The organism is Streptomyces sp. NPDC057002 (genome assembly GCF_042673825.1).
GTDB lineage: Bacteria > Actinomycetota > Actinomycetes > Streptomycetales > Streptomycetaceae > Streptomyces.
The window spans coordinates 55601-110960 of the sequence record NZ_JBHURZ010000003.1; the positions used below are offsets into that span (position 1 = coordinate 55601).

Here is a 55360-nt window from a genome sequence, read left to right on the forward strand (position 1 = left end):
AGAATCGGATAGTCGTAGGCCAGGTTCACAGAGCCGCCCATCACCGCTCCTCCTCTCCGGGGAGGTCGAGCCCGAACGCCTCGCCGATGTTGCGTGCGGCGGACACCACTCGGGCGCTGCCCACCACGGGGGCGATCGCCACGAGCGTTCCCTGGATCTTCTCCAGCGGCACGCCGACGTCCGCGGCGGTGCCGATGTTGAGGAGGTAGGAGGGAGCGGAGGCGTCCATGGCCACCAGAGCCGCGATGCGTGCCAGCAGATACGTCTCCTCGTCCAGCCCGGATCGCTCGAAGGTGTCGAGCGTCATCTGGACGAGCGTCTCGAACACGGGCGCGTTCGCCTCGGCGAGAGCGGCGACGCCGCCCGCCCCTGTCCTTTGCTCAGCCATCTCAGGCTCCTTTCCCTGGTGGTGGGTGCGACGTACGGCTCGGCTGCGCCGTCCCGGAGGCCGCGGCGAGGATGCCGAGCAGGATCAGCACGAGGACGACGATGCCGAGGACGAGCGCCACGGCCCCGGGCGTGGGGTAGTTCCACAGCACCAGGGCGAGCGCTCCGCCGGTGATCGCGATGCCGGTGGTCCACCTGCGGTGCGCGTCCAGCCAGTGGCCGGTGTCCCCGGTGCGCATTCCGTGGCGCGCCATGGCCCGGCCCGTCGCCCCGGTTCCGCCCGCCGCCGCGCGTCTGATCCACCGGGCACCGCGTCCGGGCCCGTACAGGTAGGCGGCCAGCGCGGTGATCACCGCGATGACCAGGACCGTGACCGTGCTGTTCTTGAGGAAGCGCAGGAAGGCGTCGTAGATGTCGGCCGCGGTGTCCTGCGGCAGGGCGGTCGTGGCGACGGAGTCCAGATAGATCTGGCGCGTCACGGCGAGGCCGACGAGCAGCACGATCATCATGACCCCGACGCCGATGGCCGTGGTCATCAGGGCGACGCGGTGCGCGGGCCCGCTCCAGACGGCGAGTGCCGCCAGGACCAGGACCAGGACCGGGAGCCAGACGCCGAGGATGTTCAGCAGACGCATGGCGCCCTGGGCCTCGTTGAGCTTGTCGGTCTGGAACAGGGTGATCGTCTTGTCGGCGTCGGGGATCTTCGAGGCTTGATCGAATCCGGCGTCCACCAGTCGTTGCTTGACGTTGTCGACGACGGTGCCGATGTTCAGGTCGATGCTGTCGTCACCGGCCTGGACGGCGCTGCCGCCCTCGCCGGTGAGGACCTTGACCACGGCGGCGTGCGCCCGCCTGTTCGCGTCGTCCCACACCTCGGCGAACTGGTCGCTGGTCACCACCCTGATCACGATGCGATGGACGGCCGAGTTGAGCGCGCTCGTCAGCGGGCCGGTCAGCGCGTCGGCGCCCTGGACGACTCGAGGCGGTGCGCCTTCCCGCTCCAACGTCCGCCCGACCGCCTCGGTGAAGGCGGCGACATCGACGTTGTCGACCACGCGCTTGGTGAGCCGGTCCGTCACGGTGTTCTGGACGGAGGGCTCCGTGGCGATCGGAGCGACGGTCTGGACATATCGGTCGGTGTCGGCGACCTGCGAGTCCACCCAGGCGGCGACCACGGCCAGCGGCGCCAGGAGGAAGGTCAGGACCAGCAGCACGGAGGTCGCCGTGTAGCGCAGACGCCGGTGGTGAACGGAGGCGGCCTTGCGCAGCTGCTCGTATTCCTCCCGTTCCGTGGCGCTCAAGGGAGGTCCGCCGGCCGGACGGTCGCGACCTTCCGAAGCGGACGAGGAGCCGGCGGACGAGGAACCATCGGAGGAATCCATGAGTCTCCCTCGCGATGCTTTTCAGCAGGTTTTTCCTACTTATCGATGTTAGCGAGGGCGAACGGATGGCGCATGGCCACGACCTCCCGAGGAATTCGAGCCGGGATCAATGAACGCGATGGGCGGGGGTATCCGGTTCCGGCAAGGTTCCCTCGTACGGAAGTGATGCCCGCCCCATGGCCGAGACGCGAGACGTCGTCGAACTCATTCTCCAGGACCACAGAAGAATGGAGGATCTCTTCCACCGGATGCGCAGCGTCGAATCCGATCGGGCGGCCGCACTGCGGGAGTTCGCCGGTCTGCTGATCGCGCACGCGCTCGCGGAGGAGTCGAAGGTGTACCCCGCCCTCAAGCGCTACAAGAACATCGACGACGACGAGCTCGAACACGGCGAGGAGGAGCACGAGGAGGGAAACAAGGCGCTCCTCGAACTCCTGGAGGTCGACGAGGTCGGCTCCGCCGAGTGGGACGAGAAGCTGGAAGAGCTCGTGAAGGCCATCACCCACCACACCGACGAGGAAGAGCGCACCATCCTCAACGGAGCCCGCGAGAACGTCGCCATGGACCGCCGGGAGGAACTGGGCGGGGCGTTCCTGACGGAACGGGAGCTCCGGCTGAGGGAAGGCTGCGGCGCTGTGGAGAACGTGCGCCGTATCGTCCGTTCCTCCCCCGAGGGCTAGCGCGACGTACGGCCGGACAGGTGAGGGTCGGCCTCATTGCTTCTGGCATATGCATACGAACCGACACATATGTGAAGGGATGGTGGAAAAACCTTCGAGTGTAGGAGTCGTGTTCGATGACCACTGTGGAGAAGTCCGGTACGGATGCGGGCAGCGATCCCGAGGGGACCGGCATCCGGGTCCTGGGCTACACCGACAAGATCCCGCACGCTTCTCGCGAATTCCGGCTCGACGGGCGGCTGCGGGTGCCCGCAGGGGTTCGGATCACCCAGGTGGAATCCACCTTCAACATGGACCGCGCGGACTTGTACCCCGCGAAGCAGCTCCTCAGGGGGCAGGGCGGCCACGGCGCCGAGGGAGCCAACTACGAGATCGTCGACCTGGCGATGCAGGGCGACGAAACGGACGTCATCACCTTCACGCTGCGCAACGGCCTGAACTACCTGAATATGCCGGCGCCCGAGGGGAAGCGCTCCCTCACCGTCCGGATCACCCTCACCAACGGCAAAGTGGAGATCCAGCCGGTGGCCCAGGTGTTCTCGACGCTTCCACGCCCCTGGCCGGTGGTCCCGGGCCCGCACCAGGCGCAGTTCGGCTACGTCTCCGACGACGGGAGGATCCCGGCAGGCACCTTCCCCGTCCGGATCCACAACGCCGACGAGGGCAGGGAGGAGGCGAAGGGCAATCACACGGATCACGTGTACTACCAGCTGGTGCACGAGGACGGCACCCCCTCGAACCTGACGCCCGTACCGGTGAAGCAGCCGATCAAGGGGACCGCCGGCCTGGCGGAGGCCGACCTGGCGAAAGTGGAGTGGGCCGTCCAGGAACTGAACCTGCGTGAGGCCAAGGACAAACACGGCTACTACCGCTTCCTGGTCTGGCCCCAGGTGAACGACGGACCGGGCGGCCCTGTGAACGAAAAGCTGAGCTGGGACCGGACCAAGATCGAGGAAGGCTGGTTCCTGGGCAGCGTGTACTACCGCTACCACGCCACCTCGGACGGTGTGTCGCACGACGGGCACAAGGAATCCGGTCAGTCGAAGGCCGACGGTCTCAAGGGAGAGACCGGCACCGTCGACGAACACCAGCTGGCCATCTTTCAGGTGCGGGACGCGATCCCGCAGGTCACCGTCGGGAAGGGGGAGGAGGACAAGAAGAATCCGGGTCACTTCATCCTGATCGCGATGACCTCCGCCGACGAGCAGCCGGTCAGCATCGGCAAGCTCCGCCAGGAGTTCCACGCCCCCAAGGGTCTGGTCTTCACCGGAATCGCGGGATACGCCTACTTCGACCACCTGCGCGACTGGCAGCAGACCAAGCCCACCCTGCTGCCCGGCTCCCTGGAGGACGACGGCAAGACGTTGATCGTCGAGGCGCCTCTCCACCTCTTCACCGGCGCCCAGGACCGGCCGTTCCTGGGCTACGGCCTCGCCGTCGCGGCCGAGGACGGCGCCACCCCCGGTACGTACGACGACGGGTACGCGGTCTTCGGCAAGCACCACGGCAAGGTCAAGCTGACCGGGACCGTGCTCAAGCCCTGAGCCGCACCTGGACCGACCGGCCCCGGGCCCGCCGCACGGTGGACCCGGGGCCCTCGCGGCTCAGAGGTCGTCGGCGGTCCGGGCGGGACAGAGGGCCTGGGCCGTCCAGAGCTGGTTGAGGGTGGTCCTGGGGCGCAGGATCAGCACGGTCTCCAGCTCGTGCGCCCCTTCCATGGGGCCGATCGCCAGGCCGTTGTCGTGGGAGGGCACCAGGAGGAAGTCGTTCAGGCCGGGGAGGGCGCGCTCGAGGTGCCAGACCTGTCCGCGCTCGTGGTCCTGCCTGGTGCGCATCTTGAGGGTGGTGTTCTCCTTGGCGTCGTCGACCGTCAGGTACATCGCCTTCGTCAGGTGGTTCCTGATACGCACACCGTTCTGGGCCGGCTCGAAGGACCAGATGCGACCGAGGTGGTCCCCCGCAGCCGAGTAGTTGCTTCCGTGTTCGTTGGGCGTCCCCGTGTGCCACAGGCGCATCTCGGTGCCCGAGCCGGTGATGTGAGCGTGCGGTGTGATCACATTCCCGCTGACGGAGTGGACGATGACCATTCTCTTGTCGAACGCGACGTCGATCATGACGGTTCCTCTCTGGGATGGTGGCGCTCGGGAGCGGCAGCAAGCGTCGGCCCGGCGACCGGTGGCCCGGGGGTGCCGCGACGAGCGTTGATCATGGGTTCACTCGTTCGAGGGACTCGCCAGGAGGCTGTTTCCGCCTGCTGGCCCGCACCGAGTTTGCGCAACGCAAAGTAGTCATTGATCCCAAATGGTTACTCTCCGGAGTGTGTGCACGGCATCACAGTTGGATGAGCGGCGGCTGGGCCCGGCGGGGCCCTTCCCGCAGGGAGCCCTCGGCGGGCTGCGGGGCGGGCCGCTGGAGCGGCAATGGCTGCACTACGCGTTCCTGTCCCGGTGCGGGAACCTCGCGGTGATCGCGAACCTGTCCTCGCTCGGGGCCGACCGCGCGGACGACTCCCCGCACCAGCGGGCCATCGTGCTGGTGCACGACCGGGACGGCGGTTGGGAGGCCAGCCAGTTCAACGCCCGTCGGCAGCAGGTGGCGTGGTCCTCGTTCCGGTTGCCCCGCGCCGACGGAGCGGACGGCGCCTTCATGGTGGCGGCTGTGGCCGGGTCACCGGCGGTCGACGTGAGGCTGCGCGGCACCGGTCGCGCGTGCACGTCCCAGTGCGCGCCGTTCGGCCAGGACGAGTTCCTGCGCTGGCAGTCCGAGCCGGGGATCCTCGCCTCCGGGACGGTGACGGTCCACGGGCGCCCCAGACAGGTGGCCCTGACCGGCTATCACGAACGGGTCAGAGGCCGGTGGAGCTGGCCGACGCTGGGCGGCTGGGTGTTCGGCTTCGTCAACGCCCCCCACGGACAGGCCGTCGACGGCATCCCGCCCGCTGCGGACGCCACGGCTCCGCCGCCCGCGGCCGTCGTCTTCACCCTCATCCAGCCCCGCTGCCCGGGCGACGCCGCCAACGGCTCGCTGATGCTGTGGCGCCAGGGCCGGCTGTGGCGGCACTTCCCGCGGCGCTGCCTGGACATGGCCGTGGACGGCGCGCTGGACCGGGACCAGGTGGTGCTCGTGCCCCCGTTGGCGGACCTGCTGGACACACCGGCGTCCTCGGTGGTGCCGGGGCGGCTGGTGATCAGCGCGCGGATGGGCCGGGACCATCTCCTGCTGGACTTCACCAGCCGGACGGCCGGGCGCATCGCCAACCCGTGCGAGCGCGGCCTGCGGCCGTTCAGCGTGCACGAGACGCTCGGCCCCTGCCGAGTGGAGGGCGTGGTCTCCGGCCGGCGGGTGGCGTTCGAGACACAGGGCATCGTCGAGTTCGCCGGAGGAGCCGATGAGCGCTGACACCACCGCCGGGCCCGGTACGGGCGCCGCGCTCCTGAGGGACACCGTGGCCGCGCTGTCGGAACGGGCCCCCGCCGTGGTGGCCGCGGCAGCCGATCAGATGCGGGGCATCCGGCTCGGACTGTCCTTCAACGACGGCACCACTGCGTCGCTGACAGCGCGCCACAGCCGCCTGGTGTTCGACGAGGGCCGCGACGGCGCCGCCGACGTCGAGGTGGTCTTCGACGACCGGGCCATGAACCTGCTCTTCGATCTCCAGTGCCGCCCCGTCGACCAGGTCCTGCCCACGAGCCTGGACGTACGGGGCGAAGGCAGCCAGGTGCTCGCGGTGTGGCGGGCGTTCGCCCTGCTGTCACAGCGGGCCTCGGGCCTGCGGCACGTGCAGCGACTGTGGGAGGACTACCGGCGCCGGTCTCCCGGCCTGTGGGGAACCGTCGTACACACTCCCGGGGAGCAGGGCGACGACGCAGGGGAGACGACGGGCTGGACGGCCCTGGACTACCTCAACCACCGTCGGCCCGCACCGGCTTCCGCCGCCGACGCGGCCATCGGCGGGCGACTGGTGATCCCGCCCCGGTCCCTGTGGAACGGCCGCACCAGCACCCCCTGGTGGGAGGAACTCCCGCTCACCGACGCGGACCTGGTCGACACCATGCGCGTCTGCCGGGACCGGGTGGCCGAGGAGATGCGGCACCTGATCCCCGACCGGGAACCGCGCCGGGATCTGTACGACCTCATGCGCGACTACCCCGCCCGCCAGGGCAAGGGCCTCAGGCCCACCCTCGCCGTCGCGGCCTGCGTCGCCTTCGGCGGGCGCGCCCAGGACGCCGTACGCAGCGCGGCCGCGCTCGAGCTGTTCCACAACGGCTTCCTCGTCCACGACGACATCGCCGACGAATCCACCCACCGGCGGGGCCTGCCCACCCTGCACACCGCGCACGGCGCCGGACTCGCCGTGAACGTGGGCGACGGGCTGAACCTGCTCGCCATCGACGCGGTGCTGTCGAACCTGACCGGACTCGGGCTGGCCCGCACCCTCGGCCTGATCCGCGAGACGCTCCACATGTGCCGGGAGAGCTTCGAGGGCCAGGCCATGGAACTGGGCTGGATCCGCCACCGGGAAGTGCCCACCGAGGACGAGGCGTACTTCACGATGAGCACCAAGAAGACCGGCTGGTACACGTGCATCAGCCCCTGCCGCATCGGCGCGGTCTGCGCCGGCGTCACCGACCCGGCCGTCCTGGACCGGTTCGACGAGGCGTTCCGGCTGATCGGCATCGCCTTCCAGATCCAGGACGACGTCCTCAACCTGACCGGCGACGAAGCCCTCTACGGCAAGGAAGCCCTCGGCGACCTGTGGGAGGGCAAACGGACCATCATGCTCATCCACCTCCTGCGCACCGCCACCCACCCCTGGGAACACGAACTGCTGCGTCAGATCGTCCTCAGACCCCGCGAGGAGCAGAAGGCCCAGGATGTCCGGGTCGTACTGGACCACATGCGCCGCCGGGGATCCATCGACTACGCCATCGCCCTCGCCGACGACCTCGCCGCCCGCGGCATCGACCACTTCGAGCGCGACCTCGACGCCGTCCCCGAGAACAAGGGCAAGGCCGTACTCCGCCAGATCGCCCACTACGTCACCTCAAGGCCACTGTGACCACCACGCCCTCACCGAGCCCGTCCGACGAGCAGGTACGCAAAGTCCTCACCACGGCGAACCTCTGGACCCGGGCCGCCCTGTGCACCCTCGCCCGCCACGGCGCCGCCCTGCGCCGCGACGACCCCGCCCGCGCCGGGGAGGTACTCGGCACCCTCGCACCGTGGCCGCCCTACAAGGGCGGGCAGTTCCTCTTCGACCTCATGGAGTGGGAAGACTTCATGCTCGACGGAGACCCGCCCCCGCTCCTGCCCCTCGAACAAGCCCTCACCACAGCCGGCCTGCCGCTGAAATGGCTTCGCGCGGCCACCGGCGGGCCGGCCGGCGAGTCCGGCGGCTCCACCCCACAGGAGCTGCCGGAGCTGGAGAGCAGCCGCTACCTCTACGCGGACGTCGTACTCGGCGCCTGGGAAACGTCCCGCCGACTGCGCCAGTCCGTCTCCGTCAGTCCGCCAGGAAAAGCCGGCACGTCTCGCCCGGCTGGACGCTGACCGCGCGGTCGGGCAGTTCGATGTCGATGGGCATCAGGTCGGACGGCGGCACGGCGATCTCCAGTTGTCCGTGCGTCAGCCGCAGCTTGATGCCCCAGTGGCCCTGGTAGCTGATGGAGAAGCCGTACGAGGACAGCTCGGGCAGCGGGACGGGGTCCAGCCACAGCGCTCCGGAGCGGGTCTCCAGGCCCGGCAGACCTCGCTGGACGAGGTCGAGGGTGCCGGCCATGGCGCCCAGGTGGATGCCCTCGCCGGTGGTGCCGCCCTGCAGGTCGGCGATGTCGCCGCGCAGGGCTTCCTGGCAGAACTTCCACGCGTCCGTGCGTCGGCAACGGGCCAGCACCCAGCCGTGGACCAGGCCGCTGAGGGTGGAGCCGTGACTGGTGCGGCCCAGGTAGTAGTCGACGGTCCGCCGCCAGGTCTCCTCGTCCAGCGGGTGGCCCAACCGGCCGAAGAGCCCCTGGAGTTCGGCCGGTGAGAAGAGATAGCCGAGCATGAGCACATCGGCCTGCTTCGACGCCTTGAAGCGATTGACCGTGTCCCCCTCCGCCTCCAGGATCCGGTCCAGGCGCCGGATGTCGTCGTACCGCTTGCGATAGTCGTCCCAGTCGAGTTCCGGCAGGTCGCCGTAGCCCTCGAACTGGCTGATGACTCCGTCGTGGAAGGGCACGTGAAGCGTCCGCGAGACCTCCTCCCAGCGGTCCGGTTCGCTGTCGTCCAGACCTGTGCGCTCGACGAGTTCACGGCGGCGTGGTTCGGGCAGCGTGCGCAGCACCTCCAGGGTGCGGGCGAGGACCCAGGCGGCCGTGACGTTGGTGTACGCGTTGTCGTCCAGGCCGGGCGTCTCGGCGCCGGGGTAGGCCTCGTGGTACTCGTCGGGGCCGATCACGCCCCGGATGCGGTGCCGTCCGAGGGTCTCGTCCCAGGTGGCCGAGTCGGCCCAGAAGCGCGCGATGTGCAGCAGCATCTCGGCGCCCTTGGTGTGCAGGAACTCGGCGTCCCCGCTCGCCTCGCAGTACTGCCACACGTTGTAGGCGATCGCCGATCCGACGTGGTGCTGAAGGTGGGTGTGGTCGGGCAGCCAGCGGCCCGAGCGCGGGTTGAGGTGCAGTTGCTGTGTCTCCTCGCGTCCGTCGCTGCCGCTCTGCCACGGATACAGCGCGCCCCGCCGGCCGATGGCCCGGGCCGCGACGCGGGCCCGGGCCAGGCGCCGGTGGCGGTAGCGGAGCAGGGCGCCGGACACCTCGGGGAAGTGCAGGTTCAGATACGGCAGCACGAACAACTCGTCCCAGAAGACGTGCCCGCGGTAGGCCTCGCCGTGCAGTCCCCGGGCCGAGACGCCCACGTCCAGGTCGGCGGTGTGCGGGGAGAGGGTCTGGAGCACGTGGAAGAGGTGCAGGCGCAGGATCTGGCCCGCTTCCCCGGGCACGTCGAGTTCCGCCCGGCGCCACAGCTGGTTCCAGGCGGTGCGGTGGGATGCCAAGAGGTCGTCGAAGCCCGGCGCCGCGCTCACCCGGTCCACGGTCGCCCGAAGGGGGTCACTGATCGCGGAGTCGCGTGAGGTGTGCAGGGCGATGGTCTTGTCGACGGTGACGGTGCGGCCGTCGACCAGGAACGGCACAACGCGCTGAACCGCGCGCGACGGTTCATGCGCGTCCGTCACCGGTGCCCGGGCCGTCAGCCGGGCGGCCATGCCGATACGGATGTCCGAGGTGCGGGTCCGGCAGCGCAGCCACACCGTGCCGGGCGTCGCCGTACCGGTGTGCACATGGGTCAGGTGGCGGCCGTCCAGGTCCCGGTAGCGCGGCACCCCGGCGTTGGTGACGCCGCCGTCGAGGGCGGCCTCGACCTCGAGATCGCCGGTGAAGCCCTCGGCGGTGAACTCGGTGCGCAGCGCCGCGAGATGGGGATCGGCCATGTGCACCAGTCGCTGTTGCCGCACCACCAGCGCCCGCCCCGCACCGAGGTCGTACCGGGTGCGGCGCTCCAGCACTCCCGAGTCCAGGTGGAGGGTCTGGCGGTGGTCCAGGACGGTCCCCGTGTCGGGGGTGAGCCACTCCCCGTCCGTGAGCCGGAAGCGCAGCGGGAGCCAGTTGGGGACGTTGACCAGGTCCTCGTTCTCGACCCGGCGTCCCGAGACCTCGGAGGTGAGCCGGTTGTAGCAGCCGGCGATGTATGTGCCCGGGTAGTGGACGTCGTCCGCCGCGCACTCGGACAGGGCCCCGCGGGTGGCGAAGTAACCGTTGCCCAGGGTGCACAGCGACTCCCTCAGCCGCTCGTCCCCAGGGCGGTAGCCCTCGTATTCCCAGGTCCCGTCGTGCTCCCGCGTCCGGTCCGTCACGAGGCTGTCTCCTCTGCGAAAAGGGCGGCGAGGCCCGGCGCTCTCCCATTCTCTCCTCGCCGGGCCCGCCGCGCTCCTCGGCGTGGGCGCGCTCAGACCCGCTGAGGCACGACGGCCACCGGGCACTGGGCATGGTGCAGCAGCGTGTGGGCCACCCTGCCGAGCTGGAGCCCGAAGTGGCCCTGCCGGCGCTGCGCCCCGACGATCACGAGGTCCGCCGCGGCCGACAGGTGCACCAGCACCTTGCGGGCGGGTCCCTCCGGCGTCGTACGGCGCACCCGGACGCCCGGGTGTTCGGCCACCGCGTCACGGAGCAGTTCATCGAGCTCGCCGCGGGTCCGCTCCTGGTAACGCCGGTCGGGTGCCTCGGCGAGCGCGGCCGTGTCGTCGGCCTCGTGTGCGGGGCAGCGCCAGGTCCGGACCACGTGGAGCGCGCACCCCCGGGCCTCGGCCTCATGGAAGGCGAACCGGACGGCTTCCCCGCTCGTCTCGGGGTCTCCGGCGCCGAGAAGGATCCGCTCGTGGGTACCGGCCAGTCCGGCCTTGTCGCCCCGCACGACGATCACCGGGCAGTGGGCGCGGGCCGCGACGGCCAGGCCCACGGAGCCGAGCAGCAGTCCCTTCAGCTCGCCGCGGCCTCGCGACCCGGTGATCAGGGCGGTGGCGTTGTTCCCCTCGTGCAGGAGCGAGTCCGCCGCTTCGGCCAGGAGGACGTCGGTGGACACCTTCACGTCGGGGTTGCGCCGCCCGGCACGCTCCGCGGCGGAGGCGACGATGTGGTCGGCCGGCACCTGCCCTGCCGGGCGGTCCGGGCCGATGGACGGTGCGCTGCCCTCGTACCGCTCCCAGAGGGAGGCATGGACCAGCCGCACCGGAAGACCGTGCAGGGCCGCTTCGTCCACCGCCCAGTCGACCGCCGGCAGGCTGCCGTCCGATCCGTCGACACCCACGATCAGGGGCAGTTCCATCGTCATCGTTCCCACCGCCTCGTCACCGGGCAGTCCGCACATCCACTCTCACGGTCGCACGTGTGGAGGCCGGACACGAGGGGCCGCCCGGCCCCTGTCGGCCCGCTCGGCCCCAGGGCCTGATGGCCGCGGCCGGGTCCGGGCGGCCCGTGGTGCCCCGCGGCGGTCCGGCACACCCTGTAATCAGCACCCCCCCCGCAGGACGGCGCAAGGGAGTCGGAGCGATGACGTCCACCACCAAACCGGCCGTGGCCCTCCCGGCCGCGCAGCGCGAACGGCTGATGCGCGTCGCCCGCGACGTGTCCTTCGACGCGGGTGAACGCCTGTTTGAGGAAGGTCGGCGTGCCGACCGGTTCTGGATCGTGCGGACGGGGACCGTCGTGCTGGACCTCCATGTCCCGGGCCGGCGGGCCGCGGTCGTCGAGTCCGTGGGGCAGGGCGAACCGGTCGGCTGGTCGTGGCACTTCCCGCCGTATGTGTGGCACCTGGGCGCGGAGGCGATGAGCCCGGTGCGGGCCTTCGAGTTCGAGGCGGAGGCCGTGCGGGCGATGTGCGCCCAGGACGCCGAGTTCGGCCGCGCGATCGCGGTCTGGCTCGGCCGTGTGATCGCCGACCGGCTGCAGGCGTCACGAGTCCGGTTGCTCGATCTGTACGCCCCCTACGGCAGCGGGAGCCCGGCATGAGCGATCACGGCCCTGCCGAACACCCCCATCGTCCGCCGCCCCCGACCATCCCGAGGAGAGCGACCATGCACGGCGGCCCGCACATCGTCGCGATGTCATGACGCACACCGTCGTGGCGATCGGCCGTGAGGCCCTGTTCAAGGAGATCGTCGAGGTCATGGGGCGTTCAAGGACATCGTCGAGGTCATGGGGCAGTGGAAGGTCAGCGCGGTACCCGTCTGGAGGGCGACGGCCGGTGCCCGCGCCCGGGTCGGTGGTCGGCCGCTCCTCCAGGTGCTGGAGCGGTCCTGGCCCTTCACCTCTCTCCCGTCTCCCCTTCTCTCTCCCTCGTCAGGCCGCCCGCAGGGGGACGATCTCCTCGTGCCCCTCCTCGCCCAGCACGACCTTGAGCGCACCCGTGTCCGCGGCCCGGCCGAAGACGTCGTACGCCTCCTCCATGTGGGCCTGCGGGAAGCTGTGCGTGATCAACTGCCCGGTGGGCAACCGGCCGGTGGCGGCCATCCGGAGCAGCGTGGGGGTGGAGTACGTGTCCACCAGGCCCGTGGTGATGGTGACGTTCTTGATCCACAGGTCTTCCAGGTGCAGGGTCGCGGGCTTCCCGTGCACACCGACGTTGGCCACGCGCCCGCCCGGCCGCACCATGCGCGTGCAGAGCTCGAACGTCTCCGGGACGCCCACGGCCTCGACGACCACATCGGCGCCCAGTCCGTCGGTGAGGTCCGAGACCAGCAGCTCGGGGCCTTCCCGGGCGTCCGCCACCGCGTCCGCGCCGAGCCGCTTGGCCGCCTCCAGCCGCGCGGCGGCCAGATCCACGGCGACGATCCGCTCCGGAGCGAACAACCGGGCGGTCGCGATGACCGCGAGCCCGACGGGGCCGGCTCCCACGACGGCGACCGTGTCCCCGGGCCGGACGCGCCCGTTGAGCACGCCCACCTCGTACCCGGTCGGGAAGATGTCGGCCAGCAGCACGGCGTCCTTGCTGTCCAGGGCGCTGGGCAGGGGGTGCACGGACAGGTCGGCGTACGGCACACGGACGTACTCGGCCTGGGTGCCGTCGATCAGGTGGCCCAGGATCCAGCCCCCGCCGCCCCGGCACTGGCCGTACACGCTCTCGCGGCAGTAGCGGCAGCGGCCGCAGGCGGAGATGCACGAGACCAGGACCCGGTCTCCCGGCGCTACGGTGCGCACGTCACCGCCGATGTCGACGATCTCACCGACCGCCTCGTGCCCCAGCACCGTGCCGGGGCGTACCTCGGGAACGTCGCCTTTGAGGATGTGCAGGTCAGTTCCGCAGATGGTGACGGCGTCCACCCGCACGATGACGTCGGTCGGCTCCTTGATGCCGGGGTCCGGGACGTCCTCCCAGGCGGACTGTCCGGGGCCGTGGAAGACGTAGCCCTTCATGGCACTCCCACCTTTCCGGTGCGGGCGCGACGCCGGTGTCGCACCGCGATTCCAGCTTGGCGCGGGCCGCGGGGAGGCGCTTGGGCCGGTCGGCCCTATCGCGGATCCGTCCTTCCGCGCTTTGCTCGGACCATGTCCGAGAACCCCGTCGGGTCCGCGCCGCCTCCCGCGGAGCGCACGGTCGGCGAGAGCACCGTCGTGACGCTGCGCGGCGAGATGGACGTGCGCACGGCACCGGGCCTGGCGGCGCGCCTCGACGCGCTGACCGCCGGCCCTCACCCCGACCTGGTGCTGGACCTGCGTCCGGTGGCCTTCATCGACTGCGCCGGGCTCGGGATCCTGTGCCGGGCGCGGAACCGTGCGCCGGCCCGGCACGGCCGGCTGCGCCTGGTCTCCGACAGCCCCGGCTTCCGGCGGGTGCTGCGGCACACGGGGCTGGCGGGCGCCTTCGAGGTGCTTCACCGCCTGCCTCCGGGAGGCGAACGTCCGGAGGCTTCGGGGCCGGACGCGCAGCCACGGCCGGACGCGCAGCCACGCGGGAGTCAGCTCGCCGGCTCGTGACCGATCCGCGCCGCCCACGCCTCGATCCGCTCGAAGTCGCGGAAGTCCCCGAGCCGAAGAACCACACGGGGCGTTCGGCCAGGGCCCTGCCATGACGCCGGACGAAGCGGCGGGCGTCCTTGTGCCGGCGGCCGGTGTACAGTCCGCCGCCGACCACGACAGCGTCGTACGACTCCGTGGACGCCACGGCCCGGGCGGGACGCGCCTCGGCCGTCAGTCCGTTCTTGCGCAGAACCTCCGCGACGGTCTCGGCGATCTCCGCCGTGGAGCCGTTCGTCGTTCCGTAGGCGACCAGCACGTTCTTCTCCGTGAGGGTCCGCCTCCTCTCACAGTTCGCGCGGCCGGTCCCCGGCCACACGCTCGGGGGCGACGGGCGGATTCATCGCGTCAGTCGTGCGGTACGACGGCGACCGGGGCGGAGGCGTGGTGCAACACCGCGTGTGTGACGGGACCGATGTGCGTCCCGAACGGCCCGCGGCGAACCCGCCGTCCCACGACGACCAGCGACGCCTGGCGAGAGGCCTCGATCAGGTGAGCCGCCGCGCCGCCCGAGCGGGACACCTCGACCACCTCGACGGACGGATACTTGTCCCTCCACAGCCGCAACGCGTCGGTGAGCGCGCCGGCGTGCGAGTGGACGACATGGTCGTACCGGTACACGTCGCCGGCTCCGCCGTAGACGAACCACAGCGGCAGATGCCAGCCGTGCACGGCCCGTAGGAAGGTCCCGCGCCGGGCGGCCGCGTCGAAGGCGAAGTCGATCACCGTCGCGTCGAGGTGGCCGGTGTCGACGCCGAGCACGACCGGCCGGTACCGCGTGGCGGCCGACGGAATGCCCGCCGCGTCCCTCTCGTGCTCGTCCGCCGCCTGCTCACCGGCCCGGATCAGGACCACGGGACGCCGGGCACGCGCCACCACGGCCAGGCCGACCGAACCCACCAGGAACCCGCCGATGCCGCCCAGACCCCGCGAGCCCAGGACGAGCAGTTCGGCGTCCTCGGCGGCTTCGCTCAGCACCGTGCCGGGGTGGCCGGTCACATGCTCGGAGGTCACCTCGACGCCGGGATGACGCAGACTGAGACCTTCGGCGGTTTCGCGGGGAATCTTCTCGCCCCAGTCCCGCTGGGTCTCGACACCCAGCTGTGGGGCCTGCTCGATGGGCTCCGGCGCCGGCTCCCACACGTGCAGGAGTTTCAACGGCAGCCGGCGCTGCGCCGCCTCACGGGCAGCCCATTCGGCGGCGGCACGGCTCTCGGGCGAGCCGTCCAGGCCCACGGTGATCGTGCGGGACATGGTCTGCACCTCCGGAATAGAAGCTCTCGATTCGAGCGTCGCCCCTGCCGGCCGTCGCGGTGGAGGGGTCACAGGTCCCCGGCCGGGACCGAAGGGCCCTACGGCACCGTCGGAACAGCGGGCGCGGCGGTACTCCGCCCCTGACTTGCCTTGGGCCGATCGGCCCTAGCGCGTCCGGCCACCGCGCGAAATGATCGTGGTCACGGGCGGTTCGCTCCGCCCTCCGGCCGATGAGGGGTCGAGATGACCGAGCCGCGCACGTTCACCGAGGAGCACCCGATCCGGGTCTTCCTGCTCGACGACCACGAGGTCGTGCGGCGCGGCCTGGCCGACCTGCTGGACGCCGAGCCCGGCATCTCGGTGGTCGGGGACGCCGAGAACGTCGAGCACGCGCTCGCCCGGGGCCCGGCGCTCCGCCCCGACGTCGCCGTCCTCGACGTACGCCTGCCGGACGGCGACGGCATCACCGTCTGCCGCGAACTGCGCAGCCGGATGCCCGGGCTGGCCTGTCTGATGCTGACCTCGTTCGACGACGAGGAGGCCCTGCTCGACGCGATCATGGCCGGGGCGTCCGGCTATGTGCTCAAGCAGATCAAGGGCTCCGACCTGGTCTCGGCGGTACGCACGGTCGCCTCCGGGCGGTCCATGCTGGACCCGGAGACCACGGCCCGGCTGATGCGCTCGCTGCGCGCCGACCCGTCCGAGGAACCGGCCGTCGCCCCCGAGCTGGCCGGCCTGTCGCCGCGCGAGCGGGAGATTCTCGCCCTGATCGGGGACGGGCTCACCAACCGCGAGATCGGCGGGAAGCTCTACCTCTCCGAGAAGACGGTCAAGAACCACATCTCCCGCCTCCTGGCCAAGCTCGGCGTCCAGCGACGGGTCCAGGCAGCGGTCCTCGCGTCACAGTGGGAACACCCGGGGACGAGCGAGCACCCGTCCCACTGAGCCGGGGCCGGGGTCGCGGTGGGCCGGGGGTGTTGATGAGCCGCGGTCGCGGTGGGCCGGGGAAGTCGACGAGCTGCGGTCGCGCTGAGGCGGGGGTGCCGATGAGTCGCGGTTGCGTTGGGCTGGGGTGTCGATGAGCCGGCTAGCGCAGGGCCGTCGTCCGCTCCGGGCCCTCGGCGGCGCGGGCCGCCCGCAGCCACTGCGTCGCCGTTCCGCGGTCGCGCTGGGCCGGGGCCGTCGGCCAGCCGTCGTCACGCTGAGCCTGGGGGCCGCCGACCACCTGTCGTCAGGCAGGGTCCGTCGGCCGGTCGTCGCCATGCTGAGCCGGGGCCGCCGACCAGCCGCGGTCACACTGAGCCCGAGCCCGCACAAACCGCCGTCCCACTGAGCCGGGGCCGCCGACCGGCCGCGGTCACACTGAGCCCGAGCCCGCACAAACCGCCGTCCCACTGAGCCGCGGCCGCCGACCAACCGCCGTCACCCTCGGGACGACCGCACCGGCACCCGCCACACCACCCGGGTGCCGCCTCCCTCGGGGCGCTCACCGAGTTGGAGTTCGCCGCCGAGAGCCAGCGCGCGCTCCTCCATGTTCCTCAGGCCACTGCGTGCGACACCCTCCGGTATTCCGCGGCCGTCATCGGTCACCGTGAGAGTCAACTCGCCCTTCGCGCAGCTCAGGTGCACGTCCACGGAACGGGCCCCGGCGTGCCGGGCCACATTGCTCAGCGCCTCGCCGAGCACCGCGAGCGTGTGATCGGCGACATCGCCCGGAACATCCGTGTCCACCAGCCCCTCGATCCGCACCGCGGGAGCGAAGCCCAGCGACGAGGCCGACGCCGTCACCGCGTCCGACACCCGGCCGCGCAGACCGCTGCCTTCCCTCGCCCCGCCGTGCGTCCGCAACCCGAAGATCGTGGACCGAATGATCTTGATGGTCTCGTCCAGGTCGTCCACGGTCCGCGACAACCTCTCAACGGCCTCCGGATGGTCGATGAAACGCTGGGTGCTCTGCAGCGTCATCCCCGCCGCGAACAGTCGCTGGATGGCGAGATCGTGCAGGTCGCGGGCGATGCGGTCACGGTCCCGCAGCAGTGTGATCTGCTCGGCGTCCCGGCGCCGCTCGGCCAGTTCCAGCGCCAGCGCCGCCTGCCCGGCGAACCCGAGCAGGGGGCGCGTATCGGCGTCCGTGAACGGCGTACGCCCCACCGCGCGCCCCAGCAGCAACACACCGCCGGCCTTGCCCCCGGCCTCCAGCGGAACACCGACCACGGGCCCGAGCCCGACCCACTGCGCCGCGTCCCCGCTGGTCCGCGCGTCCTCCTGGATGTCGGCGCTCACCGCGGGCTCCGCCGTGGTGAGGACGGCCGCCACGAAGCCGTCCGTGCCGGACATCACCAGACCGCTGCGCCGCCCGGCGTCCAGCCCGACGGCGAGCAACGGCCGCAGCGCGGTCTCCTCGGGCACCCGCTCGGCGATCATCCCGGCATCGGCGTCGGCGATCTGACGCGCCTGCTCCACGATCAGTTCGAGTACGTCCGTGCTCGGAGCGCCCGACAGCAGGGCCCGAGTGACCTCGGAACTCGCCCCCACCCAACGCTCGCGCAGCCGCGTCTCCTCGAACAGGCGGGCGTTCTCGATGGCCACACCCGCTGCCACCGCGAGGGTGGCGAGCACCGACTCGTCCTCGGCGTCGAACTCCTCCGCGCTGCGCTTCTCCGTGAGGTAGAGGTTGCCGAACACCTGGTCACGCACCCGTATGGGCACACCCAGGAAGGAGTGCATCGGAGGATGATGCGGCGGGAAGCCGTACGAGGCCGCGTGCTCCGAGATCTCCGTGAGCCGCAGCGGCTCGGGGTGCCGGATCAGCTCGCCCAGGATGCCGTGCCCGCTGGGCAGGCCCCCGATCCGGGCCCGCTGCTCGTCGCTGATACCGACGGTGTGGAACTCGGAGAGCATACGGTCGTCGCCGATGACGCCCAGGGCCCCGTACTCGGCGTCCACGAGCACCACGGCCGCCTCGACGATACGCCGGAGCACCTGGGCGAGATCCAGCTCCCGGCCGACCGACAGCACCGCCTCCAGCAGGCTGTGCACACGATCCTGGGTACCCCGCGCCGCGTCGATCCGCGCCTGGAGCTCGTCCAGCAGTTCGTCCAGCCGCAGCTTGGGCAGGTGCTGCTCGGATCGACCGGGCCGTTCCCCGCTCATCGTCGCCTCCGACCGGCTCACGCGGACGCACCCGGATCAGGCGCCTTTCTTCCCTCACGATAGTGCGTGGCGCCCTGGCGAGAGGGTGCCCCGGACGTGCCCTCACAGCTACGCGGCCGGATCTTGACGGACGACTTCAGTCCCCGGTGGCGCGCGCGTAGGTGAGGAAGGCCGCGCCGCTGTCGAGCACGGTGTGGCCGGTGAGCTCCCAGCCGCGCGGATCGAAGGCGGCCTTGTGGGAGAAGACCGGGATTCCGGCGCCGATGGTCAGCGGTGCCATCTTGAAGATGAGCTGGTCGATCTCGCCGTACAGGGCACCGGCCAGTTCCGCGCCGCCTATCAGCCAGATGTCCTTGCCGTCCTCCTGCTTCAACTGCCGCACCTTGTCCACAGGGTCGCCGGCGACCAGTTCGACGGCCGGGTCCGGGCTCTCGGTGAGGGTCCGGGAGAAGACCAGGTGGCGTAGGTGGGGGTAGGCATCGGTGATGCCGGCCTTGAGACCGATCTCGTAGCTGCGCCGTCCCTCGAGGACGGTGTCGAAGCGCGTGCCCGGCGCGGTGACGGACAGCGCCGCCCGGGCCTGGACGGGCAGGGTCTCCGGGTACTCCGTCACAAGGTGCTGGATGTAGTCCTCGGGGATCGGCCAGAAGCCGTCCGGGCCCGAGGGATCGGCGCCGTCCGGGCCGGCGATGAAACCGTCCAGCGTGGTGGCGATGTAGTACACGAGCTTTCGCATGCGGTGCTCTCTCTTCTGGGTCTGCACGAGGGGCCGAGGGATCAGGAGTGTTCCGCTGTGACCCATTCGACGAGCTGGACGATGACCCCGTTGGGGTCGGTGACCTGGAACAGGCGTTCTCCCCAGGGCTCTTCGCGCAGGGGCATCGTGATGTCGACGCCCTCGGAACGCAGCCGCTTCTCCTCGGCTTCGAGGCCGGTGACGGTGAAGGCGAGGATCAGCCCGCCGGCGTGCTGGTCGCGCTGCTCGGGCGGCAGGACGTCGATGCCCCGCCGGAGCAGGACGATGTCGACGGCGGCATCGTCACGGGTGAGGGAGACGAATCCTTCGGCCGCGGCCTGTTCCCGGTAGCCGAGGTGCTCGGTGAAGAAGCCGCGGGAGGCGGCGATGTCTTCGACCGTGAGGGAGACGGTGGAGGCGGTGATCCTCAAGAGGGGTTCCCTTTCCAGGCTGCGGGAGTCCGGGGGTGGGTACTGATCTTACGTCGGTAGTAACATTACTCCCATGCGATCAACGCTGTAAACGTATTTTTGCTACCGAGGTAAGATTTGTTCATGGAGACGAGGACGAGCACCGCCCCGCTGGGCCTGCGGGAGGCGAAGAAGCAGGAGACGCGACAGCTGATCTCCGACCACGCGACACGGCTCTTCATGGAGCAGGGCTTCGAGAACACGACCATCGCCGAGATCGCGGCGGCCTCCCGCGTCGCGAAGAAGACGGTGACCAACTACTTCGCGCGCAAAGAGGACTTGGCTCTGGATCACCAGGACGAGTTCAGCGCCGCGCTGGCGCGCGTCGTGACCTCACGCCGCCCCGGGGAGTCCGCCCTCGCGGCGCTGCGCCGTGCTTTCGAGGCCGCCGTCGCGGCGCGGGACCCGGTCGCCGGATTCGCCGGCCCGGACTTCTCCCGCATGATCACCGACAGCCCCACCCTGTCTGCGTGCCTGCGCAACCTGCACGACCAGCGCGAACAGGCGCTGGCCGAGGCCCTCGCCGAGACCGTCGGCGCACAGCAGGACGACATCACCGTCCGCACGGTCGCCGGCCTGCTCGGCGCCACGCACCGCGTCCTGTTCCAACGCATCCAGGACCTGACCCTGGCCGGGCACACCAACGACGAGATCGCCAGGACGATCGCGAAGGAAGCGGCACACGCCTTCGACCTTCTCGAACCGGCCCTCAACGACTACGCGATCGCCTGAGTGGTCCTTGTGAGCAGGCGCTGCCCGGCGAACGTGGTCAACCTCGAAGGGGCTTGACTCGGACACGGCGTAGGCGTCGGCGTGTACGTCGATGAGCATCTGCCGGAAGTCCTCGGGGGGATTCCATGCTGGAAGTGACGCAGGTCGGTCGCGCTCGTGAAGGCGAACGCAGCCCAGGGGATCAGTGGACGGTGAAGCCACCATCGACGGGGAGAGCCGTTCCGATGACGAAGCCGGCGCCGGGGCTGCACAGCCACAGGACGGCTGCTGCGACCTCGTCGGCTGTCCCCAGCCGGCCGATGGGCTGTTCCTTGATGATCTCGGCCATGGCCTCGGCCTGGTTTTCGACCATGTCGGCGACCATCGGGGTGTTGATGACGCCGGGGCACACGGCGTTGATGCGGATGCCGCGGGGCGCGTACTCGACCGCGGCGCTGCGGGTCAGGCCGATGACGCCGTGCTTGGAGGCGTGGTAGGCGGCGCGCTCGGGCAGCCCGACGAGCCCGCCCAGGGATGAGCAGTTGACGATGGCGCCGCTGCCCTGCTCGCGCATCTGCCGCAGCTCGTGCTTCATCGCCGCCCAGACGCCGCGCAGGTTGACGGAGTTGACCCGGTCGAAGTTCTCGGCCGTCTCGTCGGCCGCGTCGGTCGGCGGCACCTGGATGCCGGCGTTGTTGAACGCCATGTCCAGACGGCCGTACTCCGTCACCGCGGCCCGCACGGCCGCTTCCACTTGCTGTTCGTCGGTGACGTCGCAGACGACACCGATCGCCCGCCCGCCGCTGCCGGTGATCTCTTCGGCCGCCTTGTGGACGGCGTCGTGGTCGCGGTCGGCCAGGACCACGGCCGCGCCGGAGCCGGCGAAGGCGCGGGCGGCGGCCAGGCCCATGCCGGAGGCGGCGCCGGTGACCAGGGCCACCTGCCCGGAGAAGTCGTACGTGGGGTTCATGATGTTCTCCCGTCGAGTCAAACAGGGGGTCAGGGCTTCAGCAGGGTCTTGATGGCACGGCGCTCGTCCATCGCCTTGAATCCCTCAGCGACCTGATCGAGCGGGAGGGTGAGGTCGAAGACCTTGCCCGGGTCGATGTCGCGGTCCCAGATGAGCCGGATCAGCTCGGGCAGGAACCGGCGCACCGGGGCGGGACCGCCGTGCAGGTGCACCCCGGAGAAGAACAGTTCCTCGCCCGGAAGCTCCACCCCGTGCGCCACACCCACGTAGCCCACGTGCCCGCCGGGGCGGGTGGAGCGGATGGCCTGCATCATCGATTCCTGGGTGCCGACGGCCTCGATCACGCTGTGGGCGCCGTATCCGCCGGTGAGCTCCTTGATCCTGGCCACGCCCTCGTCACCGCGCTCGGTGACGATGTCGGTCGCGCCGAACTCGCGGGCGAGCTTCTGCCGCGACGCGTGCCGCGACATCGCGATGATCCGCTCCGCCCCCAGCTGCTTCGCGGCCAGAACGGCGAGCAGGCCCACGGCTCCGTCACCGACCACGGCCACGGTCTTGCCCGGCCCGGCCTCCGCGGCCACGGCGCCGAACCAGCCCGTTCCCAGCACATCGGAGGCGGCCAGCAGCGAGGGGATCAGGTCGTCGTCCGGCATCCCGGGGGTGGCGACGAGGGTGCCGTCGGCCAGCGGCACCCGCAGATACTCCGACTGCGCCCCGCCGGCTCCGACGAACTCGACATGCGCGCACCGTGACTGGTAGCCGGCCTCACAGATCTCACAGGTGTTGTCCGAGGCCATGAACGAACCGACGACGAAGTCGCCGACGCCGATGTTCCGCACCTCGTCGCCGATCTCGGTGACCACGCCGACGTACTCGTGACCGATGGGGGTCGGCTGCGTCACCTCGTTGATCCCGCGGTAGTCCCACAGGTCCGAACCGCACACGCAGGTCGCCGACACGCGGATGATCGCATCCGTCGGCGCGACGATCGTGGGGTTCTCGCGCTCTTCCACCCGGACATCGCCCGGGGCATGAATGACAGCTCCACGCACTTGCAGCATTCCTTTTCACACAGATTTCTGGGGTGCCCGGCCACCGTCCCTCGCCTCGCGGATGCCTGCCAGGCACTCTCAGGGACCCCCACTTCGGGAACGGGCGGTCCTAGCCTTGAAGCCATGGAGTTTCAGCAGGAGATCCGGGACTTCCTCATGAGCCGCCGGGCGAGAATCACTCCCGAGCAGGCGGGCCTGCCCCATGTCGGGGGTGACCGGCGCGTCACAGGGCTGCGGCGCGAGGAAGTCGCGATGCTCGCCGGCCTCAGCGTCGAGTACTACACCCGCATCGAGCGCGGCCGGCTCGGTGGCGCGTCCGAGAGCGTCCTCGACTCGATCGCCCGTGCGCTGCAACTCGACGACGACGAGCGCGCCCACCTGTACGACCTGGCACGCAGCGTCGCGCCCGGCTCACGCCGCAAGCGCCCCAAGCGCGCCTCACCCATCACCGCGTCGGTGCAGCAGGTCCTCGACTCCATGAGCGTGCCCGCCGTCGTACAGAACGGCCGCCTCGATCTCCTCGCGGCCAACGACCTGGGCCGCGCTTTCTACGCCGACCTCTTCGGCATGGCCCAGCAGCCACCGAACATCGCCAGGTACGTGTTTCTCGACCCCCGAGCCGAGGCCTTCTACGCCGATATCAACGAGGCGAAGAACCAGGTGGTCGCGATACTCCGCGCGACCGCCGGACGCGACCCACTGGACAAGCAGGTGACCGAACTCATCGGCGAGCTCTCCACCCGCAGCACCGATTTCACCACCCGCTGGGCCAAGCACAACGTGCGCCGCCACTCGCGCGGACGCAAGACCGTGAACCACCCGGCCGTCGGACAAATGGATCTCGCCTACGACGACTTCGCACTGCCCGGTGACCCCCACGTCTCGATCACCACCTACACCGCGGATCCCGGTACGCCCAGCGCTGACGCTCTTACCCTGCTGGCGACCTGGGCCGATACGCAGAAGCAGCCGCAGACCATCAGCGACGACGTACGCCGCCTTCGCCCCCGTCGCCCTTAGAGGTTCGACCTGCTGAGCTAGGACACCGGGGCCCAGACGGATCAGGACTCATGACAAGGGCGGAGCCCAAGAGCCCCGCCCGATCAACCCGCCCTCACAGAAACCCCAGCACAGAAACCCCAGCTCAGGGCCACACAAGGCAATACGGCTGATGCCCCGCCTCATGCAGCCGATGCGAGAAGTCCTGCCACTCGTGCAGCAGTTGGTACACGTTGAACGCGTCCCGCGGCCCGCCCCGGTCCGGCACCGTCGACCAGATGAACGCCGCCGCGCCCACCGCCTCCTCGCCGATGCCCCGGAGGGGGTCGACGACGGTCATGGGGAGCTTCACCACCGCGTAGTCGGGGTGCAGGACGACCAGTTCCAGGGGCGGGACCTTGTGCAGGGGGATGCCCTCGATGCCCGTCAGGACCATCGCCGCCATGGTCTCCGGCTTGATCTTGGTGAACATGCCGTTCATGCCGAGTTCGTCGCCGCCGAGTTCCTCGGGGCGCATCGAGATCGGGACACGGGCCGCCGTCGCACCGTCGGGCGCGCCGAAGTATTTGTACGTCACCCCCACCCGGCCACCATTCCTGCTCCCCGCACGAAGATCGTCCACCCGGTGTTCAGCCTGAAATTCATCCACGCGACGCTCACCCCGACGTTCAGCCCGAAGATCGTCCAGCCGATGTTCAGTACGTCCGTCGGACCGCTCCGGTTCACTCTGCGGACTCTGCGTCTGACGAGTTTCCTGAGTGTCCTCCGCCTCGCGCCGGTGCCTGCCCCGCCTGGCACGTCGAGGACCCAGGTCATCGGTCCCCTCGCCCAGTCCGCCACCGCGATGCATATCTCCACCCGACTGCTTTTTCTAGGACGCGTCGCCCCCGCCGCGCAACCCGATCATCGTGTCAGTGACCTCCCCCGCGGCCGCCCGCCGAAACGTGCGCCGAAACATCTGTCCGCAGGATCTTCGCAGCCTCTGACCACCCTGGGCCGTTTGATCTGTGTGTATCAGGTCCAGTCTCGCAGACGGCCGGGAATCGCGGGCCTGATGAAGGCTCGCTCACCCGGGTCCCGTCAATGGCCCCGGCCCGTCCGCCCCGCAACCGCCCCTGGCCTACCCTGAACAGGTCACTGGCACCCGGAGCCCGACAACGTCGGAGAAGGTCGGAGAAGTCGCAGGTCATGAGCGAACTGGCATATCCGTATGAAGCACCGGCCTCGCAGGCTCTGTTCGACCGTGCGGCGGCCGTCACGCCCGGCGGTGTGAACTCACCGGTCCGGGCCTTCCGCGCCGTCGGCGGCACGCCGCGGTTCATGGTGTCCGGCACCGGCCCGTATCTGACGGACGCCGACGGACGCGAGTACGTGGATCTCGTGTGCTCCTGGGGGCCCATGATCCTCGGGCACTCGCACCCCGAGGTCATCGCCGCCGTCCAGGACGCCGTCGCCCGCGGTACGTCCTTCGGCACGCCCGGTGAGGGCGAGGTCGCGCTCGCCGAGGAGATGGTCGCCCGCGTCGCACCGCTGGAGCAGGTCCGGCTCGTGTCCAGCGGCACCGAGGCGACCATGTCGGCGATCCGGCTCGCGCGCGGGTTCACACAGCGCACCAAGGTGATCAAGTTCGCCGGGTGCTACCACGGCCACGTCGACTCGCTGCTCGCCGCGGCCGGCAGCGGCGTCGCCACCTTCGCGCTGCCCGACACCCCGGGCGTCACCGGCGCCCAGGCCGGCGACACCGTCGTCCTGCCCTACAACGACCTCGACGCCGTACGCGAGGCCTTCCGGGCGCACCCCGGCGAGATCGCCTGTGTGATCACCGAGGCCTCCCCGGGCAACATGGGCGTCGTGCCCCCCGCGGACGGCTTCAACCAGGGGCTCAAGGACATCTGCGCCGAGAACGGCGCCCTCTACGTCTCCGACGAGGTCATGACCGGCTTCCGGACCAGCCGCGCCGGGTGGTTCGGGGTCGACGGCGTCGTCCCCGACCTGATGACCTTCGGCAAGGTCATGGGCGGCGGCTTCCCCGCCGCGGCCTTCGGCGGGCGCGCGGACGTCATGGCCCACCTCGCTCCGGCCGGACCCGTCTACCAGGCCGGCACGCTGTCCGGGAACCCCGTCGCCACCGCGGCCGGCCTCGCCCAGCTGCGGCTGCTCGACGACGCCGCCTACGCCAAGGTCGACGCCGTCTCGAAGCAGATCCAGGGCCTCGTCACCGACGCCCTGACCAAGGAGGGCGTCGCGCACAGGCTGCAGAACGCCTCCAACATGTTCTCCGTGTTCTTCACCGACCGCCCGGTCAGGAACTACGAGGACGCCAAGGCGCAGGAGTCCTTCCGCTTCACCGCCTTCTTCCACTCGCTGCTCGCCGACGGCGTCTACCTGCCGCCGTCGTCGTTCGAGTCCTGGTTCGTCTCCACCGCGCACGACGAGCGTGCCGTGCAGCGGATCGCCGACGCCCTCCCGGCAGCGGCCCGCGCGGCCGCGGAGGCGACGGCATGAGCGACCAGAACGACATGAGCCGGGAGACCGACGAGACCGACGGCGACATCACCGTCGTCCACGTCATGCGCCACGGCGAGGTCGCCAACCCGGACGGCATCCTCTACGGCCGTCTCCCCGGCTACCACCTCTCCGAGCTGGGCCGGCGCATGGCGGACCGGGTCGCCGAGCATCTCGCGGACCGCGATGTCACCCATGTCGTCGCCTCCCCGCTGGAGCGGGCGCAGGAGACGGCCGAGCCGATCGCCAAGGCGCACGGCCTCGACCTCGCCACCGACGAGCGGCTCATCGAGGCCGACAACATCTTCCAGGGGAAGACGTTCGGCGTCGGCGACGGGGCGCTGCGCAGGCCCGGCAACTGGAAGCACCTGGTCAACCCGCTCCGGCCGTCCTGGGGCGAGCCGTACGTCGACCAGGTCGTCCGCATGATGAGCGCGCTGAGCACGGCGAAGGACCGGGCCCGGGGGCACGAGGCGGTCGTGGTCAGCCATCAGCTGCCGATCTGGATCGTGCGGTCGTACGTCGAGCGGCGGCGGCTGTGGCACGACCCGCGCAAGCGGCAGTGCACGCTCGCCTCGCTGACGACCTTCACCTTCCGGGGCGACCGGATCGTCTCCGTCGGCTACACCGAGCCGGCCCGCGATCTCGTTCCGGCGCATCTTCTCGCCGGTGCCAAGCCGGTGAAGGGGAAGGACAAGGCGTTCGGCGCGTAAGCCCTTTCTGTTCGCTTCTGACTCTCCTGTTACGGAATCTGCAAGTTTCTGAGGAACCTCCCCGTTCATCACGTCCTCTGACTGGGTGACCAGCAGAGAACGTTGATGAACGGGGATGCCATGCGCCCTTACTCCCGCAGGGGAATGCTCGGAATCGGCGCGGGTGCCGCGGCCGCCGTCTCGCTCGCCGGATGCGGCGGCCTCACGGGGTCAGATGGGTCGAGTCACGCCGACGGTTCCGGAGATTCCGCTCAAGGCGGCTCCAAGCCCAAGCCCACCGCCCGCCCCATCGGCGACGGCTCCACCGCCTACACCGGCAAGCAGCCCCACCAGCCCGGCAAGCCCGAGCCGCTGGAGCCGGGCCAGACCCCGCCGCAGTTCGTCGTGTTCTCCTGGGACGGCGCCGGCGAGGTCGGCAACGGCCTCTTCCCGCGCTTCCTGGACCTCGCCAAGGAGCACGAGGCGAGCATGACCTTCTTCCTGTCCGGGCTGTATCTGCTGCCCGAGTCGAAGAAGCGCCTCTACGACCCGCCGAACAACCCGCGCGGCGCCTCCGACATCGGCTACCTCACCGACGCGCACGTCAAGGACACGCTGAAGAACGTCCGCCGGGCCTGGCTGGAGGGCCACGAGATCGGCACCCACTTCAACGGGCACTTCTGCGGCGAGGCCCACGGCTCGGTCAAGAACTGGACGCCCCAGCAGTGGCGCAGCGAGATAGACCAGGCGAAGTCCTTCGTCAAGGAGTGGCGCACCAACACCGGCTGGACCGACCTGCCGTCGCTGCCCTTCGACTACGACAAGGAGCTCGTCGGCGGCCGTACGCCCTGTCTGCTCGGCCAGGACAACCTGCTGCCCACCGCCCGCGAGCTCGGCTGGCGCTACGACGCCTCCTCGCCCGGCGGCCGCCAGGTGTGGCCCGTGAAGCGGCAGGGGATCTGGGACCTGCCCTTGCAGCAGATACCTTTCCCCGGCCGGGGCTTCGAGGTCCTCTCGATGGACTACAACATGCTGGCAAATCAGTCCATAAGCACCACAAAGGCGCCCGCGCACAACTACCCGGGCTGGCGGGAGCAGTCGGCCCAGGCGTACATCCAGGGCTTCCAGAGGGCCTACGAGTCCAATCGCGCGCCCCTCTTCATCGGCAACCACTTCGAGCAGTGGAACGGCGGCATCTACATGGACGCCGTGGAGGAGGCCTTCAAGCACATCGCGCGCGAGAGGGACAAGGGCGCGGATGTGCGCCTCGTCTCCTTCCGGCAGTTCACCGACTGGCTGGACGTCCAGAAGCCCGAGGTGCTCGCCAAGCTCCGTACGCTCGAGGTCGGGCAGCAACCGGCCGGTGGCTGGAAGGGGTTCGTCGAGAAGACCCCGCAGGGGACCGGGGCGCCCTCGCGAAACGCTGCCTGAAATGCGGTTTTCCGCCCGCAAGGGGGGTGGGCGAGAGCCACGGAACGGGCATGCGAAACTTTTCACATGAGTGCCGCCAGCCGCGCCCCCCTGGGCTCGAACAGCTCGCCCCGCACGACCCGGAACCCCCGCTCACCCCGGGTCCGTCGCCGCGCCGCCCTGACCGCCGGTGCCGCCGCGGCCGCACTGCTCGTCTCCGCGTGCGGCTCGGGAGGCACCTCCGGCGGGGGCGGCAACACCAACTTCGTCACGGGCTCCGACGGCACCGCCACGGTCGCCAAGGGTGAGCGCACCCCGGCCCCCGACCTGTCCGGCAAGACCATCGCCGGCAAGACGCTCGACGTCGCCGACTTCAAGGGCAAGGTCGTCGTCCTCAACGTGTGGGGCTCCTGGTGCAACCCCTGCCGCGCCGAGGCCAAGTACTTCGCGAAGGTGTCCAAGGCGTACGCCGGCAAGGGCGTGCAGTTCGTCGGCATCAACACCCGTGACACCTCCACCGGCGCCGCGCTCGCCTTCGAGAAGGACTGGGGCATCACCTACCCCAGCCTCTACGACCCGACCGGCAAGCTGCTGCTGCGCTTCGAGAAGGGCACGCTCAACCCGCAGGCGATCCCTTCCACCCTCGTCCTCGACCAGGACGGGAAGATCGCGGCCCGCTCGCTGTCCGCGCTCAGCGAGGAACGCCTGCTGAAGATGCTCAAGCCCGTCGTCGCGGAGAAGTGACGTGAGCGCAGCGATGCTCGCGGCCGCCACCGACCCCAACCAGACCGTCCTCAACGGTGCCCTGCTGGCGGCCCTCCCGCTCGCCCTGCTCGGCGGACTGGTCTCCTTCTTCTCGCCGTGCGTCCTGCCCCTGGTCCCCGGCTACCTCTCCTACGTCACCGGCGTCAGCGGCACCGACCTGGCCGAGGCCCGGCGCGGCCGGATGGTCGCCGGAGCCTCGCTGTTCGTGCTGGGCTTCACCGCCGTGTTCGTCTCCACCGGGGCATTCTTCGGATTCTTCGGGCAGACGCTCCAGGAGCACAAGGACATCCTGTCCAAGGTGCTCGGCGTGTTCATGATCCTCCTGGGCGTCTTCTTCATGGGCCTCATGCCCTGGCTCACCCAGCGAGAGTTCCGCTTCCACCGCAAGCCGGTGGCCGGGCTGATCGGCGCTCCCCTGCTGGGAGCGCTGTTCGGGATCGGCTGGACGCCCTGCATCGGTCCCACCCTCGCCTCCGTGCTGGTCCTCTCCTCCGACCAGGGCAGCGCCGGACGCGGCGCCCTCCTGACCGTCGCGTACTGTCTGGGGCTGGGCGTGCCGTTCGTGCTCGCCGCGGTCGCCTTCCGCAAGGCCCTCGGAGCCTTCGGGTGGATCAAGCGCCATTACGTCTGGGTGATGCGGGTCGGCGGCACCATGATGATCGTGACCGGTCTGCTGCTGCTGACCGGCGCGTGGGACCGCATCGTGCAGGAGATGCAGGTCTGGTCCGACGGCTTCACTGTGGGGATCTGATCGATGAGCAAGACCACCGCCTCCGACCCGGCCCCCTCCGCAGCCGAGGACCAGGACCTGGGAGCCGCCGGCTCCCAGCTGTCCACCGCCCCCAAGGAGGACCTGCCCAACCTGCCCGCCCTGGGCGTCATCGGCTGGGCCCGCTGGTTCTGGCGCCAGCTCACCTCCATGCGGGTCGCGCTGCTGCTGCTCCTGCTGCTCTCCCTCGGCGCGATCCCCGGCTCGCTCATCCCGCAGTCCGGCGTCGACGAGACGAAGGTCGCCGACTTCCGAAAGAACCACGAGACCCTCGGCGAGATCTACGACAAGCTCGGCCTGTTCCACGTCTACGGCTCGGTGTGGTTCTCCGCGATCTACATCCTGCTGTTCATCTCGCTCATCGGCTGCATCGTGCCCCGCACCTGGCAGTTCGTGGGCCAGCTGCGCGGCCGACCGCCGGGCGCCCCCAAGCGGCTGAACCGGCTGCCCGCCCACACCACCTGGCGCACCACGGCCGAACCGGAGCAGGTCCACGAGGCCGCCCTGTCCCTGCTCAAGAAGCGCCGCTTCCGCGCCCACCTCGCCGGTGACGCCGTCGCCGCCGAGAAGGGCTATGTGCGCGAGCTGGGCAACCTCGCCTTCCACATCGCCCTCATCGTGATGCTGGTCGCCTTCGCCTGGGGCCAGCTCTACAAGTCCGAGGGCAACAAGCTGATCGTCGAGGGCGACGGATTCTCCAACACCCTCACCCAGTACGACGACTTCAAGTCCGGCAACCTCTTCACGTCGGACGACCTGGTGCCGTTCAGCTTCAACCTGAAGAAGTTCACCGGCACCTACGAGCGAACCGGCCCCAACAAGGGCACCCCGCGCACGTACCAGGCCTCCCTCGACTACAGCGCAGGCCCGTACGGCAAGGACGAGAAGACCACCGTCAAGGTCAACCACCCCCTGGAGATCGGCGACTCCAAGGTCTACCTCGTCAGCCACGGCTACGCCCCCGTCATCACCGTCCGGGACGCCACGGGCAAGGTCGTCTACGACGACGCCGTGCCGCTGCTGCCGCTGGACGCCAACGTCACCTCCTCCGGCGTCGTCAAGGTCCTCGACGGCTACCGCAACGCCCAGGGCAAGAAGGAACAGCTCGGCTTCAACGCCTTCTTCGTGCCGACCTACGGCGGCCACGCCAGCGGCACGATGCTGTCGCAGTTCCCCGCGCTGGACTCCCCGGTGCTCGCGCTGTCCGCCTACCACGGCGACCTCGGGGCCGACTCGGGCATCCCGCAGAGCGTGTACCAGATGGACAAGACCAACATGAAGGAGTTCAAGGACTCCAAGGGCAAGCTGTTCAAGAGGCTGCTGCGGCCCGGCGACTCCATGACCCTCCCGAACGGCGCCGGCTCGGTCACCTTCGGCAAGACCGTCAAGGAGTGGGCCGGCTTCCAGGTCGTCCAGGAGCCCGGCGGCGGCTGGGCCCTCACCGGCGCCATCGCCGCGATCGGCGGCCTCGCCGCCTCCCTGTTCATCCAGCGCCGCCGCGTCTGGGTGCGCGCGGTCCGAGGCGCCGACGGCGTCACCGTCGTCGAGATGGCCGGCCTCGGCCGCAGCGAGTCCGCCAAGGTCCCGGAGGAACTGGGCGACCTCGCCGGAATCCTCTACGACCAGGCCCCGGGCGCGCCCGACCCCGACGACCCCGCAGATTCCCCCGACGCCGACCAGGAGCCGGGCACCGACACCCCCGTAGCTGCCGAAGGGGCTGAGCAGTGACTCTCGCCGCCGCCACCAACGAAAATCTCGCGAGCATCAGCAATGTGCTGATCTACTCCTCGATGGCCGTCTACACGCTGGCCTTCTTCGCCCATATCGCCGAGTGGATCTTCGGCAGCCGCAGCAAGGTGGCCCGTACCGCCGCCGCGCTCACCGGGCAGGCCGAGAAGAAGGCGGCCCCGGCCGTCACCGTGAACAAGGCCGGCGGCACCGCCGTCCTGGAGCGGCCGAAGGTCACCGTGCGGGCCGCGTCCGGTCAGCGGGACGTGCCGGACGGGCCCGGCGCGGCCGGCGGGGACGAACAGGGCGACCTGTACGGCCGGATCGCCATCTCCCTCACTGTGCTCGCCTTCGTGGTCGAGTTCGGCGGTGTCCTCACCCGCGCCCTCTCGGTGGAGCGGGCGCCGTGGGGCAACATGTACGAGTTCAACATCACGTTCTCCACGGTCGCCGTCGGTGTGTACCTCGCGCTGCTCGCCCTGAGGAAGAACGTCCGCTGGCTCGGGCTGTTCCTGGTCACCACAGTCCTGCTCGACCTCGGTCTGGCCGTCACGGTCCTCTACACCGCCAGCGACCAACTGGTCCCGGCGCTGCACTCGTACTGGCTGTACATCCACGTCTCGACCGCGATCTTCTGCGGCGCGGTCTTCTACGTCGGCGCGGTCGCCACGATCCTGTACCTCTTCAAGGACTCCTACGAGACCAAGCTGGCGGGCGGCGGCACGCCCGGCACCTTCGCCACCTCCGTGCTGGAGCGGCTGCCCGCCTCGTCGTCCCTGGACAAGTTCGCCTACCGCGTCAACGCCGCCGTCTTCCCGCTGTGGACGTTCACGATCATCGCGGGCGCCATCTGGGCCGGCGACGCCTGGGGCCGCTACTGGGGCTGGGACCCCAAGGAGGTCTGGTCCTTCATCACCTGGGTCGCCTACGCCTGCTACCTGCACGCCCGCGCCACCGCCGGCTGGAAGGGCCGCAAGGCCGCCTACCTGGCCCTGCTCGCCTTCGGCTGCTGGCTGTTCAACTACTACGGCGTGAACATCTTCGTCTCCGGCAAGCACTCCTACGCGGGCGTGTGAGCCCCGGAGACAACGAGAACAACGAAGGCCGGTCCCCGTGACTCCACGTCACGGGAACCGGCCTTCGCCGTCCGGCCCTAACGCGGGCCGGTGGTACTCGTGATGACGTCCCGCAGCCGCTCCGCGTACAGCCGCAGGTTCTTGTGGGCGATGTCCGTGTCCGGGTAGCGGCCGGCGAACCACAGGCCCTCGTGCAGCCGGGTGATCCAGGCACACACCTGGTCGCCGTAGGACACGCGGAGCAGCCCGTAAGCGTTCTGGTCCGTCCAGTCGCCGGAGCCGGGGATGGCGCGGGTGTCGACGAAGGAGACGATCGAGTACAGGTCGGGGGAGGTGGGGCGGAAGTCGGCGCCGAGGAGGTGGAGGACCCGGGCGAGGGGGATGCGCGCGAGCCGTCGGTTGGCCTGGAGGGCGGCGCGTACGGTGCGCAGGGCGCTCGGGAAGTCGGTGGCCTCGGACATGGGGATCTCGATCGGGGCGCCGCCCACGTACCAGCCGACCGACTGCGACCACTGGGACTTCACCCGGGTGTGGAACGGCACGACCGTACGGTAGACGGGCTCGCCGCCGATCTCGTGGACGATCAGGGCCGTGGCCGCGAGGACTCCGACGAGGCTCCCGCCGTACGGGCGGCAGTACGCCTCGAACGCGGCGGCGGCGTCCGCGTCCACCAGCATCTCGCGCATGAACTTCTGCGTGGGCAGCCCGCCCTCGGGATCCAGGCCGAGGTCGATCGGGAAGCTCGGCAGCCGTCCGTCGCAGCGGTGGATGAACTCCCGCCAGCGGGCGACGATGTCGTGGTCCGCGTCGATGCGGTCGGCGTCCGCCCGCTCGGCCTCGCAGAAGTCGACGTAGCTGCCCACCGGTTCCGGCTCCGGCGCCGCCGCCACCTCGCCGCCGCCGCGGGCCGCCTCGTACAGCTCGTGGATCTCGGCGGGGATGCGGTGGATGGAGTAGGCGTCGACATTGCTGTGGTCGAACGCCATGTAGACGCTGGTGCAGTCGTCCCGGACCACCGCCGTGTAGATGAGGTTGGGCCAGCGCAGGGCGTCCGCCGTGGTGTCGAAGCGGTCCTGGAGGTGCTGGGCCAGGGCCGCCGGGTCGGTGAAGTCGCCGGCCTCCTCGCGGTGCAGGGACACCGAGGAGGCGTCGAGCGTGAAGCGGCGGATCGAGTCGCCGGGACCGCCCGCCCAGCGGAAGCCGCTGCGCAGGGTCTCGTGTCGCAGGGTCCAGCCGCGCAGCGCCTCGCCCAGCGCGTCCAGATCGGCCCGCCCCGGGATGTCGAACGCCGCGCCCAGCCAGGTCGGCACGAACAGTCCGTCCTCGCGCACGGACCGCGCCGTCCGAAGGTGCGACTCCTGGATGTACGCGGGCGGCCTGGAGTCCTCCGGCAGCGCCTTCGCCGTCGCGACGGTCGCCGGACTGAGTGTCCATTCGACGAGTCGCCCAGGTCGCACCTCGCAACGCTGGATGTCAGTCATTCGCACAGGGCGTCTCCGTTCGCAGGTGGGATAGACCCGACCAAAGGAATGCCGAACCTGCCCTCGACGACACCGGGTTTCGCCACATTTCAATGGAACGGATGGCATCTCGAACGGCGATACGAGCCCTGAGCGGTGCGTTCAGTTGACGCCGATGTCCTCGTTCCACAGCTCCGGGCTGCTCGCGATGAAGTCCCGCATCAGGCCGACGCACTCTCCGTCGTCCAGCAAGACGATCTCCACACCGTGTTCGGAGAGCCAGTCGTGACCTCCGTGGAAGGTGGCCGCCTCGCCGATCACGACCCGGGAGATGCCGAACTGCCGGACCAGGCCGGAGCAGTACCAGCAGGGGGACAGGGTCGTCACCATCGTCGTGCCCCGGTAGGAGCGCTGTCGCCCGGCCGCGCGGAAGGCGGCCGTCTCCGCGTGCAGGCTGGGGTCGCCGTCCTGCACACGCCGGTTGTGGCCACGGCCCAGCAGGGTGCCGTCGGCGCCGTAGAGGGCGGCGCCGATCGGGATGCCGCCCTCGGCGAGCCCGGCGCGGGCCTCCTCGACTGCGGTGGCGAGCCAGGCGCGTGCCTGTGCCTGGTCCATGACCTCGTTCATCGGATCTCCTTCGTCGCTTCGGTGAGCCGGTCGAGGTAGGTGTCGAGGTAGGTGTGGAGGGCCCCGGAGCCCTCGATCATGGTCCTGGTCCGGGCGGTCAGGGCCTCCCCGCGGGCCGCGACGGCCGCGCGCAGGGCATCGCTGCTGCCCTCCCTTCTCAGCCCCTCCAGCACCGGCCGGATCTGGTCGAACAGATAGTGACTGCGGCGCAGGGTGTGCACGAGCCGGGCGTCCCGCACGTCCGAGGGTTCGTACAGCCGGTATCCGGTGGCGCGCTCGCGCCGGGGCGCGATCAGCCCGGCGCCCTCCCACACCCGCAGCGCGGACGTCCGTACGCCCAGCAGCGCGGCCACCTCCCCGATGCGCAGCCCGCCGGACCGGGGGAGCGGGGCGAGGGGCTCGGCCGCCAGCAGCTCCAGGGCCTCGCTCGCGGCCCGCAGCGAGACGCGCTCCTCGTGCAGGGCGGCGTGCGCGGCGTCGACCAGCGCGAGCGCGCCCGGGACGTCACCCTCGTGCAGGGTCCGCATGATCCGCGTCGCCGGCACCGGCCCGAAGCCCCGCATCAGGGTCCGGTAGGCCAGCAGCGCCCCTCGGTGCACCTCGGTGAAGGCGCGGTAGCCGGACGCGGTCCGGGCGGCCGGCGGGAGCACACCGGCGTCCTCGTAGTTGCGGATCTGCTGCGTCGAGACACCGGCCGACCGGGCGAGGTCGACGGGCCGGAGTCGGCGTTCGTTCGTCATCGGTTTGAAGGTTACGACAGGGGACAGCGCGATGCATCGCTCAAAAGTCTCAACACCGCACTTCAATGGAAGACTTGAAGGAATGGACTCCTTCATTCGCGTGACCGGCGCCCGGCTCCACAACCTCAGGAACGTCTCCCTCTCCCTCCCGAAGAACAAGCTGGTCGTCCTGACCGGCCTGTCCGGTTCCGGCAAGTCCACCCTCGCCTTCGACACCCTCCACCGGGAGGGCCAGCGGCAGTACCTGGAGTCGCTGGGCATGGTCACCGGCTTCGTCAGCAAGCCCGCCGTCGACTCGATCACCGGCCTGTCCCCGTCCATCAGCGTCGACCAGCACCACACCAACCGCAGCCCGCGCTCCACGGTCGGCACCGTCACCGAGGTGTTCACGTATCTGCGGCTGCTCTGGTCGCGCATCGGGGTACGGCCGTGCCCGGACTGCGGGAAGGACATCCCGCCGTCGTACGCCGAGGGCGCCGAGGGCGACGAGGACGCCGAGGCGGAGCAGCGGCCCTGCCCGCACTGCGGCACGCCCGTGGCCGAACTCGTGATGGGCTCCTTCTCGTTCAACAAGCCCGCCGGAGCCTGCCCGGCCTGCACCGGCCTGGGCGAGGTGATCCGGCCCGACGTACGGCGCCTGGTCGACGGCGGGAAGTCGGTCGCCCAGGGCGCGGTGAAGGGCTGGAACGCGAAGTACACCGACTGGAGCCTCCCCGTGCTCCGGGCCGCCGCAGACCACTACGGCTTCACCTTCGACGCGGACGCCCCGGTCGACGAACTGGGCGACATCCCGAGGGACCTGCTGCTCCACGGCGTCGAAAGCCCCGAGTTCCGACGGCACTTCCCGGACACCGATCCGCCGGCGACCGTGTCGGGGGGCCGCTTCGAAGGGGTCGCGACGGCGCTGCTGCGCCGCTACAACGACCGTGCCGACGACCCCGGGTACCGCGAACGGGCCGAACAGCAAGGCCTGCTGAAACAGCCCTGCGGGGAGTGCGGCGGTACCCGGCTGCGGCCGGAGAGCCGGGCGGTGACCGTCCACGGACACACCATCGTCGAGGCCGCCCGGCTTCCCCTGACCGACCTCGACACCTGGCTGGCCGGTCTGCGGGAGCGGTCGGGCGGGGACGAGTGGCTGCTCGTGGAACCGGTCGTCGCCGACCTGGAGGAGCGGGTGCGGCGGCTGGTCGACGTCGGCGTCGGCTACCTCACCCTGGGCCAGGCCACGCCCAGCCTCTCCGCCGGCGAGACCCAGCGACTGCGGCTGGCCGCCCTGCTGGGCTCGGGCCTCACGGGGGTCCTCTACGTCCTCGACGAGCCGACGATCGGACTGCACCCGTCCGACACCGAGCGGCTGGTCCGTGTCCTGGGCAGGCTGCGCGACCTGGGCAACACGGTGCTGGTCATCGAGCACGACCTCGATGTGCTGCGGGCGGCGGACTGGGTGGTGGATGTCGGCCCGGGGGCGGGCCGGGACGGCGGCCGGATCGTCGCCCAGGGCACACCGGAGGAGGTGGCGCGCACCGAGGGCTCGGTGACCGGGGCGTATCTGTCGGGCCGGCTGCCCGCTCCGGCGTCGCGGGGCCGCGCGGACGCCGGCGAGGCGCTGGTGATCCACGGCGCCCGGGCGCACAACCTCAAGCACGTCACCGCCCGGATTCCGCTCGGCCGTCTGGTCACGGTCACCGGCCCGTCCGGCTCGGGCAAGTCGACGCTGATGCTGGACGTCCTGGGCCGGGCCGCACGCCGCCACTTCCACGGGGCCGGGGAGCGGCCGGGTGAGTATGACTCCATCGACGGCTGGGAGAACCTGTCCAAGGCGGTCCTCATCGACCAGGAGCCGATCGGCAGGGTCCCGCGCTCCAACGCGGCGACGTACTCCGATGTCTTCACCCCCGTCCGGGAGACCTACGCGGCCCACTCCAAGGGCGCCCTCACACCCGGCCACTTCTCCTTCAACGTCCCCGGAGGCCGCTGCGAACGCTGCGAGGGCGCCGGTGTGCTCACCGTCCACATGCACTTCCTCCCGGCCGTGGAGGTGCGCTGCCCCGCCTGCAAGGGGCGCCGCTTCCGGCCCGAGGTGCTGGCCGTGCGCTACGAGGGCCACGACATCGCCGAGCTCCTCGCGGCGACGGTGGACGAGGCGCTGACGGTCTTCGCGGGTGTCCCGGCGGTCGCCTCCAGGCTCCGGCGCATGGTGGACGTGGGCCTCGGCTACCTTCCCCTGGGCCAGCCCGCCACCACCCTCTCCGGCGGAGAGGCCCAACGCCTCAAACTGGCCAAGGAGCTGGGCCGCCGCACCACGGGCCGCACCCTCTACCTCCTCGACGAGCCCACCACCGGCCTGCACGCCGCCGACACCGCCCGCCTCCTCGGCGTCCTCCAACGCCTCGTCGACGCCGGGCACTCCGTCGTCACCATCGAGCACAACCTCGACGTCATCCACGCCTCGGACTGGCTGATCGACCTCGGGCCGGTCGGCGGGGCCGGTGGAGGCCGGGTCGTGGCGGAGGGAACCCCACGGGAGGTGGCGGCCGTGCGGGCGTCCAGGACGGGTGGGTTTCTGGCTGGGTGACTTGCGCCGTGCTCTCGGGGCCGCCCGCTTCTTCGGCAGTGTCGTGCTTCCACGGCCTGCGTCAAGGGCGCTTCGCGTCGCCTTCGGTGATGGCCCTGCGGGCCACCCTTGACCCAGTCCGTTCCAGCACGGGAGAGAAGCGAGCGAGCGGCCCGGAAAGGCGGGTGGCCAAGCGGCGTCTGCGATCTTCGGCCCGTTGCATCTATGCCCGGCGTCAGCGGCCGCACCCGCGCCTCGCCTGCACGCCGGGTTTGCTCAGCGGCGACCGCCCGGTGGGCTGACCGGCTACGGCGGGCGCGCTATCGCTGCTTTGGGAGCGGATGGGCCAAGGGGGGAGGGGAAGTTGCTGGTCGAGGAGGGGGTGGTTGGCGTGACCGCTCCACTCACCCCGTTCAGACCCCAGCTCCCACTCATCGACGGCCCCTCACCTCCCCCCAACCCACCACCGCTCGCCGCTGAGCCGACCCGGCGTGCAGGCGAGGCGCGAGCGCGCTGCCCTCTCGCCAGTGGTCAGGTAGCTGGCCGAAGGGGCGGCGGGCCTGGCCACCCGTTGTTTCGGGCGGCCCCGACAGTTGCTGTCGGTCGGCCTTGTCAGCCGTGCCTTTCCAACACCGCGTAATCCGCGAAGCTGCGGCGGTAGCGCAGGTGCCGGGTTTCCTGGGTGTGCCTGCGCTGCCACTCCTCGACTTCGGCGGGGGCTGTGCAGGGCCCTGAGCTCGCCCCGCAGTCCGTCTCCTCGCCGGAGACGCAGTACGCCTGGTACTCCGGCAGGGCGGAGGCGTCCTGCACGATCGTGTACGGGACGTACCTGAAGAGCCTGCGGCCTGCCGATTCCCCACCGTGCTCCTCGCGTTGGTGCTGGCGCAGCAGCACGTTCGCGTCCGTCACGGCACTTCCGTCGAATGCCGCCCGGGCCTTGTCCCGCCGGGCGGCGAGTTCCTCGCAGGCCGTGCACCCGGGCACCGGGACGGGGGGTCGGCTCGGATCGACCGGCATTCCCTCCCTGCCTTCCCTGGAACGGTCGTTGGCCGCGCGTACGCCTGCGCTCAGCCGTTCTTCCGGGGTGGCCACGCGGATCCGTGTGGGGTCGGCCTGCCATTCCCGGCCGCCGCCGACCGGGCGCAGCATCACGTACGGGCCGGTCTTGTCCTGGTACTCGCCGACCTTGTTCGTGTGCGGGTCGTAGACGAGCGTTCCCGGTTCCATTGCGTGCTCCTCCGTAACTCTGGGTGTATCGAGCGTTGCGCAGGGGAATGGGCCGGATCAATGTTTCGGGCGTGCGGGTGGTGCACTGTCACGGAGGGGGAGCCGTGAGTCGACGCAACGGCAGCGCGGGGTCGGGGGTGAGCACGGCGGCCGTGTTCGGGGAGGTGCTCAAGCATTTCCGCGAGGCGGCGTTGCTCACGCAGGAGGGCTTGGCGGGGCGCATCCCGTGCGACCGCTCGCACGTGGCGCGGGTGGAGGCGGGGACGAGGGTTCCCACGGACGGTTTCGCCAAGTCCTGCGATGAACTGCTGGGCACGGGTGGGGTGTTGCTGCGGTTGTGGGGCCGGATCGACTGGTATCCGCAGGTGGAGCATCCTGATTGGTTCGAGAGGCGCGTACGTATGGACGCCGAGGCCACTTCGTTGCTGGCCTACCAGGCCAACGTGGTGCCGGGTCTGTTGCAGACGCAGGACTACGCGTGGGCGCTGTTCGGCCGCCACATCGTGGACCAGGACGAAGTCGAGGAACGCGTCAGGGCGCGCATGAGTCGACAGCGGCGCTTCCTCGCCCCGGACGGCCCCTCGTTCGTAGCCGTGCTCGATGAGAGCTGCCTGCGTACCAGGGTGGGAAGCGCGGCGATCATGCGGGACCAGTTCGCACACCTGCTGGACGTGGGGCAGCGTCCCAATATCCGCATCCAGGTAGTCCCGGCCGACGACCCCGCCATCGACCGCCCGAACACGTCCATGTCGCTGATCACGCTGCCGGACGGGCAACAGTGGGTGTACTCGGAGTCGTTGGACCAAGGCCATTTCAACGACAATCCCGCCCTCTTGGCACGACACCGCCGCACCTATGATGTGCTCAGGGCCGACTCGCTGTCCGCCCGCGAATCAGCCGCTCTGATCAGCGACTTGATGAAGGGGTACGAGCACGATGAGCAGTCACGAATTCAGCGCGGCATCCTGGATCAAGAGCAGCTACAGCGGCACAAACGGCGGGGACTGCATAGAAATAGCCCCCGATTTCCCCGAAGTCGTCCCCATCCGTGACAGCAAAGCCCCTGACAGAGCCGTGCTGTTGTTGTCCCGCGAAGCCTGGGCGGCGTTCACTTCGTGTCTTCGCTGAGGCCGGAAGACCCGCGCTCCATAGGCGACTACCAGCTGCTGGGGCGGCTGGGCGCCGGAGGAATGGGCCGGGTCTATCTGGGGCGTTCGCCGGGTGGGCGGGACGTCGCCGTCAAGGTCGTGCATGTCGAGCTGGTGCGCCGGCCCGAGTTCCGGTCCCGGTTCCGCCGGGAGGTGGAGGCGGCCCGGTTGGTCAGCGGTGCCTTCACCGCTCCGGTCATCGATGCCGATCCGGACGCGCCGCTGCCCTGGCTGGTCACCAGTTACATCGCGGGGCCGTCGTTGGAGCAGGCGGTCGTGGAGCAGGGCCCCTTCGGTACGGACGCCGTACGGCGTCTCGCCGCGGGGCTCGCCGAGGCGCTCGTGTCGATCCACTCGGTGAATTTGGTCCACCGGGACCTCAAGCCGTCCAACGTGCTGCTCGCTCAGGACGGGCCGCGCGTCATCGACTTCGGGATCGTGCGCAGTGTCGAGGGCGACTCGATCACCGGGACCGGGCACATGGCGGGCTCGCCCGGGTTCATGGCGCCGGAGCAGGTCAGCGGCGACGAGATCACGCCCGCCACCGACATCTTCTGCCTGGGCGCGGTGCTGGCCTTCGCGGCGACCGGCGGCAACCCGTTCGGCGCCGGGCCCACGCCCGCCCTGCTCTACCGGGTCGTGCACAACGAGCCCGATGTCACCGCCGTCGGGGATCCGGCGCTGCGGGCCCTGATCGCCGCGTGCCTGGCGAAGGACCCCGCCGACCGTCCCACGCCGCGCGACATCCTCGCCCGGATCGGCCCGGCCGACGCCGAGAGCACGATGGCGCTGCCGCGCATCCCGCCGGGGCCCGACACCGCCGCCGGCCACACCCACGTACCGGGCCCGGCCAGGCGCACACGTGAGGCGGACCCGCCCCGGCCGGCACGTCCGGCCACTCAGGTCGAACCCACCCCGGCGCCCGCAGGCCGCAGCCGACGTGCGTTCCTGCTGTCCGGTGCCGGGGCCGTCGCCGCGCTCGGCGTCGGTGCCGGGCTGTGGTTCAACCGGCCCGAGTCCGCCGGCCCGCCCGAGTCCGCCCCCGGGCCCGCGCAGCCGGTCGGCGTCTGGCCGCTCGACGAGGCCTCCGGGGCGCTCGCCCGGGACACCGCCGGTGACAACGACGGCACCGCGAGCGGGGTCAGGTGGCGGGCGGGCGGCGAGGGGGCCGCCGAGTTCGACGGGAACGGGAGCCAGATCATCACCGAGGTGCCGGTACTGAGGACCGGGGCCGGACGCAGCTTCACGGTCGCGGCCTGGGTGCGTCTCGCCACCGAGCCGGGCACCTTCGCCACCGTCGTCAGCCAGGAGGCCGGTGACGCCAGCGGCTTCTACCTCCAGTACTCCAGCGATGAGCAGCGCTGGGCCTTCGCCCGGCCCGGACAGCGCGCCGTGGGGTACTCCGTGCCCGCCGTGAACACCTGGACCCACCTGGTGGGCGTCTGCGACGGGGCCGGACGCAAGCTGCGGCTCTACGTCGACGGCGTGCAGCAGGCGGAGACCCGTGACATCCGGCCGCTGCCCGCACCCGGCGGGCTGATGATCGGCCGTGCCACGTACGAGGGACGGCCCAGCGACTTCTTCCCCGGCGCGATCAGGGACGTACGCGTCTTCGACCGGGCCCTCACCAGTGCCCGGATCAAGGCGCTGGTGTAGGCGGCACGGCGACGGTCAGGGCTCGTCGCGCTTCGGGTCGTCGTCCTTCTTCGGGTCCTCGTCGAGGGACTTGAGGAAGTCGGGGTTGTCGTCGGGCGCGACCCACTGCCGGGAGCGGTTGCCCCGGACGCCGGACCAGCCCTCGGCGGCCGGGCGGCGCTTCTTGCCGGCGATGAGCCAGGAGATCGAACCGACGAGCGGGAAGACCAGCACGAGGAGTGCCCAAAGCGGCTTGGGCATGTGACGGATGTCGTCGTCCTTGGTGCTGATGCAGTCGATGAACGCGTACACGCTCAGCGCCAGCGGCACGAGGAACATGAGTACCCGGAGCATGCGGCCTCTCAGCGAAAGCGGGTGGGCGGTTCAGGGCCAGGGTAGCCGCTCGGGGATACTGGACCGCATGGCTTACGACGATCTTCGCTCCCTGCTCAGGGCGCTGGAGCGCGAGGGCGACCTCAAGCGCATCAAGGCCGAGGTGGACCCGTATCTGGAGATCGGGGAGATCGTCGACCGGGTGCAGAAGGCCGGCGGCCCCGCGCTGCTCTTCGAGAACGTGCGCGGTTCGGGCATGCCGCTCGCGATGAACGTGTTCGGCACGGACCGGCGGCTGCTGAAGGCCCTGGAACTGAAGTCGTACGGCGAGATCTCCGAGCGGATCGGCGGGCTGCTGAAGCCCGAGCTGCCGCACGGGTTCGTCGGCGTGCGCGAGGCCTTCGGAAAGCTCGGCTCGATGACCCACGTCCCGCCGAAGAAGGTGAAGGACGGACCGGTGCACGAAGTCGTCCTCACCGGTGACGACGTCGACCTGGACCAGCTCCCCGCCCTGTTCACCTGGCCGAAGGACGGCGGCTCCTTCTTCAATCTGGGGCTCACCCACACCAAGGACCCGGAGAGCGGCGTCCGCAATCTCGGGCTGTACCGCCTGCAGCGCCACGACAAGCGCACGATCGGCATGCACTGGCAGATCCACAAGGACAGCCGCAACCACTACCAGGTCGCGGCGAGGAGGGGTGAGCGGCTGCCCGTCGCGATCGCCTTCGGCTGTCCGCCGGCCGTGACGTACGCGTCGACCGCCCCGCTGCCGGGGGACATCGACGAGTACCTGTTCGCCGGGTTCCTCGCCGGCAAGCGGATCGAGATGGTCGACTGCAAGACCGTGCCGCTCCAGGTGCCGGCGCAGGCGGAGGTCGTCATCGAGGGCTGGCTGGAGCCGGGCGAGATGCTGCCCGAAGGCCCCTTCGGCGACCACACCGGCTTCTACACGCCGCAGGAGCCCTTCCCCGCGCTGAAGATCGACTGTGTGACGATGCGGAAGCGGCCGCTGCTCCAGTCGATCGTGGTGGGTCGCCCTCCGACGGAGGACGGGCCGCTGGGCCGGGCGACGGAACGCTTCTTCCTTCCGCTCCTGAAGATCATCATCCCGGACATCGTGGACTACCACCTGCCGGAGGCGGGCGGCTTCCACAACTGCGCGATCGTCTCGATCGACAAGAAGTACCCGAAGCACGCGCAGAAGGTCATGCACGCCGTCTGGGGCGCGCACATGATGTCGCTGACCAAGCTGATCGTGGTCGTCGACTCCGACTGCGACGTCCACGATCTGCACGAGGTCGCCTGGCGGGCCCTCGGCAACACGGACTACGCCCGTGACCTGTCGATCGTCGAGGGCCCCGTCGACCATCTCGACCACGCCTCCTACCAGCAGTTCTGGGGAGGCAAGGCGGGCATCGACGCGACGAAGAAGTGGCCCGAGGAGGGCTACACGCGCGACGGCGGCTGGCCCGACATGGTGGAGTCCGACCCGGAGACGGCGGCGAAGGTGGACCGTCGGTGGAAGGAGTACGGGCTGTGAGCTCCGCATCCGCCGCGATCCCCCAGCCGGGACGCACGAAGGCGTTCCTGCGTCTGGTGATGATCGAGCACTCGGTCTTCGCGCTGCCCTTCGCCTATATCGCCGCGCTTTCGGCGATGTTCCAGCTGGACCGGAACATCCACTGGGGGCGGCTGCTGCTGGTCACCGTCTGCATGGTGGGGCTGCGTACCTTCGCCATGGCGGTCAACCGGATCATCGACCGGGAGATCGACGCCCGTAATCCGCGTACGGCGCAGCGTGAGCTGGTGACGGGCGCGATGTCGGTGAAGCACGCGTGGACGGGCGCGCTCGTCGCCCTCGTCGTCTTCCTCGGCGCGGCGGCCCTGCTCAACCCGCTCTGCCTGGCCCTGGCCCCCATCGCGGTGATCCCGATGGTGGTCTATCCCTACGGCAAGCGGTTCACGAACTTCCCGCAGGCCATCCTCGGTCTCGCCCAGGCGATGGGCCCGGTCGGCGGCTGGCTCGCCATCACGGGCACCTGGTCCTGGGACGCGGTGATCCTCGGCCTCGCCGTCGGCATCTGGATCGGCGGCTTCGACCTGATCTACGCCTGCCAGGACGTCGAGACGGACCGCGAGATCGGCGTCATGTCCGTTCCGGCCCGCTTCGGGATCCCGGCGGCGGTCCGGGGAGCGCGGGTCTGCCACGCCCTCACGACGGCCCTGTTCGTCTGGTACGCCCTGACCACCGACGCGGGGGCCTTCTTCTGGCTGGGGCTGCTGATCGTCGCGGGAGCGTTCCTCTACGAACACTCGATCGTCCGCCCCCACGACCTCTCCCGCGTGAACCGCGCCTTCTTCAGCGTCAACGGCTTCATCGGCATCGCCCTGTTCGTGTGCGCGCTGCTCGACCTGCTGGCGCGTGGGCTGACGGTGTAGAGGGCTTGTGCCGAGTCCGTGTGTGCGCGGGATCTCGGCGGTGCCTCATGATCGTCAATTGCTATCGTCTGCGCGGCAGTTGAAGCATTCAGTTAGAAAACGGGGACATAAGTGAAGAAGCTTGCACGCGTCGTGACCGTTGCCGCGCTGGTGGGCGGTGTCGTCGCCGGCGTGGCTCCGGCGGCCACGGCGGCTCCGGCGAAGGCCAAGATGCTGGACTCGGTCACGCTGAGGGCGAAGGCGACCAGCAACTCCACGGCCCGGGGCGTCATCCCCAAGGGCACGACCGTCTCGTACGACGACGTCAGCTACGTGCTCGGCGGGAAGTACACCGCTTGCGGTGTTACGGAGAAGATCTGGTACCCGGTCACGTACAAGGGCGTCAAGGGCTACATCGTCGCCGCCTGCATGAAGTAGTACCGACCGCCCGCTAGGGCGTCAGTGCTCGGCTCGAATCCGGGTGGCGGCGGAACGCGAACGCCGCCGCCACACCGGCCAGCAGGCCCAGCAGGTGGCCCTGCCAGCTGACGCCCGACTGGGTCGGGGCGAGGCCGGTCAGGATGGAGCCGCCCCAGATCGCGGCGATCAGGATGCCGGTCAGAATGCCCAGCGGGCGGCGTTCGAGGAAGCCGGTGACCAGCAGGAAGCCGAAGAGGCCGAAGATCAGGCCGGAGGCTCCCGCGGTGTTGGTGTGCGGCGGGGATATCAGCCAGACGCCCAGGCCGTCGACGAGGATGATCAGCGCCGCCACCAGGAGGAAACGGCGCAGCCCGCTGAGCGCGGCCAGGAAGCCCAGGACCAGCAGCGGCACGGTGTTCGCCACCAGATGGGCGAAGCCGAAGTGGATGAACGCCGACGGGACGACATCGATCAGTTCGGACGGCTCGCGTGGGGTGACCCCGAAGCCGTCCAGCGCGTGGCCGGTCGCCACGTCCACCACTTCCAGCAGCCACAACAGCGCCACCCAGGCCAGCATCAGCTTGCCCGCGGCCATCGCGCGGTCGCCGCGAGACCGCCCGGCTTCCAGACTGGACATGGCGACCCCCAGTGCTCGCTCATCTCCTTCATGCAACGGCCCGCACCCCTGCACCGGTTCCCACCCTGTGACGCCCGATAGGCTCGGTGTTGTGAACCCAGTCAAGCCAGGCGAGACGCCACGTACGCCTTGGATCGTAGGGGTGTCCGGGGCCTCCGGCACCCCGTATGCCGCTGCCGTGCTGCGGGCCCTCCTCGCGGCCGGCGAGAGCGTCGATCTCGTGGTCTCCCGGGCCTCCCGGCTCACCCTGCTGGACGAGACCGGGATCTCCTTCCGGGACGCCCACTGGCGTGACGACCTGCGGGAATGGCTGTCCCGTGGCGCCGACGGCAAGCCGGACACCTTCTCCGTCGACCTCGACGCCGTACGGCACTGGAGCGCCGGCGACCTGGCCGCCGGGCCCTCCTCGGGGTCGTACCCCACCAAGGGCATGCTGATCGTGCCCGCCTCGACGGCGAGCGTGGCCGGTGTCGCGCTCGGGCTGTCGAAGGACCTGCTGCAGCGGGCGGCGAGCGTGACCCTGAAGGAGGGCCGCCCCCTCGTCGTGGCCGTACGCGAGACCCCGCTGAACGGCCAGACCCTGCGGCACCTGGTCACCCTCGACGACGCGGGCGCGAACGTCGTACCGGCCTCACCCGCCTTCTACGCGGGCGCGACGCACATCCAGGACCTGGTGGACTTCGTCGCCGGACGCGTACTCGACGCGGCGGGCGTGCCGCACCGGCTCTACCGCCGTTGGCAAGGTGAGCTCGGCGGCGGGTCGCACCGCGCCGACTCCCAGTGAGCACGACCCCGAAACCTCATCGGACCACAGACAACTTCAGCGGAAGGCTTCGATCGCAATGGACGCGGTGGACAGGCAGCTCATCCAGGCCCTGAGGGAGAACGGCCGGGCCTCCTACGCGGAGCTGGGACGCCTCGTCGGACTGTCGGGACCCAGTGTCACCGACCGCATCAACCGGCTGGAGGCGGCCGGTGTCATCACCGGCTACCGGGCCACCGTCGACGCCGCCTCGCTCGGCCTCGGCGTCACCGCGCTCGTCGGTATCTCGCTCTCCGACGCCACCGACCACGAGGACGTGGCACAGCGGCTGAAGGACCTCTCGGAGATCGAGGACTGCTGGTTCATCGCGGGCGACGACTCGTACATGCTCAAGGTGCGGGCGGCGGACGTGGATGGCCTGGAGAAGATGATCCGGCGGCTCAGCGGAACCAAGGGCGTCTCCCGGACGCGTACGACCATCGTGCTCTCCACCAAGTGGGAGAACCGGGTCGGGGAGCTGCCCGAAGAGGAGTAGCGGCTTGGTCGTACGGTTGGGACGTCTTCGTAGAAAGGTGTGGGCATGGATCTCGGGCTCAAGCGCGAGCTGGAGGAGAAGGTCAGGGCGGGCGTCCGGCTGACCCGTGAGGACGGCATCGCGCTGTACGAGTCGGACGACCTGGCCTGGCTCGGCGGCCTCGCGCACGAGGTGCGCACCCGCAAGAACGGCGACGTCGTGCACTTCAACGTCAACCGTCACCTCAACATGACCAACGTGTGCACGGCCTCCTGCGCGTACTGCTCCTTCCAGCGCAAGCCGGGGGAGAAGGACGCGTACACGATGCGCATCGAGGAGGCCGTCAAGCTCGCCAAGGCGATGGAGTCGGAGAACCTCACCGAGCTGCACATCGTCAACGGCCTGCACCCGAATCTGCCGTGGCGGTACTACCCGCGCTCGCTGCGGGAGCTGAAGGCGGCCCTGCCGCACGTCTCGCTGAAGGCCTTCACGGCGACCGAGATCCACCACTTCGAGACCATCTCGGGGATGAGCGCCTCCGAGATCCTCGACGAGCTGATCGACGCCGGGCTGGAGTCGCTGACCGGTGGCGGCGCGGAGATCTTCGACTGGGAGGTCCGGCAGCACATCGTCGACCACCGCACCCACTGGGAGGACTGGTCGCGCATCCACCGGCTCGCCCACGAGAAGGGTCTGAAGACCCCGGCCACCATGCTCTACGGCCACATCGAGGAGCCGCGCCACCGCGTGGACCACGTGCTGCGGCTGCGTGAGCTGCAGGACGAGACCGGTGGCTTCCAGGTCTTCATCCCGCTGCGCTACCAGCACGACTTCGTCGACATGAAGGACGGGAAGGTCCGGAACCGTCTTCAGGCGCGGACGCAGATGGCGACGGGCGCTGAGGCGCTCAAGACCTTCGCCGTGTCGCGGCTGCTGTTCGACAACGTGCCGCACGTCAAGGTCTTCTGGGTGATGCACGGGGTGCAGACCGCGCAGCTGGCTTTGCAGCACGGTGCCGACGACATGGACGGGTCGGTCGTCGAGTACAAGATCACGCATGACGCGGACAACTTCGGCACGCCGAACAAGCTGACGCGCGAGGACTTGCTCGATCTGATCCGCGACGCCGGTTTCCGCCCCGTGGAGCGCAACACCCGGTACGAGATCATCCGCGAGTACGAGGGTGCCGACCCGGAGCGCAGGGAATCGCCTCAGCCCATGCGGGTGTGAAAGCCGGACGGGGTACCCGGGGGGCATGGTTGCCACCCGGGTGCCTGAGGACGCCTATACCGCTGAGCCCTTCCTTCCCGGTCGCGGTGGGTTGACCGCGCTGCGCCGTGCCGCTGCCGAGTGCCGGGGATGCCCCCTGCACCGGGACGCCACGCAGACCGTCTTCGGTGCCGGGGACGAGGACGCCCGGGTGATGCTCGTCGGTGAGCAGCCCGGGGATCAGGAGGACCGGCAGGGGAAGCCGTTCGTCGGGCCTGCCGGCCGTCTCCTGGACCGGGCACTGGAGGAAGCCGGCATCGATCCGTCCGAGGCGTATGTCACCAACGCGGTCAAGCACTTCAAGTTCACGCGGGCCGAGCCCCGGAAGCGGCGTATTCACAAGGCGCCGAACCTTCGGGAGACGACCGCGTGCGGGCCCTGGCTGGCCGCGGAGCTCGCGGTCGTGGAGCCGGAGCTGATCGTCGTGCTGGGGGCCACCGCGGGGAAGGCGCTGCTCGGGTCCTCGTTCCGGGTCACGCAGGTGCGGGGCACCGTGCTGGAGGAGGAGATCCACGGAAGGGCGGAGCGGCTGGTGCCCACGGTGCATCCGTCGGCGGTGCTGCGGGCGGACGACCGGGAGGCGGCGTACCGGGGCCTCGTATCGGATCTGGAAGTGGCGGCGCGGGCGTTGTCGTAATAGCTACAATCCCTGCGTGCCTCTTACCTTCACCCTGGATCCCGCCGTCACGCCCGATCTGCGTGACGGCATTCTCGACCTGTGGGCCGACGTCTCCAATGCCGGGGGAGCCGTCGGGTTCGTGCCGCCCGTGGTGCGGGAGGACATCCGGCCCTCGTTGCTGAAGCACTTCGCGTCGATGGCGGAGGGCAAGGTCAGGCTGCTCGTCGGGCACGACGAGGAGGGGCGGGTCGCGGCGACCGCGTTCCTGACGCTCAACACCCACCACCTGATGACGCACTGGCTGTGGCTGTACACGGTGATGGTGCATCCGCGTCACCAGGGGAAGGGGTACGGCCGTGATCTGCTGGGCGCGGCCGCGGAGGCGGCCCGGGGGCTCGACGGCATCGGGGCGATCCGGCTGACCTGCCGGGGCGGGATCGGTCTTGAGCGGTTCTACGAGTCCTGCGGCTACAAGGAGGTCGGCAGGATCCCGGGCGCCATCCGGGTCGCGCCGGGCGACGACCGGGACGACGTGATCATGCTCCTGCCGCTGAACTGACCCCCCTGAAAGATCGGCCGCCGGGCGTGCTTCACTGAACACTGGCCCTTTTTGGAATCGGAAGAGTGGATTGAGATGCTCCGCTACACACTGATGCGCCTCGGGATCTTCGTGGGCTGCCTCGTGGTCGTCTGGGGCCTCGTCTACTCCGGCCTCGCCCCGCGCGGCCTCGGCGACAGCAACGGCCTGTGGATCGTGACGCTCGCCCTGCTGCTCTCCGCGCCGATCAGCTTCATCGTGCTGCGCAAGGAGCGCGACCGCGCCTCCGTGCAGATCGTGCACCGGGTCGACCGTATGAAGGCCAACATGGAGGCCAACCGCAGCCAGGAGGACTCGGCCGACGACACGAGCCGGGCGCAGGGCCAGGCCTCGTAAGGTTCCTCACACGCGCGCAGCGCCCCGTTTCCGTACATGCTCGGAAACGGGGCGCTTTGCCTTGTATGGGTGCCTGCGCGTTTCTGCCTGTCAAAGCGAGGCTTTGGGGTCCTCAAAGTTCAGGTGTTAAGGTGTCGCTGTTATGAACTCAGCAGCCGTGCCTCTTCAGCCCCGGAGCGTTCCGCCCCGGAGGCTTGCGCTCTTCGCGCGGCTGCACGTGGATCTCTGTCGGTGCGCGTCCGCCAACTGTCGTCTCTGACGTAACGCCAACCCCCGTCGTCTCCCACGTCAGCTCCCCCTACGCGTCCCCCCAACGGAGTCAGTCCGTGTCCTCAAACACGAAGTCCTTCAAGGTGCCCTTCTGGGCCCAGATACTCGCCGGTCTCGTCCTGGGCGTGCTGCTCGGCTGGCTCGCCCGCAACCAGGACCTGTCCTGGCTGACCACGACCCTGGAGAAGGTCGGCGACACCTTCATCGGCCTGCTGAAGCTCGCCGTCGCGCCGCTCGTCTTCTTCGCGATCCTCGTCTCGATCACCAACCTGCGGAAGGTCAACAACGCGGCCCGCCTGGCCTCGCGCACCCTCCTGTGGTTCATGGTCACGTCGCTGATCGCGGTGAGCATCGGTCTCGTCATCGGCCTGCTCACCAATCCCGGCGCCGGCACCGGCCTCACGCCCAAGGACGGCGCGAAGCCCGAGGAGACCGGTTCCTGGATCGACTTCCTGACCGGCATCGTGCCGACGGACGTCATCACGCCGTTCACCGAGCTGAACGTCCTCCAGATCGTCTTCATGGCCGCCGTCGCCGGTATCGCCGCCCTTCAGCTCGGCGAGAAGGCCCAGCCGATCCTCAACCTGAGCGAGTCCGTCCTGGAGCTGCTCCAGAAGGCGCTGTGGTGGGTCATCCGGCTCGCCCCGATCGGCACGGTCGGCCTCATCGGCAACGCCATCGCCACCTACGGCTGGGACCTGATCGGCAAGTACGCGACGTTCACCGCCGACATCTACGTCGGCTGCCTGATCGTGCTGTTCGGCGTCTACCCGGCGCTGCTCGCGACCGTCGCCAAGGCCAACCCGATCCAGTTCTTCAAGGGCGCCTGGCCCGCGATCCAGCTGGCCTTCGTCTCCCGCTCCTCCGTGGGCACGATGCCGCTGACGCAGAAGGTCACCGAGCGCCTCGGCGTGCCGAAGGAGTACGCGTCCTTCGCGGTGCCGTTCGGCGCGACGACCAAGATGGACGGCTGCGCCGCGATCTACCCCGCGATCGCCGCGATCTTCGTCGCCCAGATCTTCGACATCCAGCTGGGTGTCGGCGACTACCTGCTGATCGCGTTCGTCTCGGTGGTCGGCTCCGCCGCCACGGCCGGACTGACCGGCGCGACGGTCATGCTGACCCTGACCCTCTCCACCCTCGGCCTGCCGATGGAGGGCGTCGGTCTGCTCCTCGCGATCGACCCGATCCTCGACATGATCCGCACCGCGACCAACGTCGCCGGCCAGGCCCTCATCCCGGTCCTGGTCTCCGCCCGGGAGAACCTGCTCGACCGCGAGGCCTACGCCACGGCGGACGGCTCCTCCCTGGACGACCCGTGGGACGAGTCGCGGGACGCGGAGCACGACAAGGTGCCCGCCGCGGCGTGACGAGGTGACGTCCCCTGGCCGGTCCGCTTCGGTTCACGACCGAGGGCAGGCCAGGGGGACCGTACGCTAAGCCGTATGGGTGCCGTGAAGACCAAGCGGATGCCGCGTGCGGTCCGCGAACAGCAGATGCTGGACGCCGCCGTGCGGATCTTCGGCCAACGGGGCTACATGGCCGCGTCGATGGACGAGATAGCCGAACTCGCTGGCGTGTCCAAGCCGTTGGTCTATCTGTACCTGAACTCCAAGGAAGACCTCTTCACCGCCTGCATCCGCCGCGAGGCCAAGGCCCTCGTGGCGGCGGTGCGGGCCGGGGTCCGTCCCGGTCTGCCCTCCGACCGGCAACTCTGGGAAGGGCTCGGGGCGTTCTTCGCCCACACCGGGCGCAACCCGGACGCCTGGTCGGTCCTGCACCTCCAGGCCCGGACGCACGGCGAGCCGTTCGCCGCCGAGGTCGCCGCGATGCGCGAGGAGATCGTCGCGTTCGTGACGCAGCTGATCCTCACCGGTGCCCGTGAGGCCCACCACGACCCCGACCTGCCGGAGCGCGAGGTCGCCGGCCTCGCCGAGGCCCTGGTCGGCGCCGCCGAGTCCCTCGCCGCCTGGGCCAACGCCACCCTGGGCATCACGGCCCGCCAGGCCGCGGCCACGATGATGAACTTCGCGTGGGCGGGCCTGGGCGACCTCATGGCGGGGAGACCGTGGTCACCGCCGGCGGAGGAGCAGACGGAGGATGAGCAGGCGGAGGAGGAGCAGGCGGGCGCTCAGGCCGGGTAGACATCCCCCGCCACGTGCACCCGCTCGTCCCCGTCCCGCAGTTCGAAGCGGCCGTCCTCCGCCGCGTACGTCACCGTCCCCGGCAGCAGCACCGGCGCCCTGAACTCCGCGCGTACGTGGCAGGAGGCCGGCGTGCCGTGCGCGGCGAGGCAGCGGGCGAGCGTCCACATGCCGTGGGCGATGGCCCGGGGGAAGCCGAACAGCCGGGCGGTGAGCCGGTGGAGGTGGATCGGGTTGCGGTCCCCGGAGGCGGCCCCGTAGCGCCGCCCGACATCCTCGGCCAGCCGCCACTCGGCGACGGCGGGCAGCGGTTTCCGCACCTCTTCCCGGGGAGCCTCGGCGGGCCGTCCCGTGCGGTGCCGGGCGAGATACGTGCTGCTCGACTCCCAGACGACGTCCCCGCCTTCCCGCAGCTCCGTGACGACCGTGGCCTCCGTGCCGCGCCGGTGCGGTGCCAGCCCGTCGACCCGCACCGCGAGTTCGTACGCGCCCGTCGCCGGCATTCCCCGGTGCCGGGTGACCGTGATCGACGTGTGGACCAGGCCCAGCAGCGGCAGCGGAAAGTCGCGGCCGCTCATCAGCCGCATGGCCAGGGGGAATCCGAGCACATGCGGATACGTCGGCGGCAGTGCGTCCTCCCCGGTCGGGAACCCGCAGACCCGCTCGTACGCCGCCAGCCGCGCGAGGTCGACGCGCAGGCCGGGCAGGACCAGCCGGGTGCGGGGGAACTCCGCGTCGGGGGCGGGCCGTTTGAAGGGGGAGAGCAGGGCACCGCGGGCGAGGAGCGGCGCGAGGGAGGGGGGCCCGGTGAGGACAAGAGCGGCGTCGTCGGCCATCACGCCCCCAGCAGGCTCTGGCCGCAGACGCGCACGACCTGGCCGTTGACCGCGCCCGAGCCCGGGTGCGCCAGCCATGCCGTGGTCTCGGCGACGTCGACCGGAAGACCGCCCTGGGCGAGGGAGTTCATGCGTCGGCCCGCCTCCCGGATGAACAGCGGGACGGCGGCCGTCATCTTCGTCTCGATGAAGCCCGGCGCGACCGCGTTGACCGTCACCCCGTGCTCCGCGAGCGCGCGCGGCGCGAGGGAGCGGACCATGCCGACGACGCCCGCCTTGCTTGCCCCGTAGTTGGTCTGCCCCGCGTTCCCGGCGAGGCCCGCGATGGAGGCCGTCGCCACGATCCGGCCGCCCCGCTTCAGCGTCCCGGCCTTCAGCAGCGCGTCCGTGGTGCGCAGCACGCTCGCCAGGTTCACCTCCAGCACGGAGATCCAGCGCTCGGCCGGCATGTTCACCAGCCGCCGGTCGCGGGTGATGCCCGCGTTGTGGACCAGCAGGTCCAGGCCGTCCGGCAGGGCCTCGGCGATCCGCGCGCCCGCGTCGGCGGCCGTGATGTCGAGGAGCAGCGCACTGCCGCCGAGCCGGTCGGCGACGCGCCGGGCGTCCTGTTCGGCCCCCGGCACATCGAGGACGACGACCCGGGCCCCGTCCCTGGCGAGCGTCTCGGCGACCGCCTCACCGATACCGCGCGCGGCACCGGTGACCAGGGCGGTCCGGCCGGTCAGGGGGCGGTCCCGGTCGACAGGGACCTCAGGCTCCTCGCCGGCCCCCACCTCGATCACCTGCCCGCTGACGTACGCCGACTTGGGCGACAGCAGGAAACGGAGCGTGGACTCCGCGGCGGAAGCGTCCGTGAGCCGGACCAGGTTCACCGTCCTGCCCCGGCCGATCTCCTTGCCGAGGGAGCGCGTGAAGCCCTCCAGGGCCTGCTGGGCCGCGGCCTGGTGATGGTCGGCCGGGTCGAGCGGGGCGCCGAGCACGACCACGCGCCCGCTCGTGGCGAGTGACCGTATGCCGGGGTGCAGGGCAGCGTGCACCTCGGCCAGTCCCTCGACGTCCCGCACCCCGCTCGCGTCCAGGACGACGGCGGCGGCCCGGTCGGGGCCGGCCGGGGCGATTCCCGTACGGGCGAGGACCGGTGCGAGGCCGAGGGCGGACCGGCCGGCGGTGAGGTGACGCAGGCCGCCGTCCAGGGCCGGGCGCTCGGGGGACCAGCGGGTCAGCGCCGCGGGCCGGGGCAGGCCGAGGCGGCGGGTGAGGAAACGGCCGGGCGCGGTACCGGTGAAGCGCAGATAGCGGTCGGCCATTCCAACTCCCAGCTTCCGGAGGATGCTCGCTGTTCCTTACTCTGGAGTAAGGTTACCGGAGGTAATGCTACGTCACGGGCGAGGAGCAGGTCGAGATGAGCAACCGGCAGGTGTCGAGATGAGCCCCTGGCAGACGGCGCCGCAGGTGCGGCGCGTGGCGGTCATCGGCGGAACACGCATCCCGTTCGCCCGCGCCGACGGGCCCTACGCCACCGCCTCGAACCAGCAGATGCTCACCGCCGCCCTCGACGGCCTCGTCGAGCGGTACGGACTCCAGGAGCCCGGCGCGGTGGGCGAGTTCGTCGCCGGCGCCGTCCTCAAGCACAGCCGCGACTTCAACCTCGCCCGCGAGACGGTCCTCGGCTCGACGCTGCACCCGCGCACCCCGGCCTACGACATCCAGCAGGCCTGCGGCACCGGACTCCAGGCCGTCATCGCCGCCGCCAACAAGATCGCCCTCGGCCAGACGGAATCGGCGGTCGCGGGCGGCGCCGACACGGCCAGCGACGCGCCCCTGGGCGTCAACGACACCCTGCGCCGCATCCTGCTGGAGGCCAGGCGCGCGAAGTCGACGGGCGCCCGTCTGAAGGCCCTGGCGAAGGTGCGCCCGTCCCATCTCGTCCCCGACATCCCGCGCAACGCCGAGCCGCGCACCGGCCTGTCCATGGGCGAACACGCCGCCGTCACCGCCCGGGCCTGGGGTATCGGCCGCGAGGCCCAGGACGAACTGGCCGCGGCGAGCCACCAACGGCTGGCGGCGGCGTACGAACGCGGCTTCTTCCAGGACCTGGTGGTCCCCTTCCGGGGCCTGGCCCGCGACCAGAATCTGCGCCCCGGCTCGACCGCGGAGAAACTCGCCGCCCTGGAGCCGGTGTTCGGCCTGGACCGCCCCGGCCCGACCATGACCGCAGGGAACTCGACCCCGCTCACGGACGGGGCCGCCACCGTCCTGCTGGCGAGCGAGGAGTGGGCCCGGGAGCGCGGCCTGGCGCCGCTGGCGTATCTGACCGCGTACGAGACGGCCGCCGTGGACTTCGTGGACGGCGATGCGGCGGGCGGCGAGGACGGCCTGCTCATGGCACCCGCGTACGCGGTCCCGCGCATGCTGGAGCGGGCCGGGCTGAATCTGGCCGATTTCCAACTGATCGAGATCCATGAGGCGTTCGCCTCCCAGGTGCTGGCGACGCTCGCCGCGTGGGAGAAGCGGGGCCTCGGCACGG

Annotated in this window: 57 protein-coding genes and 1 pseudogene (2 of these 58 cut by a window edge); 33 read left to right on the top strand and 25 right to left on the bottom strand. The window is 70.4% G+C overall.

The genetic code is table 11. The annotated features are described in order from the left end of the window. The 3 genes in view from ACFT32_RS14625 to ACFT32_RS14635 are tightly spaced (at most 1 nt apart) and all read right to left on the bottom strand, a layout consistent with a single transcriptional unit that may run on beyond the window. Nucleotides 1–41, bottom strand: the 5' end (the start) of a protein-coding gene (locus ACFT32_RS14625) for an SHOCT domain-containing protein (protein ID WP_382489005.1). Its footprint begins 379 nt before the window's first position; only the first 41 of its 420 coding nucleotides appear in the window; the start codon lies at nucleotides 39–41; its stop codon lies beyond the left edge, outside the window. Beyond that, nucleotides 41–388 carry a carboxymuconolactone decarboxylase family protein gene (locus ACFT32_RS14630; protein WP_382489006.1) on the bottom strand — a complete coding sequence of 116 codons (348 nt, stop codon included), beginning with the start codon at nucleotides 386–388 and terminating at the stop codon, nucleotides 41–43. The genes ACFT32_RS14625 and ACFT32_RS14630 overlap by 1 nt, the downstream gene beginning before the upstream one ends. Nucleotide 389: 1 nt before the next feature. Next, on the bottom strand, nucleotides 390–1688 hold the full coding sequence (locus tag ACFT32_RS14635) for a hypothetical protein (RefSeq protein WP_382489008.1): 1299 nt from the start codon (nucleotides 1686–1688) through the stop codon (nucleotides 390–392). A gap of 257 nt (nucleotides 1689–1945) precedes the next feature. Between ACFT32_RS14635 and ACFT32_RS14640 the strand changes: the two genes are divergently transcribed. Further along, nucleotides 1946–2449 carry a hemerythrin domain-containing protein gene (locus tag ACFT32_RS14640; protein WP_382489009.1) on the top strand — a complete coding sequence of 168 codons (504 nt, stop codon included), beginning with the start codon at nucleotides 1946–1948 and terminating at the stop codon, nucleotides 2447–2449. 116 nt (nucleotides 2450–2565) lie between these two features. Next, the gene (locus ACFT32_RS14645; RefSeq protein WP_382489011.1) at nucleotides 2566–3993 is read left to right on the top strand and encodes a hypothetical protein; all 1428 of its coding nucleotides are present in this window, start codon (nucleotides 2566–2568) and stop codon (nucleotides 3991–3993) included. A gap of 60 nt (nucleotides 3994–4053) precedes the next feature. On the opposite strand, the gene ACFT32_RS14650 is transcribed toward ACFT32_RS14645, so the two are convergent. Then, nucleotides 4054–4563 (bottom strand): RICIN domain-containing protein, encoded by a 510-nt coding sequence (locus ACFT32_RS14650; RefSeq protein ID WP_382489013.1) that lies wholly within the window; start codon nucleotides 4561–4563, stop codon nucleotides 4054–4056. 205 nt (nucleotides 4564–4768) lie between these two features. Between ACFT32_RS14650 and ACFT32_RS14655 the strand changes: the two genes are divergently transcribed. Genes ACFT32_RS14655 through ACFT32_RS14665 form a run of 3 tightly spaced genes read left to right on the top strand, consistent with a single transcriptional unit; the run spans nucleotide 4769 to nucleotide 7999 of the window. Then, complete coding sequence (locus ACFT32_RS14655; protein ID WP_382489015.1) at nucleotides 4769–5848, top strand: hypothetical protein; 1080 nt, start codon at nucleotides 4769–4771, stop codon at nucleotides 5846–5848. Next, nucleotides 5838–7508: a polyprenyl synthetase family protein gene (locus ACFT32_RS14660; protein ID WP_382489017.1), complete on the top strand. Its 1671-nt coding sequence runs from the start codon at nucleotides 5838–5840 to the stop codon at nucleotides 7506–7508. Before ACFT32_RS14655 ends, ACFT32_RS14660 begins: the two co-directional genes overlap by 11 nt. Beyond that, the gene (locus tag ACFT32_RS14665) at nucleotides 7505–7999 is read left to right on the top strand and encodes a hypothetical protein (protein WP_382489019.1); all 495 of its coding nucleotides are present in this window, start codon (nucleotides 7505–7507) and stop codon (nucleotides 7997–7999) included. The genes ACFT32_RS14660 and ACFT32_RS14665 overlap by 4 nt, the downstream gene beginning before the upstream one ends. On the opposite strand, the gene ACFT32_RS14670 is transcribed toward ACFT32_RS14665, so the two are convergent. Both ACFT32_RS14670 and ACFT32_RS14675 read right to left on the bottom strand, forming a co-directional pair. Then, complete coding sequence (locus tag ACFT32_RS14670; protein ID WP_382489020.1) at nucleotides 7953–10340, bottom strand: glycoside hydrolase family 65 protein; 2388 nt, start codon at nucleotides 10338–10340, stop codon at nucleotides 7953–7955. The genes ACFT32_RS14665 and ACFT32_RS14670 overlap by 47 nt on opposite strands. A gap of 92 nt (nucleotides 10341–10432) precedes the next feature. After that, the gene (locus ACFT32_RS14675; protein WP_382490654.1) at nucleotides 10433–11308 is read right to left on the bottom strand and encodes a universal stress protein; all 876 of its coding nucleotides are present in this window, start codon (nucleotides 11306–11308) and stop codon (nucleotides 10433–10435) included. 224 nt (nucleotides 11309–11532) lie between these two features. On the opposite strand from ACFT32_RS14675, the gene ACFT32_RS14680 reads away from it, so the two are divergent. After that, on the top strand, nucleotides 11533–11991 hold the full coding sequence (locus ACFT32_RS14680) for a Crp/Fnr family transcriptional regulator (protein ID WP_382489021.1): 459 nt from the start codon (nucleotides 11533–11535) through the stop codon (nucleotides 11989–11991). A 330-nt stretch (nucleotides 11992–12321) separates the two neighbouring features. On the opposite strand, the gene ACFT32_RS14685 is transcribed toward ACFT32_RS14680, so the two are convergent. After that, the gene (locus ACFT32_RS14685; RefSeq protein ID WP_382489022.1) at nucleotides 12322–13395 is read right to left on the bottom strand and encodes a zinc-dependent alcohol dehydrogenase family protein; all 1074 of its coding nucleotides are present in this window, start codon (nucleotides 13393–13395) and stop codon (nucleotides 12322–12324) included. Between the two features lie 132 nt (nucleotides 13396–13527). On the opposite strand from ACFT32_RS14685, the gene ACFT32_RS14690 reads away from it, so the two are divergent. Further along, nucleotides 13528–13956: an STAS domain-containing protein gene (locus ACFT32_RS14690; RefSeq protein ID WP_382489023.1), complete on the top strand. Its 429-nt coding sequence runs from the start codon at nucleotides 13528–13530 to the stop codon at nucleotides 13954–13956. A 37-nt stretch (nucleotides 13957–13993) separates the two neighbouring features. On the opposite strand, the pseudogene ACFT32_RS14695 reads toward ACFT32_RS14690, so the two are convergent. Together ACFT32_RS14695 and ACFT32_RS14700 are read right to left on the bottom strand one after the other, a co-directional pair. Next, a pseudogene (locus tag ACFT32_RS14695) lies at nucleotides 13994–14314 on the bottom strand (flavodoxin domain-containing protein); the annotation flags it as partial. Between the two features lie 29 nt (nucleotides 14315–14343). Next, nucleotides 14344–15249, bottom strand: coding sequence for a universal stress protein (locus ACFT32_RS14700; protein ID WP_382489025.1), 906 nt, complete (start codon nucleotides 15247–15249; stop codon nucleotides 14344–14346). Between the two features lie 243 nt (nucleotides 15250–15492). Here ACFT32_RS14700 and ACFT32_RS14705 point away from each other — a divergent pair, with 243 nt between their 5' ends. Beyond that, on the top strand, nucleotides 15493–16194 hold the full coding sequence (locus tag ACFT32_RS14705; RefSeq protein ID WP_382489026.1) for a response regulator: 702 nt from the start codon (nucleotides 15493–15495) through the stop codon (nucleotides 16192–16194). Between the two features lie 142 nt (nucleotides 16195–16336). Here the strand turns inward: ACFT32_RS14705 and ACFT32_RS14710 are convergent, their stop codons facing one another. From ACFT32_RS14710 to ACFT32_RS14725, 4 genes are all read right to left on the bottom strand, one after another. After that, entirely contained in the window at nucleotides 16337–16474 is a 138-nt protein-coding gene (locus ACFT32_RS14710) for a hypothetical protein (RefSeq protein ID WP_382489028.1), read from the bottom strand. Nucleotides 16475–16671: 197 nt separating this feature from the next. After that, complete coding sequence (locus tag ACFT32_RS14715; RefSeq protein ID WP_382490657.1) at nucleotides 16672–18402, bottom strand: GAF domain-containing protein; 1731 nt, start codon at nucleotides 18400–18402, stop codon at nucleotides 16672–16674. A 136-nt stretch (nucleotides 18403–18538) separates the two neighbouring features. Then, a complete protein-coding gene (locus tag ACFT32_RS14720) occupies nucleotides 18539–19138 on the bottom strand; it encodes a dihydrofolate reductase family protein (RefSeq protein WP_382489029.1) in 600 nt (199 codons plus the stop codon). A 41-nt stretch (nucleotides 19139–19179) separates the two neighbouring features. Beyond that, nucleotides 19180–19569: a VOC family protein gene (locus tag ACFT32_RS14725; RefSeq protein ID WP_382489030.1), complete on the bottom strand. Its 390-nt coding sequence runs from the start codon at nucleotides 19567–19569 to the stop codon at nucleotides 19180–19182. Between the two features lie 123 nt (nucleotides 19570–19692). Between ACFT32_RS14725 and ACFT32_RS14730 the strand changes: the two genes are divergently transcribed. Next, nucleotides 19693–20340, top strand: a complete 648-nt coding sequence (locus ACFT32_RS14730) for a TetR/AcrR family transcriptional regulator (RefSeq protein WP_382489032.1) — start codon at nucleotides 19693–19695, stop codon at nucleotides 20338–20340. A 181-nt stretch (nucleotides 20341–20521) separates the two neighbouring features. Here ACFT32_RS14730 and ACFT32_RS14735 read toward each other — a convergent pair whose 3' ends face one another. Continuing rightward, nucleotides 20522–21289: a glucose 1-dehydrogenase gene (locus tag ACFT32_RS14735; RefSeq protein ID WP_382489033.1), complete on the bottom strand. Its 768-nt coding sequence runs from the start codon at nucleotides 21287–21289 to the stop codon at nucleotides 20522–20524. Between the two features lie 29 nt (nucleotides 21290–21318). Then, the gene (locus tag ACFT32_RS14740) at nucleotides 21319–22341 is read right to left on the bottom strand and encodes a zinc-dependent alcohol dehydrogenase family protein (protein ID WP_382489034.1); all 1023 of its coding nucleotides are present in this window, start codon (nucleotides 22339–22341) and stop codon (nucleotides 21319–21321) included. A gap of 123 nt (nucleotides 22342–22464) precedes the next feature. Between ACFT32_RS14740 and ACFT32_RS14745 the strand changes: the two genes are divergently transcribed. Continuing rightward, a complete protein-coding gene (locus tag ACFT32_RS14745; protein ID WP_382489036.1) occupies nucleotides 22465–23361 on the top strand; it encodes a helix-turn-helix transcriptional regulator in 897 nt (298 codons plus the stop codon). Between the two features lie 124 nt (nucleotides 23362–23485). Here the strand turns inward: ACFT32_RS14745 and ACFT32_RS14750 are convergent, their stop codons facing one another. Both ACFT32_RS14750 and ACFT32_RS14755 read right to left on the bottom strand, forming a co-directional pair. Next, the gene (locus ACFT32_RS14750) at nucleotides 23486–23923 is read right to left on the bottom strand and encodes a hypothetical protein (protein WP_149512092.1); all 438 of its coding nucleotides are present in this window, start codon (nucleotides 23921–23923) and stop codon (nucleotides 23486–23488) included. Next, nucleotides 23914–24066 carry a hypothetical protein gene (locus ACFT32_RS14755; protein WP_382489038.1) on the bottom strand — a complete coding sequence of 51 codons (153 nt, stop codon included), beginning with the start codon at nucleotides 24064–24066 and terminating at the stop codon, nucleotides 23914–23916. The genes ACFT32_RS14750 and ACFT32_RS14755 overlap by 10 nt, the downstream gene beginning before the upstream one ends. A 462-nt stretch (nucleotides 24067–24528) precedes the next feature. On the opposite strand from ACFT32_RS14755, the gene hemL reads away from it, so the two are divergent. The 7 genes from hemL to ccsB all read left to right on the top strand — a co-directional run bounded on the left by hemL (nucleotide 24529) and on the right by ccsB (nucleotide 32285). Then, nucleotides 24529–25845, top strand: coding sequence for a glutamate-1-semialdehyde 2,1-aminomutase (gene hemL / locus ACFT32_RS14760; protein ID WP_382489040.1), 1317 nt, complete (start codon nucleotides 24529–24531; stop codon nucleotides 25843–25845). Between the two features lie 14 nt (nucleotides 25846–25859). Next, a complete protein-coding gene (locus ACFT32_RS14765) occupies nucleotides 25860–26558 on the top strand; it encodes a histidine phosphatase family protein (protein WP_382490660.1) in 699 nt (232 codons plus the stop codon). A 120-nt stretch (nucleotides 26559–26678) separates the two neighbouring features. Beyond that, the gene (locus ACFT32_RS14770) at nucleotides 26679–27968 is read left to right on the top strand and encodes a hypothetical protein (protein WP_382489042.1); all 1290 of its coding nucleotides are present in this window, start codon (nucleotides 26679–26681) and stop codon (nucleotides 27966–27968) included. A 66-nt stretch (nucleotides 27969–28034) separates the two neighbouring features. Next, a complete protein-coding gene (locus ACFT32_RS14775) occupies nucleotides 28035–28691 on the top strand; it encodes a TlpA family protein disulfide reductase (protein ID WP_382489044.1) in 657 nt (218 codons plus the stop codon). Nucleotides 28692–28704: 13 nt separating this feature from the next. Further along, a complete protein-coding gene (locus tag ACFT32_RS14780) occupies nucleotides 28705–29463 on the top strand; it encodes a cytochrome c biogenesis CcdA family protein (protein WP_382490663.1) in 759 nt (252 codons plus the stop codon). Nucleotides 29464–29466: 3 nt separating this feature from the next. Then, on the top strand, nucleotides 29467–31209 hold the full coding sequence (locus tag ACFT32_RS14785) for a cytochrome c biogenesis protein ResB (RefSeq protein WP_382489045.1): 1743 nt from the start codon (nucleotides 29467–29469) through the stop codon (nucleotides 31207–31209). Then, nucleotides 31206–32285: a c-type cytochrome biogenesis protein CcsB gene (gene ccsB / locus ACFT32_RS14790; protein WP_382489047.1), complete on the top strand. Its 1080-nt coding sequence runs from the start codon at nucleotides 31206–31208 to the stop codon at nucleotides 32283–32285. Before ACFT32_RS14785 ends, ccsB begins: the two co-directional genes overlap by 4 nt. Nucleotides 32286–32362: 77 nt before the next feature. On the opposite strand, the gene ACFT32_RS14795 is transcribed toward ccsB, so the two are convergent. From ACFT32_RS14795 to ACFT32_RS14805, 3 genes are all read right to left on the bottom strand, one after another. Then, on the bottom strand, nucleotides 32363–33772 hold the full coding sequence (locus tag ACFT32_RS14795; protein ID WP_382489049.1) for a condensation domain-containing protein: 1410 nt from the start codon (nucleotides 33770–33772) through the stop codon (nucleotides 32363–32365). A gap of 135 nt (nucleotides 33773–33907) precedes the next feature. Then, the gene (locus ACFT32_RS14800; protein WP_382490665.1) at nucleotides 33908–34360 is read right to left on the bottom strand and encodes a nucleoside deaminase; all 453 of its coding nucleotides are present in this window, start codon (nucleotides 34358–34360) and stop codon (nucleotides 33908–33910) included. An 8-nt stretch (nucleotides 34361–34368) separates the two neighbouring features. Continuing rightward, complete coding sequence (locus ACFT32_RS14805) at nucleotides 34369–35112, bottom strand: MerR family transcriptional regulator (protein ID WP_382489051.1); 744 nt, start codon at nucleotides 35110–35112, stop codon at nucleotides 34369–34371. 82 nt (nucleotides 35113–35194) lie between these two features. Between ACFT32_RS14805 and uvrA the strand changes: the two genes are divergently transcribed. Beyond that, nucleotides 35195–37687 carry an excinuclease ABC subunit UvrA gene (uvrA, locus tag ACFT32_RS14810; protein ID WP_382489053.1) on the top strand — a complete coding sequence of 831 codons (2493 nt, stop codon included), beginning with the start codon at nucleotides 35195–35197 and terminating at the stop codon, nucleotides 37685–37687. A gap of 591 nt (nucleotides 37688–38278) precedes the next feature. On the opposite strand, the gene ACFT32_RS14815 is transcribed toward uvrA, so the two are convergent. Beyond that, entirely contained in the window at nucleotides 38279–38893 is a 615-nt protein-coding gene (locus tag ACFT32_RS14815; RefSeq protein WP_382489055.1) for a hypothetical protein, read from the bottom strand. Between the two features lie 104 nt (nucleotides 38894–38997). Here ACFT32_RS14815 and ACFT32_RS14820 point away from each other — a divergent pair, with 104 nt between their 5' ends. Genes ACFT32_RS14820 through ACFT32_RS14830 form a run of 3 tightly spaced genes read left to right on the top strand, consistent with a single transcriptional unit; the run spans nucleotide 38998 to nucleotide 41697 of the window. Further along, nucleotides 38998–39945, top strand: coding sequence for a Scr1 family TA system antitoxin-like transcriptional regulator (locus ACFT32_RS14820; RefSeq protein ID WP_382489056.1), 948 nt, complete (start codon nucleotides 38998–39000; stop codon nucleotides 39943–39945). Further along, the gene (locus tag ACFT32_RS14825) at nucleotides 39908–40021 is read left to right on the top strand and encodes a DUF397 domain-containing protein (protein WP_382490668.1); all 114 of its coding nucleotides are present in this window, start codon (nucleotides 39908–39910) and stop codon (nucleotides 40019–40021) included. Before ACFT32_RS14820 ends, ACFT32_RS14825 begins: the two co-directional genes overlap by 38 nt. Further along, nucleotides 40009–41697, top strand: coding sequence for a LamG-like jellyroll fold domain-containing protein (locus ACFT32_RS14830; RefSeq protein WP_382489058.1), 1689 nt, complete (start codon nucleotides 40009–40011; stop codon nucleotides 41695–41697). Before ACFT32_RS14825 ends, ACFT32_RS14830 begins: the two co-directional genes overlap by 13 nt. 15 nt (nucleotides 41698–41712) lie before the next feature. Here the strand turns inward: ACFT32_RS14830 and ACFT32_RS14835 are convergent, their stop codons facing one another. Beyond that, nucleotides 41713–42030, bottom strand: a complete 318-nt coding sequence (locus tag ACFT32_RS14835; protein ID WP_382489059.1) for a PLD nuclease N-terminal domain-containing protein — start codon at nucleotides 42028–42030, stop codon at nucleotides 41713–41715. Nucleotides 42031–42097: 67 nt separating this feature from the next. Between ACFT32_RS14835 and ACFT32_RS14840 the strand changes: the two genes are divergently transcribed. The 3 genes from ACFT32_RS14840 to ACFT32_RS14850 all read left to right on the top strand — a co-directional run bounded on the left by ACFT32_RS14840 (nucleotide 42098) and on the right by ACFT32_RS14850 (nucleotide 44865). Beyond that, complete coding sequence (locus ACFT32_RS14840) at nucleotides 42098–43549, top strand: menaquinone biosynthesis decarboxylase (protein WP_189728434.1); 1452 nt, start codon at nucleotides 42098–42100, stop codon at nucleotides 43547–43549. Continuing rightward, nucleotides 43546–44448, top strand: coding sequence for a menaquinone biosynthesis prenyltransferase MqnP (mqnP, locus tag ACFT32_RS14845; RefSeq protein WP_382489061.1), 903 nt, complete (start codon nucleotides 43546–43548; stop codon nucleotides 44446–44448). Before ACFT32_RS14840 ends, mqnP begins: the two co-directional genes overlap by 4 nt. Before the next feature lie 111 nt (nucleotides 44449–44559). Next, a complete protein-coding gene (locus tag ACFT32_RS14850; RefSeq protein ID WP_382489063.1) occupies nucleotides 44560–44865 on the top strand; it encodes an SH3 domain-containing protein in 306 nt (101 codons plus the stop codon). 13 nt (nucleotides 44866–44878) lie between these two features. Here ACFT32_RS14850 and ACFT32_RS14855 read toward each other — a convergent pair whose 3' ends face one another. Further along, entirely contained in the window at nucleotides 44879–45484 is a 606-nt protein-coding gene (locus ACFT32_RS14855; protein WP_382489064.1) for a rhomboid family intramembrane serine protease, read from the bottom strand. 91 nt (nucleotides 45485–45575) lie between these two features. Here ACFT32_RS14855 and ACFT32_RS14860 point away from each other — a divergent pair, with 91 nt between their 5' ends. From ACFT32_RS14860 to ACFT32_RS14895, 8 genes are all read left to right on the top strand, one after another. Then, entirely contained in the window at nucleotides 45576–46268 is a 693-nt protein-coding gene (locus ACFT32_RS14860; RefSeq protein WP_382489066.1) for a UbiX family flavin prenyltransferase, read from the top strand. 58 nt (nucleotides 46269–46326) lie between these two features. Further along, a complete protein-coding gene (locus ACFT32_RS14865) occupies nucleotides 46327–46782 on the top strand; it encodes an Lrp/AsnC family transcriptional regulator (RefSeq protein WP_031103084.1) in 456 nt (151 codons plus the stop codon). Between the two features lie 45 nt (nucleotides 46783–46827). Beyond that, entirely contained in the window at nucleotides 46828–47991 is a 1164-nt protein-coding gene (gene mqnE / locus ACFT32_RS14870; RefSeq protein WP_382489068.1) for an aminofutalosine synthase MqnE, read from the top strand. A gap of 25 nt (nucleotides 47992–48016) precedes the next feature. Continuing rightward, nucleotides 48017–48667, top strand: a complete 651-nt coding sequence (locus tag ACFT32_RS14875) for a UdgX family uracil-DNA binding protein (protein WP_382489069.1) — start codon at nucleotides 48017–48019, stop codon at nucleotides 48665–48667. A 16-nt stretch (nucleotides 48668–48683) separates the two neighbouring features. Next, nucleotides 48684–49208: a GNAT family N-acetyltransferase gene (locus tag ACFT32_RS14880; RefSeq protein ID WP_382489071.1), complete on the top strand. Its 525-nt coding sequence runs from the start codon at nucleotides 48684–48686 to the stop codon at nucleotides 49206–49208. A gap of 75 nt (nucleotides 49209–49283) precedes the next feature. Continuing rightward, nucleotides 49284–49583 (top strand): DUF4229 domain-containing protein, encoded by a 300-nt coding sequence (locus tag ACFT32_RS14885; protein WP_382489072.1) that lies wholly within the window; start codon nucleotides 49284–49286, stop codon nucleotides 49581–49583. 326 nt (nucleotides 49584–49909) lie between these two features. Beyond that, complete coding sequence (locus ACFT32_RS14890) at nucleotides 49910–51223, top strand: dicarboxylate/amino acid:cation symporter (RefSeq protein ID WP_382489074.1); 1314 nt, start codon at nucleotides 49910–49912, stop codon at nucleotides 51221–51223. A 75-nt stretch (nucleotides 51224–51298) separates the two neighbouring features. Next, nucleotides 51299–51997, top strand: coding sequence for a TetR/AcrR family transcriptional regulator (locus ACFT32_RS14895; RefSeq protein ID WP_382489076.1), 699 nt, complete (start codon nucleotides 51299–51301; stop codon nucleotides 51995–51997). Here ACFT32_RS14895 and ACFT32_RS14900 read toward each other — a convergent pair. Then, on the bottom strand, nucleotides 51985–52833 hold the full coding sequence (locus ACFT32_RS14900) for a MaoC family dehydratase (RefSeq protein ID WP_382489078.1): 849 nt from the start codon (nucleotides 52831–52833) through the stop codon (nucleotides 51985–51987). The genes ACFT32_RS14895 and ACFT32_RS14900 overlap by 13 nt on opposite strands. Then, nucleotides 52833–54140: a 3-oxoacyl-ACP reductase gene (locus ACFT32_RS14905; RefSeq protein ID WP_382489079.1), complete on the bottom strand. Its 1308-nt coding sequence runs from the start codon at nucleotides 54138–54140 to the stop codon at nucleotides 52833–52835. Before ACFT32_RS14905 ends, ACFT32_RS14900 begins: the two co-directional genes overlap by 1 nt. A gap of 118 nt (nucleotides 54141–54258) precedes the next feature. Here ACFT32_RS14905 and ACFT32_RS14910 point away from each other — a divergent pair, with 118 nt between their 5' ends. Continuing rightward, nucleotides 54259–55360, top strand: partial view of an acetyl-CoA C-acetyltransferase gene (locus tag ACFT32_RS14910; protein WP_382489081.1) — the 5' portion only. The gene runs 194 nt beyond the window's last position; 1102 of the gene's 1296 nt are visible here — the first part of the coding sequence; the start codon lies at nucleotides 54259–54261; its stop codon lies off the right edge, out of view.

Coding starts and splice junctions, on each gene's coding strand:
- ACFT32_RS14715 (WP_382490657.1), bottom strand. CDS start 18,402: ATGAGCGGGGAACGGCCCGGTCGATCCGAGCAGCACCTGCCCAAGCTG.
- ACFT32_RS14865 (WP_031103084.1), top strand. CDS start 46,327: ATGGACGCGGTGGACAGGCAGCTCATCCAGGCCCTGAGGGAGAACGGC.
- ACFT32_RS14675 (WP_382490654.1), bottom strand. CDS start 11,308: ATGGAACTGCCCCTGATCGTGGGTGTCGACGGATCGGACGGCAGCCTG.
- ACFT32_RS14835 (WP_382489059.1), bottom strand. CDS start 42,030: ATGCTCCGGGTACTCATGTTCCTCGTGCCGCTGGCGCTGAGCGTGTAC.
- ACFT32_RS14745 (WP_382489036.1), top strand. CDS start 22,465: ATGGAGTTTCAGCAGGAGATCCGGGACTTCCTCATGAGCCGCCGGGCG.
- ACFT32_RS14805 (WP_382489051.1), bottom strand. CDS start 35,112: ATGACGAACGAACGCCGACTCCGGCCCGTCGACCTCGCCCGGTCGGCC.
- ACFT32_RS14700 (WP_382489025.1), bottom strand. CDS start 15,249: ATGTCCCGCACGATCACCGTGGGCCTGGACGGCTCGCCCGAGAGCCGT.
- ACFT32_RS14730 (WP_382489032.1), top strand. CDS start 19,693: ATGGAGACGAGGACGAGCACCGCCCCGCTGGGCCTGCGGGAGGCGAAG.
- ACFT32_RS14685 (WP_382489022.1), bottom strand. CDS start 13,395: ATGAAGGGCTACGTCTTCCACGGCCCCGGACAGTCCGCCTGGGAGGAC.
- ACFT32_RS14705 (WP_382489026.1), top strand. CDS start 15,493: ATGACCGAGCCGCGCACGTTCACCGAGGAGCACCCGATCCGGGTCTTC.
- ACFT32_RS14815 (WP_382489055.1), bottom strand. CDS start 38,893: ATGGAACCGGGAACGCTCGTCTACGACCCGCACACGAACAAGGTCGGC.
- ACFT32_RS14640 (WP_382489009.1), top strand. CDS start 1,946: ATGGCCGAGACGCGAGACGTCGTCGAACTCATTCTCCAGGACCACAGA.
- ACFT32_RS14680 (WP_382489021.1), top strand. CDS start 11,533: ATGACGTCCACCACCAAACCGGCCGTGGCCCTCCCGGCCGCGCAGCGC.
- ACFT32_RS14765 (WP_382490660.1), top strand. CDS start 25,860: ATGAGCCGGGAGACCGACGAGACCGACGGCGACATCACCGTCGTCCAC.
- ACFT32_RS14735 (WP_382489033.1), bottom strand. CDS start 21,289: ATGAACCCCACGTACGACTTCTCCGGGCAGGTGGCCCTGGTCACCGGC.
- ACFT32_RS14895 (WP_382489076.1), top strand. CDS start 51,299: ATGGGTGCCGTGAAGACCAAGCGGATGCCGCGTGCGGTCCGCGAACAG.
- ACFT32_RS14800 (WP_382490665.1), bottom strand. CDS start 34,360: ATGGACCAGGCACAGGCACGCGCCTGGCTCGCCACCGCAGTCGAGGAG.
- ACFT32_RS14660 (WP_382489017.1), top strand. CDS start 5,838: ATGAGCGCTGACACCACCGCCGGGCCCGGTACGGGCGCCGCGCTCCTG.
- ACFT32_RS14855 (WP_382489064.1), bottom strand. CDS start 45,484: ATGTCCAGTCTGGAAGCCGGGCGGTCTCGCGGCGACCGCGCGATGGCC.
- ACFT32_RS14720 (WP_382489029.1), bottom strand. CDS start 19,138: ATGCGAAAGCTCGTGTACTACATCGCCACCACGCTGGACGGTTTCATC.
- hemL (WP_382489040.1), top strand. CDS start 24,529: ATGAGCGAACTGGCATATCCGTATGAAGCACCGGCCTCGCAGGCTCTG.
- mqnE (WP_382489068.1), top strand. CDS start 46,828: ATGGATCTCGGGCTCAAGCGCGAGCTGGAGGAGAAGGTCAGGGCGGGC.
- ACFT32_RS14785 (WP_382489045.1), top strand. CDS start 29,467: ATGAGCAAGACCACCGCCTCCGACCCGGCCCCCTCCGCAGCCGAGGAC.
- ACFT32_RS14885 (WP_382489072.1), top strand. CDS start 49,284: ATGCTCCGCTACACACTGATGCGCCTCGGGATCTTCGTGGGCTGCCTC.
- ACFT32_RS14875 (WP_382489069.1), top strand. CDS start 48,017: ATGGTTGCCACCCGGGTGCCTGAGGACGCCTATACCGCTGAGCCCTTC.
- ACFT32_RS14840 (WP_189728434.1), top strand. CDS start 42,098: ATGGCTTACGACGATCTTCGCTCCCTGCTCAGGGCGCTGGAGCGCGAG.
- ACFT32_RS14775 (WP_382489044.1), top strand. CDS start 28,035: ATGAGTGCCGCCAGCCGCGCCCCCCTGGGCTCGAACAGCTCGCCCCGC.
- ACFT32_RS14905 (WP_382489079.1), bottom strand. CDS start 54,140: ATGGCCGACCGCTATCTGCGCTTCACCGGTACCGCGCCCGGCCGTTTC.
- ACFT32_RS14900 (WP_382489078.1), bottom strand. CDS start 52,833: ATGGCCGACGACGCCGCTCTTGTCCTCACCGGGCCCCCCTCCCTCGCG.
- ACFT32_RS14645 (WP_382489011.1), top strand. CDS start 2,566: ATGACCACTGTGGAGAAGTCCGGTACGGATGCGGGCAGCGATCCCGAG.
- uvrA (WP_382489053.1), top strand. CDS start 35,195: ATGGACTCCTTCATTCGCGTGACCGGCGCCCGGCTCCACAACCTCAGG.
- ACFT32_RS14630 (WP_382489006.1), bottom strand. CDS start 388: ATGGCTGAGCAAAGGACAGGGGCGGGCGGCGTCGCCGCTCTCGCCGAG.
- ACFT32_RS14690 (WP_382489023.1), top strand. CDS start 13,528: ATGTCCGAGAACCCCGTCGGGTCCGCGCCGCCTCCCGCGGAGCGCACG.
- ACFT32_RS14770 (WP_382489042.1), top strand. CDS start 26,679: ATGCGCCCTTACTCCCGCAGGGGAATGCTCGGAATCGGCGCGGGTGCC.
- ACFT32_RS14650 (WP_382489013.1), bottom strand. CDS start 4,563: ATGATCGACGTCGCGTTCGACAAGAGAATGGTCATCGTCCACTCCGTC.
- ACFT32_RS14780 (WP_382490663.1), top strand. CDS start 28,705: ATGCTCGCGGCCGCCACCGACCCCAACCAGACCGTCCTCAACGGTGCC.